Origin of the sequence: Megasphaera indica (genome assembly GCF_046614755.1) — a bacterium.
GTDB classification, from domain to species: Bacteria; Bacillota; Negativicutes; order Veillonellales; family Megasphaeraceae; genus Megasphaera; species Megasphaera intestinihominis.
On sequence record NZ_JBKKJR010000009.1, the window covers coordinates 1 to 57,671 of the forward strand.

The following is a 57,671-nucleotide window of genomic DNA, read 5'->3' on the forward strand; positions in this document are numbered from 1 at the left end:
GATAGCTGCGGGGATCCACCTGTTCCCATGCCGAACACAGCAGTTAAGCCCGCAAACGCCGAAAGTACTTGGGGGGAGGCCCCCTGGGAGGATAGGAAGCCGCTGATTAAGAAAAAAGCACTAGCATTTGCTAGTGCTTTTTTTGTTGTTCGTTTTTTGTTGTTCGTTTTTTGTTGTTCGTTTTTTGTTGTTCGTGGCTCGTTTTTGCGGCCTTATGGCCGCATCGTAGGGGCCGTCCCAAAGGGCGGCCCGCCGCGAATAAATGGTGATATACATAACAGGTCCATGAGGCATGGTTTTACGAGCCACGAACCACGAGCCACGGCTTTTTTCTCGGATTCAGATGCGGCGTTCCGCCGCGACAGACTCAAACTGACAACGACGCTTCGGGAAACCCTCAGCGCGTAGCGGGACACCTTGACAGGACGTCCCCTACGAAAGCGGTCCGGTGGACCGCCTCGATTCGGCAGGAGAGGTGGGAAAATAGTGGCTAGTGGTTCGTGGCTCGTGGGATTGCCGTTGCTAACGGCTAACTGCTGACTGCTGACCGCTAGCTGCTAGTAGGGGCGCCCACGTGGGGCGCCCGTTCGGAATAATGGTATATCCATCATACATGACAGGTGATGCAGGAAAATACGCACATATATCAGCATAGGTTATGCTCACATAGTCATAGCGGGCTTGCCACGTGCAAGCCCCTACGATATCGCATACAGGTGATAGTCATTAACGGCTGACGGCTAACTGCTGAACGCTGACGGCTACTTCTTCCACGGGCAGAGTTTCCGTTCGGCTATATCGAGGGCCATGTAGGCGATGATGCCGATGGCGGCCAGGGTCAGGATGGCGGCGTACATTTCTTCATAGTTGCGGACTTCCATGCGGTTCATGATGAAGTATCCCAGGCCTGAAAAGGCGGCGAACGTTTCGGTAATGAACAGTAGGGCCAGGGCGATGCCCAGGGATGTCCGCAGGGCTGTCAGGATGCCTGGCAGACAGGCCGGCCAGATGAGGTGGCGGAAGTTCTGCCATTTCGTCCCGCAGAGGGAGCGCATGGTCATGACTTGTTCTTCCGGGATGGCCTTGGCGGCGTCGCGGACCATGATGGCGATTTGGAAAAAGACGGTAATGGCGATGATGAAGATCTTCGGGAAATCGCCTAGTCCCAGGACGACGATGATGACCGGCAGGAAGACGACTTTCGGGATGGAATAGAAGATATAGAGGAAAGGCGATAAGAGGGCGTCCCAGCGGCGGCTGCGGCCGGCGGCTATCCCCGTCGGGACGGCCGTCACCAGGGCCAAGGCCAGGCCGCAGGCCATGCGGTACAGGCTGGATGCGATGTGCGGCCAGAGGACGCCTGTCGTCATCAGGGCATACCAGGTCTGGCAGACGCGGTACGGTGCCGGCAGCAAGGGCTTGTTCAGTACCATGCTGGCCGCCTGCCATAAGGCGCCGATGATGAAAAAGGCCAGCAGGAGATGGGCCATATCGATGGGATTACTTGTTTTTCCGGACATCTTCGATGACACCTCCTGTCCTGGCGAAGACGATGGTCTTGTCACCCAGGGCCGCTGCTTCTTCCGGACTGTGGGTGACGAGAATCGTCGCGGTCTGGCTCTTTACGATGTATTGTTGGAAGAGGTCATGGCATTGACGGCGCATGTCCGGGTCCAGGGCTGAGAAGGGTTCATCCAGGAGCAGCAACTTCGGCTGCATGGCCATGGCCCGGCCCAGGGCGGTCCGCTGTTTCTGGCCGCCTGAGAGTTCCCCCGGATAGTGATGGCGGACGGCTGTCAGGCCCAGCGTGTCCAAGAGGGAGGCCAGCTGGTCCTTATCCAGGGGAGAACCGTGGAGCCTGCCTGGAAGGAGAATATTTTCTTCGACCGTCTTCCATGGGAAGAGGCCATAGTCCTGGAAGACGATGGCCAGGTCCGGCCTGGGAGCGGTCATTTTTTGGCCTGCAAAGTAAATCTGCCCTTCTGTCGGTGCCTGCAGGCCGGCGATGAGGCGCAGCAGTGTCGATTTCCCGCAGCCCGACGGCCCGGAGACGGTCAGGTGCTCTCCCTGGCCGAGGCTGAATGAGATGTGCTGGAGCACGGCCTGGATGCCCCTGCGGCTGTGATAGGCGAGGCCCACGTCGTCTAAGCGCAGCAGCGGTCCGGCCATAGGCTGATTACTGGACATGGGCGACCATTTCGTCATAGCTGTAGGCCTTGGGCAACAGGCCTTTTTCTACCATCCAGTTCATGATACGGCTGACTTCTTCTTCTGTCGGCAGGGCGTGGGCCGTATAAGACGGCGTACGGTACGAACCGGCGACGGCGGCCGGGATGTTGGCCTTCTTCATAGCCATGTCGCGATAGGCATCGGGCTGGCTGTCCAGTTTTTCGATCGCTTCATTGTAAGCGTCGAGGAAATGGGCTGCGTCGTCATGATGCTTTTCAATCATGTCCTGAGTCAGGACGACGACGGACTGGGAATAGTTCTTTTGGAGTTTCGTATCGTCGATGACGACGTGGGCTCCCTGCTGGACGGCATAGGCTGCCAGCGGGTCCGGCAGGATGGCGGCCTGGATATCTTTACCGGCCAGGACGGCTTCCGTGCGCAGGGCCAGGTTCGGCATCTGAACGGTGTGGACTTCGGCGGCCGGAATCCCCAGTTCCTGTTCATACTGGTTCATCAAATAGTCCATCATGGTATTTTCTGAAATGGCGACGGAGGCACCGGCCAGCTGCTGCGGCGTCGTAATGCTGCTGTTCGGCGACGATACGACGAGGAACCGGCCTTCCTGGGGGACGGCACCGAGAGCCATGGCGACGACGCGGACGTCTGTACCGGCTTTTTTCAGCAAGGCCGTGACGATCATGTCGGTCATCATGCCGTCCAGTTCACCGGCTTCCATGGCTTTTTGCTGGTCCGCAGCGGAGCTGAATTCAATGACCTGGACGTCGACACCGTGTTTGGCAAAGAGTTTTTCTGTTTCTGCCGTATAGAGGGGCAGGCTGTCGTCGATGCGCAGGACGCCGATTTTGTACGTCTTCTTGTCATTCGAGCCGGACGGGCTGCCCTGGCAGGCTGTCAGCATGAGGGCCGAGCAGGCCAGCACAGCGGCTAATACAAAACGTAATACACGATTCATAGGAAAGACCTCTTTTCATAGAATAAAAATGCATAAAAGTAACACGAAATATGTTATATACTCTTTATTATAGGAGAGTCATGATATAATTTCAACCGTTTTATGCTAAGATAGCAAATGGGATTAACTTTGATTGTCCAAGAGGCGTTATTCCTTTTGTATTTTGAATACATGACAGATATATGCAATATGTTTATTGTCTTTCGATTTTGAATGTGGTATAAATGTATATGTACATAAGAAAGGGGAGTTGATTCATATGGTAAAAAGTGTTGCCGCACCGCAGGCAAAAGGGAAGAGTGCTGAAGATAAGATTTTTGGTGCTAACAACCGTGCCGTAGCTTTGACCGAAAAATTGGGGGCAGATAAAGTTATTAATGGGACAGTCGGTTCCATGCTCGATGAAGATGGGAATCTCGTCATGCTCGACGTCGTCCAGAAAGCCTACAAAGCCTTGACGCCGAAAGAAATCGTCGCCTATGCGCCGATCCAGGGCTATCCCGATTATTTGGAAGCTGCTATCGACCAGTGCTTCGGTGAATCCCGTCCGGAAGGCTACATCCGCGCCTGTGCTACGTCCGGCGGTTCCGGTGTCCTCCATCACGTCATTCACAACTATTCCGAATGGGGCGATGAAGTCCTGACCAGTGACTGGCATTGGGGGGCTTACGGCTCCATGTGCAACGATAATGGCCGCAAACTCCGTGAATTTGAACTGCTCACGCCCGATGGCCATTTCAATATGGAAAGCTTCAAAGCCAACGTCAGCGATATGGTTGCCAAACAGTACAACACGGTTATCATCATGAATTCGCCGGCCAACAACCCGACGGGTTACGGCCTCTCCGATTCGGAATGGGACGAAGTCCTGGCCTTCTTGAAAGATGTCGTCAAAGGCAAGGATAAGAACATCATCTTCGTCTCCGACGTCGCTTATCTCGACTACAGCGGCGAAAAACATGAATGCCGCAAATTCTTCAAGAAATTCGGCAACATGCCGGACAACGTCCTCATCGTCGTCGCCTACACCTGCAGTAAAGGCTTCACCATGTATGGCCAGCGTATGGGCGCCATGATCTGCGTCACGCCGAACAAGGATATTGCCGATGAATTCGTCGCCATCAACCAGTATACCAGCCGCGCTACCTGGTCGAACTCCAACAGTGCTGCCATGAAGGTCATGGCCAATATCTGCAAGGACCCGGCCAAAGTCGCTGAACTCGATGCGGAACGGGCTAAATATTTCCACCTCATCCAGGAACGGGCTGACTTGTTCATGAAAGAAGCCGATGAATGTGGCTTGAAATATTTGCGTTACATTTCGGGCTTCTTCATCACGATCCCTATGGAAGGGTCCCAGAAAGTCTGCGATGAACTGGAAAAAGAAAATATCTTCCTCGTTCCCTTGGGCAAAGGTATCCGCCTGGCTGTCTGCTCCGTTTCCAAGAAGAAGATCCACGGCCTGGCTGCCAAGATTAAAGCGACCTTGGATGCCGTCGGCGCTAAACAGTAAGTCCGTATCGGAAAGGGAGGCTTCCTATGTTCCAGACAATCGGTGTCTGCGGGACGGGCAATATGGGCCGGGCCATCGTCAAAGGCCTGGTAGCTGCCCATGCCATTGCTGCAGACCATATCTATCTTTATAATATCCACAAGGAAAAGGCCGAAGCCCTGGCCAAAGAAACGGGAGCTGTCGTCGTCGACACGCCGGAAGAACTGGCACGCCAGTCCCAGGGCCTGATCATGGCCGTCAAGCCGAACATCATGGAATCGGCACTGGAAGCCGTCCGGGAATCCCTTCCGGCCGATAGCGTCCTCATTTCCATCGCCGCCGGCGTCTCTTTGGAAAAGCTGGCCTTTTACACCGGTCCGGAAACGAAAATCGTCCGGGTCATGCCCAATACGCCGGCCATGGTCGGCGAAGGCATGGCCTCCGTATCGCCCAATGTCAACGTGACTGAAGCCGAAACGGCCGATGTCGTCGCCATCTTTTCCAGCTTCGGCAAAGCCGTCGTGACCGATGAAAAGCTCATCGACGCCGTCTGCGGCCTGAGCGGCAGCGGCCCGGCTTACGTCTATATGTTCATCGAAGCCCTGGCCGACGGCGCCGTCCGCGAAGGGATGCCCCGCCAGATGGCCTATACCTTTGCGGCCCAGACCGTATTGGGAGCAGCCAAGATGGTCCTGGAAACAGGCCGCCATCCCGGTGCCCTGAAAGATGACGTCTGCTCGCCAGGCGGCACGACTATCGAAGCCGTCCGGACCCTGGAAGAAAGCAGCTTCCGCGCTGCCACCATGAACGCCGTCATCGCGTCGGCAGAAAAGAATAAGAGTTTATAGTTTACACTTAAAAAAAGGCGCTGTCTCATGAAGACAGCGCCTTTTTTAGCAGTCAGCGGCTAGCTGCTAGCAGTCAGCGGATGGTTTTAAATTAAACGTCCTCTGCTAACCCCTAACTGCTAGCCACTAACAACTTAAAAGGGCTATGCGATTTATACATGAAACGTTAAATTACATAAAATCATTTATAAAATGATAAACGATTATTTATGGCTTATAAACTCCACATTTTAGTGCAGTAATATGCAAAATAGTAAACATTGGTGTTCGCTATATCGAAAATAGGTATACGCTCATGTCCAAATGTAATTTACAAATATGACATTGAGGTATATAATAACAGCATAGAGCTTGTATCCGGATGCAATCTAAGTGAGAAATGGCGTTATTCGTGGTTCGTTCATGAATAAGCCCCCGCCTGTTAGAGGCGTGAAAAGTATTTTATTATGAAAGGGTGGTATGTAATGGTTATATTGGCCTTGCTCCCAATCCTATTTCTAATCGTAGCATTGGGGTTCTTGAAGATGGCCGGTTGGAAAGCGTGCCCAATCGCGGCTATCATCGCATTTGTTGTCGCTGTATTCTGTTATAATATGTCAGTTCCCATTGCCATTTCGGCAGCCCTCGAAGGCGTAGCCCTGGCATGCTGGCCGATTTTGCTGGTCATCATCATGGCCCTGTTCGCTTACAAATTGACTGTAGCCACAGGCAGCCTGGAAGTCATCAAACAGATGCTGACCACTGTCAGTGAAGATAAACGTGTCGTATTCCTGCTCATCGCTTGGGGCTTCGGGACGTTCATGGAAGGCATGGCAGGTTTTGGTACTGCTGTTGCTATCCCCGCTGCTATGCTGGTTGCCCTCGGGTATCCGCCGATCAAGACCATCATCGCCTGCTTGATTTCCAACGCCGTAGCACCGTCCTTCGGGTCCATCGGTATCCCGACGACGACCATGGCTGCTGTCACCGGTTTGGATGCCGGCGTCCTGGCTACGAAAGTCTCGATTGTATCCTTTATTCCTGACCTCATCGCTCCGTTCCTGATCGTCATCTGCATCGGCGGCGGTATCAAAGCCATCAAAGGTGTCGGTATCGTAACCCTGCTCTCCGGCCTGGCCCTGGCTATTCCGGAACTGTTCATTTCCATGACTATCGGCGCTGAACTGCCGGTCATGGTTTCGTCCATCATCATCATGGCTGTCATCGTCCTCTATTCCCGCGCTTGCAAGACGACAAGCAATCCGGAATACAAGTTCGATATTGACACAGAAAATCAGAAAGCTGTTTCCTTCGGTGAAGGCGTCAAAGCAGCTATGATCTTCATCCTTATCTTCGTATTCCTCGTCGGTACGTCGAAACTGTTCCCGTTCATCAACGGTCCGCTGGCTTCGATTAAAACGACTGTTCCTATCTATGCCGGCCCGGGTGCCAAACCCTACACCTTCACATGGATCGCTGTTCCTGGCGTCATGATCTTCATCGCCACCATCCTCGGCGGCCTCTATCAGGGTGCTTCCATCGGTAAGATCGCTCAGGTCTTCAAAGATAACTTCGTCGGCCTGCGCTTCACGTACCTGACCATCATCGCCGTCGTCGTCGTCGCTAAGATCATGACCTACTCCGGCATGACCAAGGAAATCGCTGATGCCCTCGTATTTGCAACAGGCAATGCATATCCTATCGTTGCTCCGTTCGTCGGTGGTCTTGGCGCATTCATTACCGGGTCCTGCACGAACGCCAACGTCCTCTTCGGGCCGTTGCAGACATCCGTTGCATCCAGCCTGGGCATGAGCCAGCCGTGGCTTGCAGGTGCCAGCTCCCTTGGCGGTTGTATCGGCAAGATGCTTTCGCCGCAGAGTATCGCCCTTGGTATCGGCGCTGTCGGCGCTGTTGCTGAAGGCAAGGAAGGCGAAGTCATGCGCGGTACAGTTGGTTATTGCCTGTTCATGCTGGTCATCGCAGGTATCATTACCATTATCGCTCCGAGCGTCGTTCCCTTCTTAGTCCAATAAGCGAATAGAAAACGTCATATAGCAGAGATGCATAAAAAGGTATGCTACATATCCATGTAGCATACCTTTTTCTATAATAAACAATGTGATATAATCGGACGTGAAATGTTCTATATGCGAAACATTTCCTTACGGGAATAATACTGTATTACCAATATGCATAGATTAAAATAAGAAAAAATAAATACTATTTAAAATTTTACGTTTTGTTTTAGATTATTTAAAAATCGACAGTTCTTATGATAAGTTGTCATAGAACACGACGAATCAATCGAAAAATGATATGCGTAAAATGTGCAAATGTAATTTACATGCATGAAGAAGTAGAGTATAATAATACCCGTAAGAGATAAACGGAAGATAAAAATGATACATGAATTTATACTTTCGTTATATTCGGTCTTAGATCTGGTCGTCATGACTAGATGAAGCAATAAGTGTTAGGCTTATAATTTTAACTATTTGGAGGTATGTATTATGGCAAAAGGTAAAGTTTCCCCGGAGTTGATTGAACAGTTCAAACAGATCGTCGGCGAAAAGTATGTTTATACGGACAAAGATAAACTCGAACCGTATTCCCATGACGAAGTAACGGACCCCCATTACATGAAAGAACCGCAGGTCGTTGTTCTTCCGGCTACTACTGAAGAAGTTTCCAAAGTCGTTAAGCTCTGCTATGAAAACGATACGGTCATGGTTCCTCGTGCAGCTGGTACGGGCCTGGCAGCTGGTGCTGTTGCTACCTTCGGCGGCGTCATCATCTCCATTGAACGTATGAACAAAATCCTCGAAATCGATAAAGACAACATGGTTTGTGTTTCCGAAGCCGGCGTTACCACGTCTGTCCTCCAGGATGCAGTCCAGAAGGAAGGCCTCTTCTACGGCGGCGACCCCTGCAGTGGGGACTCCTGCTTCATCGGCGGTAACGTTGCAACCAACGCTGGCGGCAACCGCGCTGTTAAATATGGCGTAACTCGTGACCAGGTCATGGGCATGGAAGTCGTTACTCCGACTGGCGAAGTCGTAACCCTCGGCGGTAAATTCCGTAAGAACGCTACAGGCTACATGCTGATGCACCTCTTCATCGGTTCTGAAGGTACCCTCGGTATCATCACCAAAGTTTACCTCAAATTGGTTGCTCTTCCGAAATATCAGCAGGACCTCTTGGTTGTATTCGACAACCTCGACGACGCTATCGCTTTGACACCGAAAGTCATGAACGCTGGTATCACTCCGGTCTGCGTAGAATTCATGGATAACGCTTCCATCAAACAGGTCGAAGTATTCCTCGACGAAAAACTGCCGAAATCTGAAAATGGTAACTACATCATCATCCAGATCGCTGGCGACAACGAAGACGTCCTCATGGATCAGTGCGAAAAAATCGTTGAACTCGCTGAAGACAACAACGCTATCGACTCCCTGGTTGCTGACCCGGCTGTTATTTGGAAATCCCGTAAAGCATACCTCGAAGCTGACCGCGCTCGCAGCTTAGTCTTCTCCATGGAAGATATCGTCGTTCCGATGACGGAAATCCCGGGTGCTGTACAGCAGATTTCCCGCCTCGGCGAAAAATACAATGTCGCTATGCACTGCGCTGGCCACTGCGGCGACGGCAACGTCCATATTGATATCTTGAAAGATGACCGTACTCAGGAAGAATGGGAAGAAATGCTTCCGAAGATTCAGGGCGAAATCTACGCTCTCGTCTACAAACTCGGCGGCCGTCTCTCCGGTGAACACGGCATTGGCTACAAACGTGAAGCACTTCTTGAAAAATACACCGACCCGGTTGAACTCAAGATGATGAAAGCTGTCAAGAAAGCACTGGATCCGAAGAACATCATGAATCCGGGCAAAGTTGTCAGCATCAACGACGAAGTTCCTGTCGAAGAATAATTCACAGTTACATACTAAAGGAAAAGGGCAAGGCGCAAGGCTTTGCCCTTTCTTCTTTTTTACATCCCCAAACATATTGTTTATACAACTACAGGCTATTCACAAACATATATATAGCCATGAACTAAGAAAGGATGTGCAGCTATGCATACATTTAGCTTGCCCTTTGGCAAAGAAAAAATCAAATTGGAACTGCCGGAAGAACAGGTCGCCGGCGTCCTCGTCTCCCACGCCCATGAATACAAGGCGCCGAAATCGGAAGCGGAACTCGTCGCCGATGCCCTGGCCAACCCGATTGGCAGCCCGAAATTAAGCGAATTGGCAAAGGGGAAGAAGAACTGCGTCATTATTTCCAGTGACCATACCCGCCCGGTACCGAGCCACATCATCATGCCCCAGCTCCTGGCAGAACTGCGCAAGGGGAACCCGGATATCGACATTACCATCCTCATCGCTACGGGCATGCACCGGGCTACGACGAAGGAAGAACTGATCGACAAGTATGGCAAAGAAATTGCGGAACATGAAAAATTCGTCATCCATGTCAGCCGCAACGACGAAGACATGGTCAGCGTTGGTACTTTGCCCTCTGGTGGTGACTGCCGTATCAACAAAGTAGCCGCTAATGCGGACTTGCTCATTTCCGAAGGCTTTATTGAACCGCATTTCTTCGCCGGCATGTCGGGCGGCCGTAAATCCGTCCTGCCTGGTATCGCCAGCAAGGTCACGGTCCTGGCCAACCACTGCTCGGAATTCATCAACAGCCCCAACGCCCGCACGGGTATCCTCCAGGGCAACCCCATCCATGAAGATATGCTCTATGCGGCTAAAGCGGCTAAATTAGCCTTCATCTGCAACGTCGTCATCGATGCGGACAAGAAAGTCATCGCTGCCTTTGCCGGCGACCGCGAAAAAGCTCACTATGCTGGCGCTGACTTTGAAATGAAACTGGCTGGCGTCAAACCCGTCCCGGCTGATATCGTCATCACCACCAACGGCGGCTATCCCCTGGACCAGAACATTTACCAGTCCGTCAAAGGCATGACCGCTGCTGAAGCGACCTGCAAAGAAGGCGGCGTCATCATCGACGTATCGTCCTGCTCTGACGGTCATGGCGGCGAAGATTTCTACAACAACCTGAAGAATGCCGAATCCATCCAGAAAGCCATGGACGAAATCCTGGCCCGCGGCCGCAACGAAACGGTCTTCGACCAGTGGGAAGCCCAGATCCTCATGCGTATGCTCCTGAAATTCACCATCATCATGGTCACTGAAGCCCCGCAGCAGATGATCGAAGACATGCACATGAAATACGCTGCCTCCATCGACGACGCCCTGGCTATGGCCAAAGACGTCCTGGCGAAAAAAGGCATTACCGACCCGAAAATCACCGTCATCCCCGATGGCGTATCGGTCATCGTGAAATAAGAACCATTTGTCGTTCGTAATATGGTGTTTGTAGGGGCTCGCACGTGGCGAGCCCGCCGGGGATATGAGAGATACTTGTAAACTTGATTTGTGTGAGCGGGCGTCCCACGTGGACGCCCCTACAGAAAAAGGCGCTGTCTTCATGGGACAGCGCCTTTTTCTTGCTATCCCATCGTAATTATCATATAATGGGGGAGATGTAAATTTGTCTTAACGTATAAGGGGGACTTACCTTGGAAGGGTTAGAATCGACGCTTGTCTTTGATATCACTATGATTTTGCAGGTCGTGCTCATCGACTTGGCCTTAGGCGGCGATAATTCCATCGTCATCGGCATGGCCGCCAAGAATCTGCCTAAGCATTTGCAGAAGCGGGCTATTTTATATGGTGCGGCCGGGGCCATCTGTATGCGTTTCATCATGGCCTTTATCGTGTCCTGGCTCTTCCAGATTCCCTTCTTGAAGACTGTCGGAGCCATCCTGCTGGTCCTCATCGGCATCAAGCTCATCGGCGCCGACGACCAGGAAGAAGACGTTCACGTCGAAGCCAAGGACTCGCTCTGGGCGGCTGTGCGGACCATCATCATGGCCGACGCCCTCATGAGCCTCGATAACGTCCTGGGCATCGTCGGCGTCACCAATAACCATTGGGGCCTGCTCATGTTCGGCATGCTCATTTCCGTGCCGATCATCGTCTTTGGTAGCACCATCGTCGTCAAAGTCATGAACCGCTTTCCCATCCTCATCTACATCGGCGGCGCCATTCTCGGCTGGGCTTCAGGCGGCATGATGGCGACAGACCATTACCTGGCTCAATACGTCAGCCTGGCGGCCAATAATCCGACGGAACTGAAAATCATCCTGCTGGTCGTTACCATTGCCGGCGGATTCATTTGGAAGCGGATCCATAAAAATAAAGAAGTTGTCGCCTGACACGAGAAAAAAAGCTTGACTTTTTCTTCCAGTATGGTATTATATACAAGTCAGGTAACGGGGCGTAGCGCAGTTTGGTAGCGCGCTTGGTTCGGGACTAAGAGGTCGCAGGTTCAAATCCTGTCGCCCCGACCATATTTTTACACATTGGATGTCGATCCCGAGGGCATCAAACAACTGCATAATCAAACAATGTGTAAGCCATGGAGAGCTGTCCGAGTGGCTGAAGGAGCATGATTGGAAATCATGTATAGGGCGAACGCTCTATCGTGGGTTCAAATCCCACGCTCTCCGCCATACTGTAAAAAGGACTATATCATGAAGGCATCTGCCATCATGAGATAGTCCTTTTTTATTTTTTCAACCCCTGGATGCCATGGTAAATGAGACGCAGCAGCATAGCCTGAATCTGGAACCATGATTCGTCTTTTTTCCATTTATGATGCTGGTTGATGGTAAAAGCCCCGCTGACCAGGAATAAGTAGAGATTTTCCGCTAATGTTGCATCAATCTGAAGTTGATTTTGTAAAAATGAAATCATTTGAGTTTTTTCATGTGTGAAAATATATTCTAAGATGTAAGGCCCTAAGGTCTTATCTGAAAAGAGTGCTTGGTAACAAGGGGAATCTGCGATGCGTTGACAGACGGGCAGCATAGTATAGTTATTCTTGATGAAAGAGGCCCTTTCATTTGATTGACTGGCTTGGTAAAGAAAATCGGCCAAGGATTTATCAGGATTTGTATTTTCGGATAAATGCAGCGCTTCCTCAAGGATAGCGTCTAACAAGGCATAGATATCCATATAATGCAAGTAGAACGTAGCCCGTGTAATTTCCGCCTTTTTGCAGATAGCCGTGACTGTGACTTTCGGAAAGGGATACTTTTGGAGCAGTTCCAAAAAAGATTGCTTGATAACAGAACGCGTATAGCGGGTGCGACGATCTAACTTTTGCGTCATGAAGGATACCTCCTTACTTTCTAGACAATTTGGGAGATGTGTCCATTATCAGACACTTCCTCGAAGGTGACTGTTGAATGTTTTCTTGCGTTTAATATAATAGATATTGAACATAGTGTCAATAAAAATATTTATTGTAAAGAATAAAGGAGAGAAAATAATGGACATTCAGCAGATTCGCAATGCTACACTTAAAATTGTATATCAAGGGAAGACCTTTTTAATTGACCCCTGGCTTTGTGGAAAAGGAAGCCTTGGTAGTTTCGAAGATATTCCGGGGAAGCCATACATGATTCCGGACCCGGTTAAAATGGAAATTGCCATGCCGATTTATGGACTGCCTAGGACGCCGCAGGAAATTCTGGATGGTGTCGATTATTACATCGTAACGCACATCCATCCAGACCATATTGATATAGCTGCCGATGGGACCGTAGGCCAGCCTTTGGATAAGTCCATCCCTGTCTTTGTGCAGAATGAACAGGACGCAGCCATTTTTGAAAAGTCCGGATTTCAAGATGTACAGGTTTTGTCTAAGTCTCCGTTGACTCTCGATGGCCTTACCCTTCAACATATGCCGGCACGCCATGGTACCATCGTTCCTTGCGGTGACGCTATGGGGGTCCTCTTCCAGAGCGCAGACGAACCTACCCTTTATGTCGCTGGTGATACCGTATGGTATCCTGAAGTGGAAAATACGCTGAAAACGTATCGCCCTGATGTCGTCGCATTAAATGCTTGTGCGGCTGAAACTGTAGAAAATGGCCGGCTCATCATGGGCGATGAAGATGTAGCTTGTGTAGCAAAGACTGTTCCGCAGTCTCAGCTTCTTCTTACTCATCTGGATAATGTAGCCCATGCCTCTTTGACGAGATATACTCTGCGCAGCCGGCTCATGGCCCGTGGGGTGGACCATTATATTATGCCCGATGATGGAGAATGGGTTTCTTTCTAATGTGTTTTCCGATATTGCGTAGGTAATTCACCGAAACGTTTTTTGAAAGCTGCAGAAAATCGGCTCTGGCTTTCATAACCGACTTTGGCTGCGATTTCTGCCATTGAATCTTGACTATGGCAGAGAAGTTCCGCAGCTTGCAGCAGCCGGTGCTCTTTGATATGGGCTGCCAGAGAAGTACCATAGACTGCTTTAAATACGTTTTTTAAAGTCGTCTGATTTATGAGATATTGTTGGGCCAGTGTGTCAATTGTGATGCGCTGGTCCAATTTTTGTAATAAATCGTAGTGGATTTTTTGTACTAAGGCCACTTGTTCCGATGGATAAGCAGATAAATGTTGACGCTTATGAAGGGGAAAGCGGCTTAAATGGAGCAACAGTTCTAAAACTTTTAACTTTTCATAAGCGTTCGAGAGAAGGGCTGGCTGGTCCCAAAAAAAGGAAATAATCCGCTGTAATTCCGTATCATTTTGCCAGAAAGCCTCTCCCGATTCGTCAGGAAAGCATGCAGCGAGAAGCTGAAATGGATGCAAACCGGCTTCCTCGAACAGCGATGGCGGCTGTTCTTTTATTACGGGAAGATTGAAAAAAAGAGACAGGCCCTCATAAAAACCGTTTGGCAGGGAAATGATTGCTTGGGTACAGGCTGATGCGGAATGGCAGGCAAAAGCCTGGCGATGCAGATAAATTTGTTTGCCTGAATTTAACTGCCAGCCCATACTTCCTTCACGACCGTTGCTGAAAATATAAAGACCGGGCCAGCTTGAATGTTGAACCGTACAGGTCGCTCCTTGCAGCCGATATCGGGCCAGGAGGATGCCTGGGAATAGAACTTGATGTTTCAGTGTACTGTCTGGAGGAAGGGAATTTTTGATTTCATAAATGAGGGTATTGGTCGGATCGTTCATATGGTACGTCTCCTTTTTCGCCTGTTTAGACATTCCTTTATCCCTTTTAGCAGGAACCAGGAAAGGGACATTGACGATTTTGATTAGGCATATTATACTACAAGCGCAACAATTGAACAAATGAGCAATCGTTCATATTATTTTTAGAGGAGAGATTATCATGAAAAAGAAAACGTATAAGATCGATGTAGATTGTGCTAATTGTGCCAACCTGATGGAAGATGCTGCCAGAAAAACAGAAGGGGTAGCTGAGGCGACGGTAAATTTCATGTTACAAAAGATGATTATTAAATTTGAAGAGAACTACGATCCGGAACAGGTGATGCAACGAGTCGTCAAGGCCTGCAAAAAAGTCGAACCGGATTGTGAAATTCACGTAAAATAAAGCAGGAAGAAGGGACAACTGATGAATGATAAACAGAAACGGATGCTCTGGCGCATCGGGATTACGGCTGTTTGGCTTATGGCACTTCAATTTATCCCGGTACAGGGGTGGCTGCATTTGGCCCTTTATCTGGTTGCTTACGGTATCATCGGCTATGATATCCTGCGGAAGGCTGGAAAGGGAATCGTGAATGGCCGCATTTTTGATGAAAACTTCTTGATGACCATTGCTACGCTGGGCGCCTTTGCTTTAGCCATTTATGAGCAGAGCGGTGATTACCTGGAAGGTATTGCTGTCATGTTGTTATACCAAATCGGCGAATGGTTCCAAAGCTATGCTGTTGGCCGCAGCCGGAAGAATATCAGTGCCCTCATGGATATCCGTCCTGATTATGCGAATATAGAACGGGATGGTAAACTGGAAAAGGTCGACCCGGATGATGTAGCCTTAGGTACGACGATAGTCGTCCAGCCCGGTGAACGGGTGCCCTTGGATGGCGTGGTCCTTCGTGGGACATCGAGCCTCAATACGAGTGCCCTGACAGGAGAAAGCCTGCCCAGAGATGTGCAGCAAGGGGATGAAGTCATTAGTGGCTGTATCAATATGACTGGCGTCCTTTACGTGAAGACCACGAAGGAATCCGAAGAATCGACAGTTTCAAAAATCTTGGAACTAGTTGAAGATTCTAGTTCGCATAAGTCGCAATCAGAAAATTTCATCACTAAATTTGCCAAGGTCTATACACCAGCTGTTTGTCTGGGTGCCTTGGCTTTGGCCATCATCCCTCCTGTCATTCAGCTGATGTACGGCCATGCTGATCCTCAATGGGAAAATTGGATTTATCGTGCTTTAATCTTTTTAGTCATCAGTTGTCCTTGTGCTTTAGTTATCAGTATGCCTCTCAGCTTTTTTGCCGGTATTGGTGGTGCTAGCAGAGAAGGCATCCTCATCAAAGGATCCAATTATATGGAAACACTGGCGCAGACGAGATATATCGCTTTTGATAAGACCGGGACTTTGACGAAAGGTAATTTTGAAGTTAATGGAGTCCACCACAACCAGATGGAAAAAGAAGAATTGCTTGCTTATGCCGCCATGGCCGAATGTGCTTCTTCACATCCCATCAGCAAGAGCTTGCAGCAAGCGTATGGTAAACCCATTGACCGTAACCGTGTCAGGAATATTCATGAAATCAGCGGACACGGTGTCAAGGCTGCCGTAGATGGTCATATCGTGGCCGTTGGCAATGATAAATTGATGAAGCAGATGAAAATTTCTTATGTGCCTTGTCATAGCATGGGAACCATTCTTCACGTGGCGGTTGATGGAAGATATGCGGGTCATATCGTCATATCTGATGTCATCAAGCCTCACGCGCGCCAGGCCATTGCAGCGCTTAAACGAAACGGCATCAAGCAGACCGTCATGCTGACTGGGGATACTCGTCGGACAGCCGAAAATATTGCCAAGGATGTCGGTGTCGACCAGGTATACAGTGAATTATTACCTGCCGATAAAGTGAATAAAGTGGAACAGTTGTTGGCCCGTAAAGGAGAAAAAGAAAAATTAGCGTTCGTTGGCGACGGAATTAATGATGCGCCTGTTTTGACCCGGGCTGACATCGGTATTGCTATGGGAGCCATGGGCTCTGATGCAGCTATTGAAGCAGCCGACGTCGTACTCATGGATGATGATCCCTTGCAGATTGCCAATGCTATCCTTTTATCGCGGAAATGTCTGCGTATTATTTATGAAAATATCGTTTTTGCACTGGGGATAAAATTCCTTTGCCTGGGATTAGGGGCTGTCGGCATTGCTAATATGTGGTTTGCCATTTTTGCTGACGTTGGCGTCATGATCCTGGCTATTTTCAATGCTATCCGGGCCCTTTATGCCCCATCAGTATCCATTAAAAAGGATAGCAGGAAAATGGTTTTGCAACCACAAAGTGAATAAAATAATGTATAATAGATTATATAATATGTTTTCAAGGAGGTCTTATGATGGAAAAGGTAAAAGAACTAGCGGCACAGTACCAGCAGGCCGGGAATAATTGTGCTGAAACGGTGGTCAAGGTCTGCAATGATTGTCTGGATTTGAAGCTGCCGCCGGAAACGCTGCGCATGGTGTCCGTCCTCGGCGGCGGGGTGGCCGGTTCGGGCTGTCTTTGCGGAGCTTTGAACGGGGCCTGTCTGGTCCTGGGCTGTCTCGTCGGCCGCACGACGCCGGAGGAAAAGACGAAGGCCGAAGTCAATCAGCCTGTGCGGGAATTCCAGAAAATCTGGCTCGACCGCTTCCATGCGACGTGCTGCCGCGTCCTCAAGAGTCCGGCCAACGGCGGTCCCGTATCGTGCGGCGACCTCATGGCCGATACGTCAGCCATGCTCATCGATTTCATCCGGGAAAAGAAGCTGGCCTGATGGGATGATTGAATTTTTTCCTTGACTTTTTTCGTAGATATGGTATTATGTATAAGTCAGGTCAACGGGGCGTAGCGCAGTTTGGTAGCGCGCTTGGTTCGGGACTAAGAGGTCGCAGGTTCAAATCCTGTCGCCCCGACCATACTTTACATATCGACATTTATCCCGAAGATGTCAGGAAAGATATGTAAGACGCGGAGAGCTGTCCGAGCGGCTGAAGGAGCATGATTGGAAATCATGTATAGGGCGAACGCTCTATCGTGGGTTCAAATCCCACGCTCTCCGCCACACAGGACTTTTAGAGGGACTGTTGCATGAGGCTTAGGTCACGTGCGCAGCCCCTTTTTCTTTTATGTTTGAGGTTTGATGTTTGAAGTGATGGCTTTTAAATTTAAAACCATCCGCTAGCCACTAACAACTAGCCACTAGCCACTTAAAAGGGCTTGTCGCACGGCGACAAGCCCTTTTTTTGCATCTATCCTATTCATGCGTGCTGTTTTGTGCTACAATTAAAAACTATATAAGCAGCACCTCTGTAGTAGGGGCTTGCACGTGGCAAGCCCGCTCCAGGATATGAGTGATTTTCCCGTTTAGGGAGAGTGCCGCCCAGTATCCAGCAGGTCGCCCGCGTGGCGCCCCCTACGGTGCCAAAAGGGATATTTTTTGTTACAATTTAAAACTATATAAGAAGAGGGAAAGAGGGGTTTACGATGAGTGCAATTAAAACGGAACTGGCAGCTTTTATCGCTGCCCATACGAGTGAGGATTTTATCATGACGCCGATTACCATGCGCGAAGCGTCGCTGCATACGGCATGGGAACAAGAGCTGCCGAAAGTGCCGATGGCATCGGTCGTCGATACGGTATTGGACGGCTGTGAGGTCTACGACGTGCCGGTCCGCATCTATATTCCCGATACGAGCCGGCCCCTGCCGGTCCTGATCTACTATCATGGCGGCGGTTTTGCCATCGACACGGTCGCCGTCTATGACCCGGTCTGCCGCCGCATTGCCCAGGCAACGCAGCATATCGTCATTTCTCCGGAATATCGCCTGGCTCCGGAAAATCCTTATCCTGCGGCCTATGAAGATGCCCTGGCCGTAGCCCGGAAGGCCCTGACTGCGCTCGATGCCTTGCAGATCCCCTACCAGGCGGACCTGACCTTGTGCGGTGACAGCGCCGGCGGCTGCATGGCGGCTTATACGAGCCAGGCCCTGCAGCATGATGCATCCCTTCCGCTGACTCATCAGATCCTGGTCTATCCCTGCCTGGATATGACCCACTCCTTCCCGTCGGTCCAGGAGAACTGCAATACCCGGACGGGCTTTACGCCGGCCAAGATGACCTGGTATTTCAACCAGTGTTTCCGTCCCGGTGACGACCGCCGGGATGCCTCGCCCCTCTTTGGCGAATTGTCGGCAGATATGCCGGCAACGCTGGTCTTGACGACGCAGTTCTGCCCCTTCCGCGACGAAGGCCGCGATTACGTGCGCCGCCTGGCTGAAAAAGGCGTGCGGGCCGAAACGTATAATTACGGCAACATGGTCCATTCGTATCTCAACTTTGAAAAATTATGCTACGACGAAATCTGCGACACCTATCGGCGCATGGCCGATTTTTTGCAAGACTGAGGGAAATGGCTTATACTAGAAGCATGTACTTACGCTAAGTAAAGGATGTGTTTTTTATGAAGAAATGCCAACAATGCGGGGCGCCCTTGCAGGACGACGACCGCTTTTGCCAGGCCTGCGGCGCTGAACAGCTGCCGGAAGGGGAACCGAAGAAACGCATTTGTCCGGAATGTGGCAAATGGGTGAGCGTCGATGGGAAATTCTGCCCCTTCTGCGGTGCCGAACTGCCGGAAATGGATGATGACGAACCGGTCATCGACGAAGCGACGGGAACGGAAACCTTTGTCCATAAGCACCGGGAACCGGTCCGGGACGAAGAGCCGCAGCGGCCGCCGCAGCCGATGGAACGACCGGTCATGACGGGCCGGCCGACGCCGCCGCCTTTTCAGGAAAAGCCTTTTTACGTGCGCTATCAGAAGGCCATCATCGCCGGTATCATCGTCCTCGTCCTGGCTCTGGCCGCTGCCGTGGCCTTTCACTTCTATGGCAGCCGCAGCAGCGGGGACTATGTGAAGGATGCCGTTTCCCTGTCGCAGCAGCTGGCGTCGGAAAATGAATCCGCCACCAGTACGGCCAAGCGCCTGAGCCAGAAGAGCAAAGGCGACGATGTCGATTCCCTGGTCAAGGATTTGGGCAAGAGCCGCAAGAACGTCGAAAAGATGGCCAAGAATTATCAGCCCAAGACCATCCCCGACCAGTATGCCGCCGATGACAAGGCTATCCGCGAAGTCATGCGCGACCAGATGGCCATGTATGACACGGCCATGACGATTGCTGAAAATCCGTCAGACGACGCTATCAGCGAAAAATTAGATGACCTGCGCGACGAAGTCCAGAAGGCCAAGAAGACGGCGCGGACCATCAAGGTCCCAGGTGCCGATTTCACAGCTGCCGTCGATGGCGACGACCTGGTCAGCTACCTGGAAAAATACGTCAGCGTCCAGACCAAGACCGATGAAAAGCCGCAGCCTGAAGCCAAGGCCAATCCGGATAAGCAGATCCTGGCGTCCTATGCCAGCAGCAAGGACTTGTTCAACGACGATATCGGCAAATTGGCCGGCGACATCAACGCCTACTTGAATGACCACACGGACTTCAAGGGCAATCGCGAGTTCACCAGCCGGGCCAATACGCTCTACGTCCAGATTTCTAAGACCCGCAGCCAGCTGGACAACGATACGTCCATCGACAATACGGCCATGAAATATAAGCTCGATGCCCTCTTCCAGGCCGAACAGGACCGCGTCCGCGGCCTCTACGACGGCGTCAGCGCCAGCCAGCGCGGACAGGACTACCGCCCAGGCTTCCAGCGGGGCCAGGCCGCATCGAACCGCTACGATAAACTCAACGACGAGTGGAATAGTTTGTAATGTTCGTGGTTAGTGGCTAGTGGTTCGTAGGGGCCGCCCTCTGGGCGGCCCCTACGGCTGAATGGTGAATCGGGCGGGCGCCCCACGTGGTCGCCCCTACAGAAAAGCTTTAAATTTAAAGCCATCTGCTAACCCCTAAAAAAGGAGCTGTCGCAATGCGACAGCTCCTTTTTCACACTCATTTCTTCACTTTTTTCATGGACAGGCCGATGCGGCCGCGGGCGGCGTCGACGCTGATGATTTCGGCTTCGACGATGTCGCCGGCGTGGACGACGTCCGTCGGATGGCGGAAGGGATGCCGGCTCAGCTGGGAGCGGTGGACCAGTCCCGGCGTCTTGAGGCCGAAGTCGACGAAGGCGCCGAAGTCGACGACGTTCTGGACCGTGCCGCGGACGACGGAGCCGATCTGCAGGTCCGACAGGGACAGGACGTGGCGGCGCGTCAGCGGTTTCGGGAAGTCGCTGCGGACGTCGCGGCCGGGCTTGCGCAGTTCTTCCAGGATGTCTTTGATCGTCGGCTCACCGGCGCCGAGGGAGGCGGCCAGTTTGGGGGCGGCGTTCATCTGGATCTTATCGCGCAGGATGGCTAATTTTTCCGGGTCCTTGAGCTCGTCATGGCTCAGGCCGTAGTGGCCGGCTATCTTTTCGGCCAGGCCGTATGATTCGGGATGGACCGACGTGTTGTCCAGCGGCTCCGTCCCGTCCTTGATGCGCAGGAAACCGGCGCACTGGGTGAACGTCGCCGGGCCCAGGCGGGGGACGTTGAGCAGGTCCTGCCGGTTCTGGAAGGGGCCGTTCTCGTTGCGGTAGGCGACGATATTGCCTGCCGTCGCCGCCGTCAGGCCGGCGATGTGCTGCAAGAGTGCCGGCGATGCCGTGTTGAGGTCGACGCCGACGTAGTTGACGACAGACGTGACGACCTGGTCCAGGGCGGCCGACAGGGCTTTCTGGTTGACATCGTGCTGATACTGGCCGACGCCGATGGCCCGCGGGTCGATCTTGACCGATTCGGCCAGAGGGTCCTGGATGCGGCGGGCGATGGAAACGGCGCCGCGGATGGTGACGTCCAGGTCCGGCAGTTCCTCCCGGGCCAGGTCCGATGCGGAATAGACGGACGCGCCGGCTTCGTTGGCGATGACGTAGCGGCATTTCAGGTGATAGGCTTCGATGAGATGGGATACGAATTGTTCCGTTTCATACGAGGCCGTCCCGTTGCCGATGGAAATGAGGGTGACGCCGTGGCGGCGTATCATGTTGGCCAGGCTGACGGCGCTCTGGTGTTTCTGCTGTTCCGAGTGGGTCAGGTAGTACGTGCCGTAGTCGAGGACCTGTCCCGTCGCGCTGATGACGGCGGCCTTGCAGCCCGTCCGGAAGCCCGGGTCCAGGCCCAGGATGATCTGGCCGGCAAAGGGCGGCTGCAACAAGAGGTGGCGCAGGTTTTCGGCAAAGACGTCGATGGCCTGTTTTTCGGCCTGTGCCGTCAGTTCGTTGCGGATTTCCCGTTCCATCTGCGGCGAAATGAGGCGCTTGTAACTGTCGGCGGCGGCGTCGCGCAGGATCTGGTCATACGGCGACGGCCTGGTGATGACCAGCTGGCAGAGCATGGCGATGTGGCGGTCTGCCGGCTCCTTCAAGGTGACTTTCAGTTTCTTTTCGTTTTCGCCGCGGTTGATGGCCAGGATGCGGTAGCTCGGGATGCGGGCGACGCGTTCGCTGAAGTCGGCATAGGTCAGCATGGGACCGGCTTGGTCTTCTTCGACTTGCAGGCTGCAGGTCAGGCGGGCCTGCTGCCACAGTTCGCGGCGCAGGTGGCGGCGGAAATCGGCCCGTTCCGAAAAGCGTTCGGCCAGGATGTTGGCTGCGCCCTGGATAGCGTCTTCGACGGTCGGTACGTCATCGCTGAGAAAGGCCAGGGCGGCGTCTTCCGGATCCGGGCCCTTGGGGTCCTGGCTGGCAAAACAGTCGGCCAGCGGTTCCAGACCGGCTTCGCGGGCCATGGAGGCCTTCGTCCGTTTCTTGGGTTTATAGGGCAGGTAGAGGTCTTCGACGTCCTGGAGCTGCCGGGCCGCTTCCAGGCTCCGTGCCAGGTCGTCGTTCCAGCAGCCCTGGTCCATGATGGACTGGCGGACCGTTTCTTTGCGGCTGGCCAGGGCCTGTTCGTATTCATATTGCTCCTGGATGCAGCGCAGCTGTACTTCGTCGAGGGTCCCTGTCGCTTCTTTCCGGTAGCGGGCGATGAAAGGGATGGTATTGCCCTGGGCAAAGAGGGAAAGGGCAGATTGGACTTGAGCCGGGCGGATACCCAGGGTCCTGGCGATTTCAGCGATCATCGTTTCCTCTGTCATGATTACATTCCTTCCTAACAAAATAGTTAATATTACTTATTGTATAAGAAGAATTTCGCGTAAAACATTGAAATTTTTCTTAATAACCGTTACAATATAATACAGGATACTCTTCAGTATTCTATATGATTCAAGACTAGAATAAAGCTAGAATATCTTATTATACCACAGTTTTCCAAGAAAGGGGGATAAAAATGGAAATTGCTGAAGTTTTGCGAAAAAACGGTTATAAAGTCACACCGCAGCGCCTGGCTGTGTACGAAGCCATTAACCACAATCCGACGCATCCCAATGCCGAGGCGATTTATAAGATCTTGCAGCCCAATTATCCGTCCATGAGTCTGGCTACGGTCTATAAGACCATGGAAATCTTTGCCAAGATCGGCGTAGTCCAGGTATTGCAATGTGCCGAAGATGCCCATCGTTATGATTATAATACGACGCCTCATGCCCATATCCGTTGTGAAAAGTGCAACCGCGTCATCGATATCGACATGGACCAGGAGGGGCTGCGTAAGGCCGCTGCCGAACAGAGCGGCTTCGTCGTCAATGGCGTCAGTATTTCGTTCGTTGGTATTTGCCCGGATTGCCGGGAAAAATCGTAAGTCTTTGATTTTGATTTGATTTTGAATAGAGTCTAGGGACAGGGGGCTGCTGCATGAGGCCGGACGGGCTTTGTGCGGCAGTCTTTTTTATTATCCGTCGCCAGGAGGAAGAAAAAATATGTTACATATTGGATGTCATTTATCGGTTTCACAAGGATTTTTGCACATGGGTGACGAAGCCTTATCTATAGGGGCAGATACGTTCCAGTTCTTCTCCCGCAATCCCCGCGGCAGCGGCGTCCGCAAACTGGACGTCGACGATATACAGGCCCTGAACCAGCTCATGGCAGCCCATCACTTCGCGCCCATCCTGGCCCATGCGCCGTATACCCTGAACGGCTGCTCGAAGACGGCCAAGACGCGGGATTTCGCCCGCCAGGCCATGGCCGACGACCTGCGCCGCCTGGAATACGTCGACAACTGCCGCTACAATTTCCATCCCGGCAGCCACGTCGGCCAGGGCGCTGAAACGGGCATCGCCCTCATTGCCGACATGCTCAACACCTGTATGTTCCCCGGCCAGAAGACGACGGTCCTCCTGGAAACCATGGCCGGCAAGGGGACGGAAGTGGGCCGGACCTTTGAAGAACTGGCGGCCATCATCGACAAAGTGGCCATGAACGATAAAATCGGCGTCTGCCTCGATACGTGCCACGTCTTTGACGGTGGCTACGATATCGTCCACCATCTGGACGACGTATTGACGACTTTTGATAAGGTCATCGGCCTGGACCGGTTGAAAGCCGTCCACGTGAACGACAGCAAGAACGAGCTGGCCAGCCACAAGGACAGGCATGAAAAAATCGGCCAGGGCCACATCGGCCTCGAAGCCTTCCGGGCCATCGTCAATCATCCGGCCCTGCGGGACCTGCCCTTTTATCTGGAAACACCCAACGATATGGCAGGCTATGCCCGGGAAATCGCCCTGCTGCGGTCGCTGCAGCAGTAGCTTGGTAAGGAGGTATTCTATGCGCATCTTACATACAGCCGACTGGCATTTAGGTAAATTATTCTATGGGAACTATCTGACCGAAGACCAGGCCTACGTCCTGGAGCAGCAGCTCCTGCCCATGATACGGGACGAGGGCATCGATGCCGTCGTCCTGGCTGGCGACGTCTATGACCGCAGCCTGCCGCCGGCCGAAGCGGTGGAACTCTTCGACGACGTGGCCACGCGGATCACGGCGGATCTGCACGTCCCCTTCCTGGTCATCAGCGGCAACCACGACAGCCCGGCCCGCCTGTCCTTTGCCAGCCGCCTCCTGGCGCCGCAGGGCCTCTATATGGCCGGTGAACTGGAGCGCCTTACGGGTCCGGTCGTCCTAGAAGATGACGCCGGACCGGTCGCCTTCCTGAACGTCCCCTATGCCGAACCGGCCGTCGTCCGCCAGTGCCTCGGTCAGGATGAGGTCCGCAGCCACCAGCAGGCCATGGAGGCCCTCCTCGGCTGGCAGGGCAGCCAGGTCCCGGACGGTGTGCGCACGGTCTGCGTCGCCCATGCCTTCGTCGCCGGCGGCGTAGCCGGTGATTCGGAACGGCCCTTGTCCATTGGCGGGACGGACCAGGTGACGAGCGGCCTCTTTGCGCCGTTCAGCTATACGGCCCTGGGCCATCTCCACGGGCCGCAGAAAGTCACGAGCGATACCATCCGCTATGCCGGCAGCCTGCTCAAATACTCGTTCGGCGAAGCTCGCCAGCATAAAGGCGCCGTCATCGCCGACATCGGGCCCGACGGAAAAGTGGACCTGGCCTTCCGGGATTTCGTGCCGCGCCACGACGTGCGCATCGTCAGCGGAACCTTCGAGGCCATCATGGCGGCCGATGACGACAGGCCGGACGACTTCATCCTGGCCCGCCTCGACGACAGCCAGCCCATCCTCGACGGCATGGCCCGCCTGCGGCGCAAATACCCCAATGCCATGGCGATGGAAATGCCCAACCGCAATACCCGGGCCGCAGGACAGCGCGATTTCGACGTACAGCAGGTGACGGAACAGGAACTGTTCACCAGCTTTGCCCAGGCCATGCGGCCGGACCAGCCCCTGACCGAAGCCGAGCAGGACTGCGTCCGCACCTTGTGGGATGAATTAGAAAAGGGAGGCAGCCTGTTATGATTCCTATTTACTTAGAAATGAAGGCCTTTGGCCCCTATGCCGGCCAGGAAATCGTCGACTTCCGCGAACTGGGCGACCACAAACTCTTCCTCATCTATGGACCGACGGGTTCCGGCAAGACGACCATCCTCGATGCCATGTGCTACGCCCTCTACGGCAGTACCAGCGGCGACAGCCGCACTGGCGCCCACATGCGCAGCGAGTACGCGTCGCCTCAGGAAGCGACGGCCGTGTCCTTCCGCTTTGCCATCGGCCGGAAATACTACCGCATCGACCGCAGCCCGGAACAGGAAATCGCCAAGAAGCGCGGCACGGGCCTGAAGAAAGCCGCGGCCCACGCGGCCTTATATGAAACGGACGAAGACGGGGCCCAGGAACAGCTCATAGCCGCCAAGAACGTGACGGCTGCCGTCGAAAGGCTGCTGGGCTTCAAGGCCGACCAGTTCCGCCAGGTCGTCCTCCTGCCGCAGGGCGACTTCCGCAAGCTCCTCCTGGCCGGTTCCAGTGAGCGCCAGCAGATCATGCAGACCCTCTTCCACACCCAGCACTACGCGCGGCTCCAGGAGCTGGCCAAAGCCCGCCACGACACCCTGGCCGGCCAGTATGAGCAGGTATGCCAGCGGCGGGAACAGTGCCTGGCCGACCTGGGCATCGCCAGCGAAGAAGAGCTGCCGGATAAAGAGAAAGCCTGGCAGGATAAAAGCGCCGCCGTCGATGCACAGTGGCACGAGGCTGAAAGCCGGCGCCAGACCTGCCAGTCTGCCTTCCAGGCCGCCCAGACCTTGGAAAATCACTGGCTCCTGCGGGACCAGAAGCGCCGGGAAGCGGCGCAGCTCCAGGACCAGGCCGGCCGGTTCCAGGAAAAACGGGATACCATCGCCATCCTGCGCCAGGCTGAAATCCTGGCCGAACCGTGCCGTCACCTCGACGACCTGGAAAAAGAGGGCAAAGAGGCTCATAAGGCCGCTGAAAAGGCGCGCAGACTGGCCGAGAAGGCCGAGAAGGACCTGGCTGAAGCCCAGCGGCAGCTGGCGGCCCTTTCGGCCCGTGAGAGCGGCTATAAGGCAGCCTGCGAAGAACGGGTCCAGCTGACGGGCCTGCAGGAAAAAGCCGGCTCCTACCGGGACTGCTGCCTAGAAGAAGAACGCTGCCGCAAGGCGGCAGGCGAAGCCGAACGGCGCTGGGACCAGGTGCGGCAGAAAAAGGAAGCAGAAAAACAGGCCCTCGACAAGGCCCGGGAAGCCGTCGCCGGCCTGGCCGAACAGGCCGTAGCAGCGGAACAGGCCAAAGCCCACTGGCAGGCCCTGAGTGACCGGCTCCAGCGCGAAGGCCAGGCTGCTTCCCTGGAAGAGCAGCTGAAAGAAGCCGGGAAACAATGGCAGCACAGTCAGAACTTCCTGGAAAAAGCCGCCGCCAAGGCACGGGACGAACGCGTGGCCTATGAAAGTGTCCGGGCCCTGTTCCTCCGGGCCCAGGCCGCCGTCCTGGCATCGGAACTGGAAGAAGGGAAACCCTGCCCGGTCTGCGGCTCGGCGGCCCATCCCATGCCGGCCGTGCGCCCGGATTCCCTGCCGGAACGGCGCGACGTCGAACAACACCAGAAACGGGCCGACGCCAGCGAAGCCAAGCGCCAGCAGTGGGAAGTGACGGCCAAAGCCGACGAGACTCGCCATCAGGCCTTGAAAGAGCAGTACGACGCCCTGCGCCGCCAGTATCCTCAGGACGGGACCCTGGCCGACTGGCAGGACAAGGCCGAACAGGCCCGGAAAGCCATGGAAGACCTGCAGCAGCAGTTACAGGCCGGTGAAGCCCTCAAAAAGGCCGTCGCCGCCGGCCAGGCCCGGCTGAGCCGCTGGGAAAAGGACGAAGAAGCGGCCCGGACGGCAGCCGAACAGGCGCGGACCCTTGCGGCCAAGGCGGCCGAAACGAAGGCCCGCCTGGAAGCGGACCTGCCCGAAGCCTATCGTGACCTGAAGGCCCTGCAGCAGCGCCTGGATGCCTTGGGCAAGGCCATTGCAGCCTACGAAAAGGACTTGCAGCAGTACCGCGACGCCGTCGTCGCCGGCGAACGCCAGGCTGCCAAGCAGCAGCAGGAAGCGCAGAACTGGCAGCACCAGGTCGAAGTGCTGCGGGACCGCTTCAGCCAGGGGGTCCAGGCCCTGCGGGACCGCGTCGTGGCAGCCGGTTTCGAGAGCGTCAAGGCCTGCCGGGCCATGCAGGCTGCAGTCGGCCAGATCCCGGAACTGGAAGCGGCCGTCCGTCAGTACGACACCCAGGTCCAGCAGGTACAGGGTCAGCTGGACCAGGAAGAAAAGGCCATCGGCAGCCAGCCCCGGCCCGACGTGGCGGCAGCCCGCACGGCGTTAACTGAAGCTGAAAAAGCCAGCCAGGCCTTGGGCGAAGAAAAGGGCAGCCTGGCCGCACAGTACCGGCGCTGGCAGCAGGGCAAAGCGGCCCTGGCCGCCCTGCAGCAGGAAGGCCGGGACCTGACCGAGGCTTATAAGACCGTCGGCGCCGTCTACGAACTCATCGCCGGCAAACAGACGGGCATCAATTTTGAACGCTACGTCCTCGGTGCCCTCCTCGATGAAGTCCTGGCCGCCGCCAACGGCCGCCTGCAGGGCATGAGCCGCCAGCGCTACAGCCTGCAGCGCTCCCGGTCGTGGGACGACAAGCGGGTCAAACAGATCGGCCTGGACATCGAAGTCTACGACAACTATACGGGCTATGCCCGGCCGGCCAACACCCTGTCCGGCGGCGAGACCTTCCTGGCCTCCCTCTCCCTGGCCCTGGGCCTGGCTGACGTCGTCCAGGCGTATTCCGGCGGCATCCACCTGGATACGATGTTCATCGACGAAGGCTTCGGCACCCTCGACGGGGAAACCCTGGATTATGCCCTGAAGACCCTGGCGTCCCTGCGCAGCGGCGGCCGCCTGGTCGGTATCATTTCCCACGTGCCGGAGCTGAAGGAACGCATCGATGCCCGCCTGGCCGTCCACAAGACCGACCGGGGCAGTACGTCGTCCTTTGAGTTTGCCTGAGCGCCGCGATTAGTATATAATACAATTATAACGAATTGAGAGGGGGAGCAACGTGTCTATTCAAAAAGTACGCGACTATTTTGCCCAGTGGGGGATGGCAGACCGGGTCATGGAACTCGACCAGTCCAGTGCGACCGTCGAAGAAGCAGCCGCAGCCCTTCATACGGAAGGCCGGCGCATTGCCAAGTCCATGTCTTTCCTCATCGGCGACCATCCGATCCTAGTCCTTTTCGCCGGTGATGCCCGCGTGGATAACCATAAGTTCAAAGAACGGTTCCACAAGAAAGCGACCATGATCAAGGCCGGTGACGTGGAACGGTTCATCGGCCATCCCGTCGGCGGCGTCTGTCCTTTCGCCATCAACGAAGGCGTCGACGTCTTCCTGGACGAATCGCTCAAGCGCTTCCAGACCGTCTTTCCGGCCTGCGGCACCGCCAACAGTGCCATCGAACTGACTCTGCCCGAACTGGAAACCTATTCCCATGCCAAGGAATGGGTCGACGTATCCAAGGGCTGGCAGGAAGAGAACCAATAAATAAAAAGGGGGTAGTACTATGCAATTTACCTTTAAGCACACCAATTTCAACGTTTTGAATCTCCAGCGCAGCATGGACTTCTACAAAGAAGCCCTGGGCCTGACCGAAGTCAGCCGCATCGAGAACCCGGATTTCACCATCGTCTATCTCGGCGACGGCGTGTCCGATTTCCAGCTGGAACTGACCTGGCTCAAAGACCGCAAGGAACCGTATAACCTCGGCGAAAACGAATTCCACACGGCTTTTGCCGTCAAGGACATGGATGCGGCCCTGGCCAAGCACAAAGACATGGGCTGCGTCGTCTATGAGAACCCGGCCATGGGCATTTATTTCATCGTCGACCCTGACGGCTACTGGCTGGAAATCATTCCGGAGCGCTAGGCCATGAAGAAAGAATATACCCAGCGGACAGCCCGCCTCATCGGCCAGGATAAGGTGGACGAATTAGATACGAAAAAGGTCCTCATCTTCGGCGTCGGCGGCGTCGGTTCAGCCGTCGTCGAAGCCCTGGGCCGGGCCGGCGTGGGCCATCTCATCCTGGTCGATGCCGACGTCTTCGACCCGTCCAATGTCAACCGTCAGCTGGGGGCGACGGTCCAGACCATTGGCCGGCCGAAGGTCGAAGTCATGAAGGAACGCCTCTTGTCCATCAATCCCGACATCGACGTCGAGACCCATGCGACGTTCTATCTGCCTGAAAGCCATCAGGGCTTCATCGCCCATTCCGGGGCCGATTATGTCGTCGATGCCGTCGATACGATGAGCGCCAAGATCGCCATCATCGACGAAGCCTATCACAGCGGCATCCCCGTCGTGTCCTCCATGGGGGCGGGCAACAAGCTCCATCCGGAATATTTCCAGCTCGATTACATCGAAAAGACCAGCGTCGATCCCCTGGCCAAGATCATGCGCCGGGAACTGAAGAAGCGCCGTATCCGCCGCATCAAGGTGGCCTATTCGACGGAAGTCCCCCATAAGCCTTTCACCGACAGCGACGAAGTACGCCCCAGTCCGGGCAGCATTTCCTTTGTCCCGTCGACGGCGGGCATGATCCTGGCCGGTGCCGTCGTGCGCGACCTCCTGGGGTTGGACTGAGCTCGAAGGGGAAAGAAAATTTTTGCTAGTTATGCACAAGGGCTGCGACTGGAAAAGCGCAGCTCTTGTGTTGTCTTTTCAAGGCCTGCCAGCCATTTTGATAAAAACTAACCTTAACTTGTCCACAACATGATGGAGTATGTACACGTTGACATTCGCTACTATATATAGTATCATAGGGCATGTGAGAAACGGACCCCGTACCATATATCTTGTAGCAGGTATGGGAAAATGTACAATTTGTATACTATATACTGTGGAGGTAGACATATGTTAGAAGTAATCAAGCGCAATGGAGAACGAGTGCCCTTCAATCGAGATAAGATCACCGTAGCGATTGAAAAGGCCATGAACAGCAGCAGCGGTATTTACGAAGAAGGGCAGGCTGCCAAGATTGCCGGTGAAATCGAAGCGTATGCTGCTTCCATCCAGAAGGACCTGACCATTTACGCCATCGAAGACCAGGTCTACTACCGTTTGTTGAAATACAACAATCCGGCCACGGCCAGGGCTTACGAAAACTACAAGACCATCCAGGCCTTCAAGCGCCAGACCAATACGACCGACGACGATGTCTTTGGCCTGCTGAACAACACCAACCTGGAAGTCCTCGACGAAAACTCCAATAAGAACGGCCACGTCGTATCGACGCAGCGCGACCTCATCGCCGGCGAAGTGTCCAAGGACATTGCCCGCCGCAAACTGATCCCGGCCGACATCGTCCAGGCCCACGACAGCGGTGCCATCCATTTCCACGACATGGACTACATCATTCAGCCCATGTTCAACTGCTGTCTCATCAACCTGGAAGACATGCTGGCCAACGGTACGGTCATCAACGGCAAGAAAATCGATACGCCGAAATCCTTCCAGGTCGCCTGCACGGTGACGACGCAGATCATCGCCCAGGTCGCCAGCGGCCAGTACGGCGGCCAGTCCATCAACGGCATCGACCGCATCCTGGCACCGTACGTCCGCAAGTCCTTCAAGAAGTACATGAAAGCCGTCGTCGAAGAACAGCGCGAAGTCTACGGCATCGAACCGGATATGGAAAAGGCTGAAGAAATCGCCTGGAAGCGGACGAAGAAGGAAATCAAGGACGGCATCCAGACCATCCAGTACCAGATCAATACCCTCATGACGACCAACGGCCAGGCGCCGTTCGTCACGCTCTTCATGTATTTCCAGCCGGACTACGAATACGCCAGGGAAGCGGCCCTCATCGACGAAGAATTGCTTCACCAGCGCATCCAGGGCATCAAGAACGAAGCCAACGTCTACGTCACGCCGGCCTTCCCGAAACTCATTTACGTCCTGGACGAACACAACGTCCGCGAAGGCAGCCCGTACTTCTATTTGACCAAGCTGGCCGCTGAATGTACGGCGAAACGCATGTATCCCGACTATATTTCGGCCAAGAAGATGCGCGAATCCTATGAAGGCAACGTCTTCAGCCCCATGGGCTGCCGCTCCTTCCTCAGCCCCTGGAAAGATGAAAAGGGCAACTACCAGTTCGACGGCCGCTTCAACATGGGCGTCGTTTCCATCAACCTGCCGCAGATCGGCATCCTCGCTGACGGCGACGAAGAAAAATTCTTCCAGATCCTCGACAAGCGCCTGGAACTCTGTAAAAAAGCCCTGCTCCTGCGCGTCGACCTCCTCAAGCGCATCACGTCCGACGTATCGCCTATCCACTGGCAGTACGGCGCCATTGCCCGCCTGAAGCCCGGTGAAACCATCGAAAAATTCATCTATGGCGGCTATGCGACCTTGTCCCTGGGCTACATCGGCATCTACGAAGCGACGGTACTGACCAAGCACTGCTCGCACACGGCGCCGGAAGGCCGGAAATTCGCCATGCGCATCATGGACGACCTCAATGCCCACATTAAGAAGTGGCGGAAGGAAACGAACATCGGCTTCGCCCTCTACGGTACGCCGGCAGAAAACCTGACCAACCTCTTCTGCAAGATCGACAAGGCCCGCTTCGGCTCCATCCCCGACGTCACCGACAAAGGCTACTATACCAACAGCTATCACGTCGACGTCCGCGAACCGATCAACGTCTTCGACAAGTTCTCCTTTGAAGCCGACTTTGAAGACAAATCGACAGGCGGCTGCATCAGCTATGCCGAAATCCCCAACATGACCCATAATATCCCGGCTGTCCTGACCATGGTCCAGTACATCTACGACCACATCACGTACGGCGAATTCAATACCAAACTGGACTACTGCCATGAATGCGGCTTTGACGGCGAAATCATCCTCAACGACGACAACGAATGGGAATGCCCGCGCTGCCACAACAAAGACCGCAACAAATTGACCGTCATCCGCCGGACCTGCGGCTATTTGGGCGAAAATTTCTGGAACGAAGGGCGGACGCAGGAAATCAAGAACCGCGTCCTCCATATCTAAGAGGTGACTTGACTTGCATTATGCACAGATGCGGCAATATGACATTGCCAATGGACCGGGAATCCGCTCGACGATTTTCGTCACCGGCTGCTCGCGCCACTGCTTCAACTGTTTCAACCCGGAATACCAGGACCCCAGGGCCGGACAGGAATGGACGGACAAGGAAATGGAACAGCTCCTGTCCTGGCTCAGCGCCCCGACCAACAGCGGCCTGACCCTCCTGGGCGGGGAACCCATGGAAAACACCGACGGCCTGACACAGATCGTCCAAAACGTCAAACAGGCCATGCCCGATAAATCGGTCTGGGTCTACTCGGGCTTCACCTATGACGAAATCATCCAGGACCCGCAGAAAAAAGCCCTCTTAGACGTCTGTGACGTCCTCGTCGACGGCCCCTTCGTCGACGACCTGAAAGACCCGGGCCTCTACTTCCGCGGTTCCTCGAACCAGCGCGTCATCGACCTCAAAGCGACAAGAACCAGCGGCCAGATCACCCTGGTATGGCCCGACGGCCGCTGATGACAAATAATTAACAAAAATTATCCGTTGATATTATTTACAGGAGAAGCCTTACCTGATATAATAACTGTAGGGGCGACCACGTGGGGCGCCCGCTATGAATCATGGTGATTAAGGCAGGTAGTGGCTAGTGACTAGTGACTCGTGGCTCGTGGCTCGTGGCTCGTGACCTGTAGGGGCGCCACGAATAATGGTGAATAGCGCGGTCCGTATCCGTAGGGGCCGTCCCAAAAGCCTTTTTGGCCCGTCAGGTGCCGACCAGCGGAAGGTACAGGACGGCAGCCAAAACGGACAGCAGAGGCTGGCGGCCCGCCTGAATAAATGGTGAATAGGTTTGCCACAGGCCGCAGTTCGCAGGCCGCCGCGGTCCATTGGACCGCACTGCAAACTACAAACTACAAACTCAAAAGGGAGGGCTTCTCATGGTTGTTGAATCGGTGAAAAAAGTTAAGAATATCGTCTCTGAAGTCTTTAAAGGCTATGCCAGCAATTCCAGCGGCGGCTGCTGCGGCGTATCCCTTCCACCGGAAGAACAGCGCCAGCTCAAACGCTTGAAGGAAGGGGCCCAGGCCGAAAAGAAAGATTGACAGGGGCTGCGAAAACAGCTACACTAAGGATATAAGAACAAGACGCACGACGGGGACACCACCTAAGGTGTCAGACGTCGTGCGTTTTTATTTTGTTACGAGGGGTGTATACCATGCAGTTAGTATTGAACGGAAAGAAAATGAATTGTCCCTGTGACCACCTGGAAGACCTGAAAGCCGCCTATGGCAGCGGTCAGGAAATCACCATCGTCAACGGCTTTGCCACGACAGAGAACCTGGCCCTGAAAGAGGGCGATGAAATCTATTTCATCCCCAAAGACCGCCTGCCGCCGAAAGAAGCCCTGGAAGGCATGATGTGTTCCCGCCATACGCCGAAAGTCCACCAGAAAGTCAGCGCCGGCCGCGTCGCCATCTGCGGGCTCGGCGGCCTGGGTTCCAACGCCGCCGTCTACCTGGCCCGGACCGGTGTCGGGCATCTGCACCTCATCGACTTCGATACCGTCGATGCCAGCAACCTCAACCGCCAGTCCTACATGGTCCGCGACCTGGGCCAGCGCAAGACCGACGCCCTGGCCCGGCAGATTGCCGACATCAATCCCTTCATCGACGTCCGCACGGAATTCGTCCGCCTCACCGAAGACAACGTGCCGACCATCCTGAAAGACGACCAGGTCATCTGCGAAGCCTTCGACAACCCCGATGCCAAGACCATGCTCGTCCACACCATCCTGGAACAATGTCCCGATAAATACATTGTCTCCGCTTCGGGCATGGCCGGCTACGGCGACAGCAACGCCATCGAAACAAAAAAAATCACCAGCCACTTCTACATCTGCGGTGACCAGACAAGGAACGCCAAACCCGGCCGCGGCCTCATGGCCCCCAGAGTCGCCATCTGCGCCGGCCACGAAGCCAATTTGATCCTAAAACTCCTGGTCGACGTCTTATAAATGCCTCTCCTCATAGGAGAGGTGGCCCGAAGAGCCGGAGAGGTTTAATAATTTTTTAGAGCCCATGCATTATCATGTGTGGGCTCTTTCTCTTCATAGTTTGTAGTTTTCAGCGAAAACCTTTAAATTTAAATCCATCTGCTAACAACTAACTGCTAGCCACTAACAACTTAAAAGGGCTTGTCGTCATGCGACAAGCCCTTTTTTGTGCTATTTATGACTCAATACAAAGTAACATGAATGGCTTGGCAATCGCATTTTCAGACATCCAATGGCGAAGGTGTAACGGGTTACCTTTATAAGACTAGAAAAGAAAAAGAAGAGAGGAGAAAAAGGTTATAGTAAAATACATAAAAACTTAATGATTTCAAATGGCTTATCTAATATTAATCAATACTGAATAGAAAATAATAAACAAAAAAATGCAACATGATTTTTATGCCGTAAAAAATAAATTGAAAAAGCAGTCTTCTGGCAAAAAAAGATAAAAAAAGTTCGGACGATTGGCGTTTTTTTTGTCTTATATAAGTAGAGGGGTAATTCAGAAAGACAACCCCTAAGACTGAGAAAGAGGTGCTGGCAATGAAAAGACTGCAATGGCTGAAAACAAGGACCGGCTTATTTTCGGATCCCCGTATCTTATTCCTGATGAACCAGGCAAACGGCGATTCTTATATTGTCTTATGGTTTTTCTTGAAGGATATGGCCGGAACGATTAATGACAACGGGTATGTCTACGTATCTGGGCGGGAAGCCATGACGACGCAGCTCATTGCCAAATGCCTGCACCGCCGTCGGCCTTTCATCGAAAAAGGACTGGCGTTGCTGGAAGAAGTGGAACTCATCGAACGCGATGCAAGCGGTCTTATCCGCATTGCCATCTGGGATGAGCTGCAGGATTTCCAGCGCGACGAAAAGCGGCGGGAACAGACGCGCGAACGGGTACAGCGCTACCGCGAGAGGCAGCGCCAATCTCGGCCGGAAGATAGCTCAGTGGATGCGGCGCCTGTCGTGACGGAAACGATGAATCCGCCGGAAGAATCAGAAGCATCCGACGGAAATCCCCCTGCGGCAGAAGAAACGTCGGTCTATGACGGTGAACCCGTGACGACGCCGAAAATGATGCGTGACTATGCATCGGTCCAGAAATACCAGGAGCTTTTCGGCCCCATGCAGGGAGAATTTGCTCAGAAACTCATTGATTTAGAGAAAATGTGGGGCAGCGAAGCGACCTGTATCGCCATCGAACTGGCCCATGAAAATAAAGTCAACAATATCAAATACATCCAGGCCATTTTAAAGAACAGCAATGGTCGTCCTATGAAGGGAAAGAAGAAGGAGGATGAATTCCATGGCTATGCAAACTTTGCTGACTACGTTGCGGGCGTGCTACGGGGAGAACCAGAATACAAACCCGATCTTCATCGAAGCACTGAAAGACAATCTGCCCTCCGGCATATCAGCGACCCAGGCTAAGACTTTAGCACAACGGATTGTCGCGACGCACAAATTCGCCCCGTCCATTGCTGAAATCCTTGAAGAATGGCGGCAGATGCGGCGCGATATGAACCGCCATGTCTATACAGCACCTGTATTTACCGGGAAAATGAGCCCGGAAGCAGCTCTGAAAATACGGGAAGCCAAGCAGCGTATCCATGAAAATCAGTCTGCCGGTATCGGTCCGGTCAGCCTGGAACTCGTGCAGTTCGCCCGGCAGTTTTTCCCGGAAATCAGTGAAACGACGGTTCAGCGGAACAGGCTGGAAATCATGAACTGTAAAAGTGACCGGGAAAAAGAACTGGCAGAAAACAGTAAATTCAGGACCACCATGGCCATGACGGCCAAGGGCGATATAACCTTATTTATCCGAAAAATCATTTGAAAGGAGTGCGCTATGAACCGGATATTAAGATTTTTGAGGAACCTCGACAAGAGGAAATTGATCTTTATCTTGCAGAGAGCCAGTGCCGTTTTGTTACCGATTAGGCCATATCCGGACTGCGGCCGCAATGGGCATTGCCCATGCCCGGCCGTGAAACACAGGACCATGCAGGGCATCGCCATCGGAGGAACAACCGCCAGTGTCCACATGAGGCAATAATTGGGATTCGCAGGCCGCAGTTCGCAGGCGGCCGGCCGCCTCGGACTCAGATGCGGCGTTCCGCCGCGACAGACTCAAACTAACAACGACGCTTCGGGATACCCTCAGCGCGTAGCGGGCCGCCCGCTGTTGCCATTCGTCCAGGTAACCGTCCTGTACCTGACGTGTTAGCATGTTTTGGGCAGCCCCTACGATAGCCCCAATCGGGGCTTTTCTTTACGAGCCGAGGGTCACCCGAGGCGAACGGCGACCGGCGGGCCGATAGGCTCCAATCTACATTAATGGTTCCTTAAATATTTTAAATATTTTGGATTTGGTTCAAAAATGATTAGAAAAGGATTAAGTTTTCCAGAACCGTCCTTTTTCTGTTGTATCATGGAGTTAGGATATATCTGCTCGTTCTGTTTCATATTATAATAAAGAAAAGAATGGTGAATCTGTTGAAAGAAAAATTGACTGCCAACGAAATCCGCTGTCATAGGTATGATTGTATTACGACTATGTGCTGTTCGTCATACATTCCAGCTATGCATAGGATTCACGGCGGGACGCCCGCCACTGCTGTCCGTTCTGGCAGCCGCCCTGCACCTCCCGATAGTCGGTACCTGGCGGACCAGAAAGGCTCTGGGCGTCCCCTACGGTATCGCATACAGGCGATGGGAGAGAAAGAGGTCACAGATTGCAAAAAAAAACACGGCCAATGGCCTTGTGCGTAGGGGCCGACCTTTAACCTCTCAGACCGCCTTTGGCGGCCAGCTCCCCTATAAAGGGAGCCTTGTGCGGCCCGTTGCGAGATTTCATCACAGCCATTTCGAGTATAATGGCAGGTTTTTACGAGCCACGAGCCACGAGCCACGAACAACGAGCCACGATCGTTGCCACGAGCCGAGGGTTACTCAAGGCGGCCGGTGGGGCCGTCGGATTCCCACTCGATAAACTAGAAGAAAAAAAGCTTGACAAGGCCTGTCTAAATCTGTAAAATAAATAAGTAAGCTTTTCACTTGGACTCCATTAGCCCCGGAGAAAGAGCACCAAAAGCTTGGTCAGTTAGTTAAATTCAGGGAGGAATCACACAGCATGAAAACTACATTTATGGCCAATGCAGGCAACATCGAACGCAAATGGTTTGTTGTTGATGCTGAAGGCCAGACATTAGGCCGTCTTGCTGCCGAAGTAGCTAAAGTTCTTCGGGGAAAACATAAACCTACTTTTACCCCGCATGTTGATACAGGCGATTATGTAATCGTAGTAAACGCAGCAAAGGTTAAATTAACAGGTAAAAAATTAATCCAGAAAACCTATTTCCATCATTCCGGTTATCCCGGTGGAGCTAAATTCACTCAGGCCGGCCACATGCTCGAAGCACGTCCGGAACGCGTTGTTGAAATGGCAGTTCGCGGTATGCTCCCGAAAAATAAATTGGGTGAACAGATGTATCGTAAACTGAACGTTTATGCAGGTGCTGAACATCCGCATCAGGCTCAGAAACCTGAAGTTTTGAAGTTAAACATTCGCTAATTAATACCGGGAGGAAGATTTCATGGCAGTAGCACAGTACTACGGCACTGGCCGTAGAAAGACATCCGTTGCTAGAGTTCGTCTGGTTCCGGGTCAGGGTAAAATCACAGTCAACAAAAAAGAATTGAACGAATATTTCGGTCGTAAAACACTGGAATTGGTTATTAAACAGCCGCTCGTACTCACAGGCGTAACTGAACAGTACGACGTCATCGCTGACGTTAAGGGTGGCGGCCCGTCCGGCCAGGCCGGCGCAATCCGTCACGGCATCAGCCGTGCCCTTTTGGAAGTCGACGGCGATTTCCGTCAGGCTCTCAAAAAAGCTGGTTTCCTCACACGCGACCCGCGTGAAAAAGAACGCCGTAAATACGGCCTCAAGAAAGCTCGTAAAGCTTCCCAGTTCTCGAAACGTTAATATTTTTCCAAGATATTTTCGTCAAACCTATGCAATTGAAAGGCGCTGTCGCATGAAGACAGCGCCTTTTTTTGCAGTCAGCGGCCGGCTGCTAACCCCTAACTGCTAGCCACTAACCTCTAAAGGCTTGTCGTCTTGCGACAAGCCTTTTTTGCACACCTCCCGCCACTAGCCCAAGCGGCCTAAAGATGTTAAAATGGATAGGAAATAGGCTGTTTGCTGTGTGAAGGGGGAATCTGCATGTTTACGTATTATATGCCGACGAAGGTATTTTTTGGAAAGGGCTGTATCGCTCAGTCCGGCGAAGTGCTGGCTGATCTGGGACGGAAGGCGCTGCTGGTTACGGGGCGTCATTCGGCCAAGGTGAATGGGTCCCAGGCTGCTGTTGTGGAAAAGCTGGATGAATTGGGGATTTCCTGGTTCCTCTTTGATGAGGTCGAAAATAATCCGTCTGTAGCGAAGATCCGCAAGGCCGCTGCATTGGCCTTGGAAAAGGGCGTCGATTTCGTCATCGGTATCGGCGGCGGTTCGCCCATGGATGCGGCCAAGGCCACCGCCCTGGTCTGCACGCAGGAGCTGGATGATGAACAGTTGTTTACCGGCCCGTACCGCAAGCCCTTGCCCATCGTCGCTGTACCGACGACGGCCGGGACGGGGAGTGAAGTGACCAAGGTCAGCGTCCTGACCAATCCCAAGGCCGGAACCAAGCAGTCCATCAATACGCCGCTCATTTTCCCGGTCTATGCCTTTGCTGACCCGGCCTTTACGGACAGCGTGCCCGAAGCCGTCACTATTGATACGGCCATCGATGCCTTGTCCCATGCCATCGAAGGCTATATGTCCACGGCGTCGACGCCCATGAGTGATGTCTGGGCCGAAGAAGCCATGCGTTTCCTCGGCGTCCATTTGACGGACCTCAAAGGCGACGTTTCGCCTGTCGTCCGGGAAGACCTGCTCTATGGCTCGACCCTGGCAGGCATCACCATTGCCCAGACGGGGACGACCATGGTCCACAGCATGGGCTATATGCTGACCTATTATAAGGGGCTCAGCCATGGCCGGGCCAATGGCCTGCTCTTGCCGGCGTACATGAAGCTCATGGAAGAAACGATGGCCGATAAGGCAGAAAAGGTCTGGGCCATCCTGGGCCTGGCCGGACTCGATGACTTTACGGCCCTCATGCAGGACCTCATGGGCGATACGGTCGACTTGAGTGATGAAGAAATCGAAAAATTCGTCACCATGACCCTGCCGACAGGCGGCGTCCAGCGGACACCCTACACAGTCACGGCAGAGTTGTTGACGGATATATACCGCCATTTGACGGTTTAATGAAAAAAGCGGGCCGCCCAGAACGGGCCGCCTTTCAGGACGGCCCCTACGAACCACTAGCCACTAACCACGAACTACTAACCACTATTATTATCGCAGGAGGATTTTCATGGCAGAATTATTAGCCCCGGCAGGCTCTTTAGAAAACGTACTCACCGCCATTGACGCCGGTGCCGATGCCGTTTATTTTGGCGGGAAAGGCTTCAATGCCCGCAAATTTGCTCATAATCTCGACGATGCTGAAATCGGACAGGCTGTCCGGACGGCTCATTTATTTGGCGTAAAAGTCTATGTCACGGTCAATATCCTTATGGCAGACACGGAATTAGAGGCTTTGTCGGCCTATTTGCAGCGCCTCGACTCATTCGGCGTCGATGGCATCATCGTCCAGGACCTGGCCGTAGCCGCTCTGGCCCGGAAAGTCGCGCCGGATCTGCCGCTCCACGGCAGTACGCAGATGACTGTGGCCGACTTGGACGGCGTCCGTTTCCTCGAGGCCAATGGCTTCACCCAGGCCGTCTTGTCCCGCGAGTTGTCGGCCCAGGAAATCCGTTTCATCGCTTCTCAGTCGTCCATTCCCATTGAAGTCTTCATCCACGGCGCGTCGTGCATGGCCTATTCCGGCCAGTGCCTGATGAGCAGTTTCCTCGGCGGCCGCAGCGGCAATCGCGGTGCCTGTGCCCAGCCCTGCCGTCAGCCTTATACGCTGCTCTGCGATGGCCAACCTGTCATGAAACACGAGGCCTATGTCCTCAGCCTGAAGGATTTGAAATCCCTCGATTATATCGACGACTTGCTCGATGCCGGCGTCACGTCCTTTAAAATCGAAGGCCGCATGAAGGGCGATACGTACGTCCGGACCGTCGTTTCGGCATACCGCAGGGTCATCGATGCCCATTACCAGAGCCCGCAGCAGCGCAAGGCCGCCCATCGCGAAGCGGCAGCCCTCCTGGAAGGCGCCTTTAACCGCAGTTATCAGGCCGATTTCCTGGGAGATTCCGTCAGCCGCCGCACGTTGACCGAACGCAATCCGTCGGGACGGCAGACGGCTGACGACATGGCCGGCGGATTGACGCGGAAACTTTCCATCTATGGCCACGTCGATACGGAAGACCAGGGGAACCTGCGCCTGATCTTGTGGGATGAAAATGGCCATACTGCCTCGGCTGTAGCCGATTTCCAGCCCGAACCGGCCCGCCAGCGGCCGGCAACGGCCGATTACGTCCAGGGCCAGCTCGGCCGCCTGGGCGATACGCCTTTTGCCCTGGCCAGTGTGACCGTGTGGGATGAAACGCGCATGATCCCGGCCAGTGTCCTCAACGGCCTGCGCCGTCAGGCCGTCCAGGCTTTGACCGACAGTATCCTGGCCGATTACCAGCGGCCGGCAGCCGGAAAGGCCCGGCAGCGGCAGGCTCCGGACAGGCAGCAGGGGGACAAGGAGGCCATGCAGCTCGTCGTCCGCTGTGACAGTGTCGACGGCGTCGTCGCCGCGGCGGACCAGGGTGCCGACGTCATCATCTTTGGCGGCGAATCGTACCATCATCATCCCTTCGGCACCAAGGCCTGGCAGGCCGCCGTCCAGGCCGCTCATGAACAGGGCGCGGCTCTGTGGGCCGGTACGCCGCGTATTGTCCGCGAAGAGAACCGGCTGGTCGTCCAGAACGAACTGGAACGGGCCATCACGGCCGGCGTCGACGGCATCTATGCCGGTGCCATGGCCATTTTCGCCATGATAGCCGATTTGAATATTACCGTGCCCGTCCGGGCCGATTGGTCCCTCAATATCTTTAACAGCCAGGCGGCCCGGGCCTATGCATCCTTGGGCTGTACGGCCGTTACGGCGTCTGTCGAGGCGACGCTGCGCCAGTTGAAAGAAATGGTCCGCCAGAGCGGCTGTCCCATCGAAGCTGTCGTCCAGGGCCGGGCCGAAATGATGGTCACTGAGTCCTGCGTCATTTCGTCCTTTGCCGGCAAGGGCCAGAAGAAAGGCTGCCCGGGCGTCTGCAACCGCGGTGCCTATGCCCTGCGGGACCGCCGGGACGAAACGTTCCCTGTCGTCACCGACCAGTATTGCCGCAACCACATCCTCAACAGCCGGGATCTGGATATGGCGCCGTATTATAAAGACCTGTGCCGCGCCGGCATCGCCGCCATCCGCATCGAAGGCCGCGGCCGCACGCCGCAGTGGATCGGCCAGCAGGTCAGCCGGTACCGCCGCCTCTGTGACGGTACGGAAACGATGCTCTTAGGCAGAGAAGACCAGACCGTGACGCGCGGTCATTTCTTCCACGGAATCTTATAACAACAGGAGTAATGCCATTTATGAATAAAAGAAGTATGAGGATTTTGGGATTCTACCAGGTCCAGAACATGCTGGTCCGCCTGGCCCCGTCCCGGTTGTCTAAAGAAATCGCCCGCCGCCTGAGACCGGTGAACGATGGCGATGTCATTGAAAAGAACCTGACCGATACGGAAGAAGCCGTCCGCTGCATGCAGACGGAAACGAGTACGCCCTTCGGCGGCATCGTCGATATCCGTCCGTCCCTGGAAAAGGCCAAGCGCGAAGTGACCCTCGATTCCCATGAATGTATCGATATCTGGAATAACCTCCAGCATTATGGGGAAATCCGGTCGTTCTTCGCCGAACGGGGGGCTGAGTATCCCCAGCTGGCCGAACAGGCTGAGGTCATCGGCGATTTTTCCCAGCTTTCTCATTCTTTCGCCACTGTCTTTGACAACAACCGCCAGATCCGCGACAATGCGTCGCCGGAATTGATGCGCCTGCGCAGCCGTATCGTCGAACTGGAACGGCAGACCAAGCGTTATGTCAATAATGTCCTGCAGAACAAGGAATACCAGAAGTATTTCCAGGATGCCCTGGTCACAGTGCGCAACAACCGCTATGTCATCCCCATCAAGCAGGAATACCGCCATGCCTTTCCCGGCATTGTCCACGATACGTCGGCTAGTGGCTCGACGCTCTATGTCGAACCGTTGGCCATCGTCAATGCCAACAACGACCTGCAGGCCGCCCGCATTGGCGAAACGAAGGAAATCGAACGCATTTTCCGCCGCCTGACGGCCAAAGTGCAGCAGCAGTACAATGACTTGTATGACAGCACGAAGTGTGTCGGTCAGCTGGAATTCGCCTTTGCCAAGGCCCAGTTGGCCTTGAAGATGAAGGCCTGCCGTCCGGCCATTTCCAAGACGCGGGAAATCAGGCTCATCCAGGCCCGCCATCCCCTCATCGACGCCAAGCACGTCGTGCCCAATACCATCGTCATCGGCGGCGATTACCTCATCCTGCTCATTACGGGCTCCAACACGGGCGGTAAGACCGTTTCCATGAAGACCCTGGGCCTTTTGGTCCTCATGCATCAGGCCGGCCTGTTCATCCCCGTCGGTGAATCGTCGGAACTGCCCGTCTTCCGCGACGTCTTTTCCGACATCGGTGACGAACAGGATATTTCCCAGAACCTGAGTACCTTTTCCAGCCATATGAAGCAGCTCATCTACATCCTCAAGCACTGCGGGCCGGAAGACCTCATCCTGGCAGACGAACTCGGTTCCGGTACGGACCCGGCCGAAGGCAGTGCCATCGCCATTGCCATCCTCGACGCCTTTTACCAGAAAGGCTCGTATGTCATGGTCACGACCCATTACAACGACCTCAAGAACTATGCCTATAATACGCCGGGCATCGAAAACGGCCACGTCGAGTTCGATATGGAAACGCTGAAGCCGACGTACAAGCTGCGCATCGGCTCGGCCGGCAGTTCCCACGCCTTCAGCATCAGCGAACGCCTGGGCATGCCCAAGGATATCCTGGAAAAAGCAAAAGACCTGCGCAGCAAGGCCCAGGACATGGATATGGAAAAAGTCCTGACCCAGCTCAATGCACAGGCCAAAAAGATGGACGAAGAACAGGCGGAACTGGAATACCGCCTGCGCGAAGCGCGGAAACTGGAAGATGATTTGCGCAAAGAAAAGGACAAGGTCACGTCGAAGCGGCAGGACATCATCGACGCCAGCCGCCGCGATGCCGTCGACCTCAAGCGCAACCTCCGCGTCGAAGCCGAAAAGATTATCCGCGAGCTGAAGGCCCAGTCTAAGGAGGGGACGGACCGGGAAAAGGCCAAGGCCATCGACAAGGCCCGCCGGGCTATTCAGCAGATTTCCCTACCTGAAGCGGAAAAGCCCCAGCGCGACCCTGTCGACCTGTCGAAATTGAAAGTCGGCCAGCAGGTCTTTGTCAACAACCTGGACAGCGTCGGCACGGTCGAAGACATCGGCAGCAAACAGCTGACCGTCTCCGTCCGGGGCATGACGGTCCGGGTCAAATTCAAGGACGTCAGTGCGCCGTACCTGGACGAATTGAAGAAAGAACAGCAGGCCGAAAAGAAAGCCGCTGCCGCCTCGTCGTACCGGCCTATCCGCACGTCCAGCGTGGCCACGGAATTGAACATCATCGGCAAGACCTTCAGCGAAGCCCTGCCGGAAGTAGAACGCTTCCTCGACCAGGCCCTGGCTGCCGGCTTCAGTCCGGTCAAGATCATCCACGGCAAGGGCAGCGGCGCCCTGCGCCGTCAGATCCACGCCTTCCTCGACGACCAGCCATTCGTCAAGAAATACCAGCTCGACGACGTAGACGGCGGCGGTGCCGGCGTCACCCTGGTCTATTTCTAAGCCGTGATGGCGCAGGAAGGCTTCGGCCATCATGAGAGGCTCCTTTATCTTTATAGTTTGTAGTACGGAGTTTGTAGAAGCTGGTCTTAAATTTTTTACCATTTGCTAAAAACTAAAAACTACAAACTTAAAACTCAAAAAGAGGCTGTCTTAATGCGACAGCTCCTTTTTTCATGTAATATTTCCTATGCCGACTACGCCATCGCCATGGTCGACGAAATCGAAAAAGGCCATCACATCAATCAGCGCATCGGCGTCGTCGGGGCCTAAGTTTTCCTGGATCTCCTAAAAAAGAAGCGGCCCACCTTGCCGTAACCACTGTATCGCAGTGGCTGCGGCAACATGAGCCGATAGAAGTCATCTTCAACGTTTTTATCGAGGAAGACCGGATAATATATGAACGAGAACTAGTGGAAAAAGGGGAAGAGTAGATTGTACGGTAGGGGTCGCCGCGTGGGCGACCCGCTTGGCCTTTGGAGACGCTCTCCCCGAGTTGGAAAATCGCTTATATTCTGGGGCGGGCTTGCCACGTGCAAGCCCCTACGAATCGAACAGCGGACAGCGGGCCGCCTTACCAGGCGGCCGATGCCAACCTCTACCGAAGAACCTCTCAGACCGCCGTTGGCGGCCAGCTCCCCTATGAAGGGGAGCCTTTGGGCGCTCCTGCGCCTGATTTCCAGAGTCTATTGCGGCGTCCGAGCAAACAGGTCCCTACGGCGCGGCCATAAGGCCGCAAAAACGAACCACGAATCACTAGCCACGAGCCACGAACATTAAAACAGCATCTGGAAGTGGATGCGGGTCATTTCGTGGGGGTCCGGGCTGCCGGTCTTGGCCTGGCTGGCGAAGGACTGCATGACGCTGAATTTCAGGTTCTTGGCGACGATGTAGTCAGCGCCGATGCCCCAGCTGCGCTGGTTGTCCATGTCGCTGGAGAAGCGCCATGTAAAGGGGTTGCCGCCCATGAAGGAGCCGTCGTCGAGGTCGAGGTATTCCAGCCAGGCATCCCAGCTGCCGGGCGTGTGGAAGTCGGCTTTGCCGTACTGGAGGGTGCCCATCCAGGCGTCGCCGTAGTCTTGGCCGTCGACGTTTTTGACACCTGCGTTGAAGCCGATGTGTTCGTAGTTGGCCAGGGCGCTCCATTTGCCGTAGTTGCCGCGGACGAAGTAGCCGGCTACGTATTTAGCGAAGAATTCCGGTGCCAGGTCGTTGGTCTTATGCAGGCGGTTGTAGTAGAACCCGGCTTCGGAACGGGCGGCCTTGCCGCCGCCGAAGAAGGCGTCGATTTCACCGTAACCCGTTTCCAGGCCGGACGTGCTGAAGGCGTTGGAATAGGCCTGGGATGCGTGGATAGTGTCGACGCCGGGTTTCTTGCCGTCTTTGAATTTGCCGTAGCCTGTGGTGATGGCCAGCTTGTCGTTGTGATAGCGCAGTTCGGCGCCGTCGAGGGCATCGAAGTACTGTAGGCCGTAGGCGTCGCGGCCGATGCGGTAGACGTCATTGCGGCCGACGCTGAGTTCCCAGTTCTTGCTGCCGAAGTTGTAGTCCACTTTGGCCAAATCGACATAGGGATTGTTGCTTTCATCAGACGCTGCGCCGTTGCTGGCGAAGGGGCGGAAGCCCGTGCTGACGCCGGCCGTGACCTTGGTGCGGTCGTTGACCTGGCCCTGGGCGCGGATGCGGAAGCGCGTATCCCAGGAATTGTCGTCTTTCTTGTTGCCGTTCTGGTAGCGGTAGCGGACAAAGGCGTCGCCGAAGACGCGCGTGTTGCCGACGCGGTTTTCCAGGTTGGTCACGCGGACGCCGAGGCTGTTCAGTTCGTCGGCGTATTCATCGGCCAGCTTGTTGATCAGGGCCCGCTGTTCGACGGAAGCCTTGTCCATATGGGCCATGGCTTTGGCGACCATTTCAGCCGCTTCGTAGCGGGTGATGTTGCGGTTTCCCTGGAAATACTGACCATCGACGCCCTGGATGATGCCGGCGTCGGCCAGTTCGACGACGGACTGGTAAGCCCAGCTGTCCGACGGGACGTCGACAAAGGGATTGGCGGCGAAAGCCGACAGGGAAGTGACAGCCAAGGCGGCTGCCAGGGTACAGACTACTTGTTTCTTCACGAATAAAAGACCTTCTTTCTTCTCATTCTTTTCGCGTATACAGAAAAGTGCATAAAATTATACATTGCCTCTAGTATACTACGATGTGTTATGACTGTGTGTCAAATGAGAAGAAAGTTTACCTTTTCTTTATAATTTTACGTGACTGAAGACTTCGCCAATCGGGTCGTGGAGGACCAGGTCGGCGGCGCTGTCCATGTCGGTGCTCGACTTGTTGATGAGGACCAGTTTATGGCCGCGGTAGTAACGGACCAGGCCGGCAGCGGGGTAGACGACGAGGCTCGTGCCGCCGATGATGAGCATGTCGGCGTGGCTGATGTAGTACAGGGACTGTTCGATGACATCGTTGTCCAGGCCTTCTTCATAGAGGACGACGTCGGGCTTGATGGTGCCGCCGCAGGCGTCGCATTTGGGGATGCCTGTGGAATTCTTCATGTATTCGGCGTCGAAGAATTTGTTGCAGTGCATGCAGAAGTTGCGGTGGACGCTGCCGTGCAGTTCCAGGACATTCTTACTGCCCGCTTTCTGGTGCAGGCCGTCGATGTTCTGGGTGACGATGGCTTTCAATTTGCCGGCCTTTTCCAGTTCGGCCAGCTTGATGTGGGCCATGTTGGGCTGGGCGTCGAGGGCCAGCATCTTGTCGCGGTAGAAGCGGTAGAATTCTTCCGTGTGGTCCATGAAGAAGGAGTGGCTGAGGATCGTTTCGGGCGGGTATTTATAGTGCTGGTTGTACAGGCCGTCGGTGCTGCGGAAATCGGGAATGCCGCTTTCCGTCGATACGCCGGCGCCGCCGAAGAAGACGATGTTATCCGAATTTTTTACCATGTCGACGAATTTTTCAATATTTGTCATCGTAATTACCCCTTTCATACATTATATGTGTCTTTCAATAACTGCAGGCCCGACGGGGTGCGGAACACCTTGTCGCGGAAGGTGGCAATGGCTTCCGGTTTCAGCTGGTCTTCATAGGCGTTGACCAGGAAATCGGCTTCCAGGAGTATCTGGTAGTCCAGGCCGTCGACACCGTCGTAGGTGTGATGGTGAGCGATGAGGAAGCAGACCCGGTCGATGAGCTTTTCATCGGCACCGAGTTCTTCCAGGATGGCCCTGGCCGGGGCGGGGCCTTCGATTTCCTGGTATTTGCCCGACGAGGAACCGTATTTTTCTTCGGCTGCGTGGATGCCGATGTCGTGTAGGACGGCAGCCGTGCGCAGGATGTCCTGCTGGTCGACCGGCAGTCCTTCCAGGCGGCCGATGGTGTCGGCATAGGCGTAGACCTTGAGGAAATGGTGGATGCGCCGGGCATCGCCGTGGTCGAAGGCGATGGCCTTCTGTATTACTTGTTCAATAGCTGTCATGTAAATCCCTGCCTTTCTGTTTCATTATACTACAGGGCCGGGAAGATAGGAACGGCCTGATACAAACCATCCATAGCCTATTGACAGATTATCACATCATACCGTATCCTTTTTATAGGACTTTTTTTTAATTTTTATTTATATTTTTATTTTTATGGTAAGGATGTGATTCTATGATTATGGCTGTCCTGAACTACCTCGATGATGTCCTTTATTATCCTATCTTAATGGTCATCCTCATTGCAGCCGGCCTTATTTTTTCCTGGAAGACGCGCTGTGTCCAGCTGCGCCTGTTCCCGGAAAGTATCCGCGTCGTCATGGAAAAACCGACGGAAGCCGGGAAAGTATCGTCTTTCCAGGCCCTCATGGTTTCGACGGCGTCCCGTGTCGGTACGGGCAATATCATCGGCGTCTCGACGGCAATCTGCCTGGGCGGTCCCGGTGCCGTTTTCTGGATGTGGATTCTGGCCCTCATCGGTGGGGCTACGGCCTTCATCGAAAGTACGCTGGCCCAGATTTACAAGCGCCGCAATCCCCTGGGCCACAGCTACGGCGGCCCGGCCTATTACATTGAAACGGCCATGCACAAGCGCTGGCTCGGCGTCCTCTTCGCCTTTTCCCTGATTTTGACCTATGCCGGCGGCTTCAACCTGCTCTGCTCGTTCAACATGCAGTCGACGTTCCTGGTCTACAGCTTCTATGACCCGACGACGACGCCGTGGATCATCGGTGCCGTCTTTGCGGCCCTCGTCGCTTACTGTCTCGTCGGCGGCGGCCAGCGCATCATCAAGGTCACGTCCATCCTGGTCCCGGTCATGGGCGGCATCTATATCCTGGCAGCGCTCATCGTCATCGTCTTCCACATTACCAGCCTGCCTCAGGTCTTCGCCATGATCTTTGCCGATGCCTTTGACTTCCAGTCCATCCTCGGCGGCGTGTCCGGCTCCTGCATGATCTACGGCATCAAGCGCGGCCTCTATTCCAATGAAGCCGGTATCGGTTCGGCCCCGAATGCGGCAGCTGCGGCTGACGTCAGCCATCCGGTCAAACAGGGCCTGGTCCAGATGCTGTCGGTCTTCATCGATACCCTCCTGGTCTGCAGTGCCACGGCTTTCATGGGCCTCTTCTCGGGCGTGCCCATTACCAAGGAAGTAGCCGGTGCGGCTTATGTCCAGAACGCAGCGACGGCCGTCTTCGGCGGCTTCGGACCCCTCCTGATTACGGTCTGCATGCTGCTCTTCGGTTTTTCCACGCTCATCGGCAACTTGTTCTATGTCGACAACTGCATCCGCTTCATCCACAAGGGCGCGCCGTCCCACGGTTTCGTCAATATTTTCCGCATCGTCTGTGTCCTCGTCGTTTTCGTCGGCGCCGGCATGTCCATGGCCGCTGTCTGGGATATCGCCGATATCCTCATGGCCGTCATGTGCTTCATCAACATCCCGGCCTGCTTCATCCTGGGCAACACGGCCGTCAAAGCCATGCGGGACTATCAGCAGCAGAAGAAGGAAGGCAGGAACCCTGTCTTCAAGGCGGCTTCCATCGGTATTGATGAAAGTACGGTCCAGTATTGGAAGTAAGCCTCTTGACAAATGGGGGAGAAGCCTTTACAATACGTCTATGTACAAGTAATTGTCATAAAAAATGAAAAGCGATGAACAAGACGGCCAGTGTCGTCACTGCCTTTTCAGCGAACCGGGGATAGTGTGAGCCCGGAAAAGGCCGTATGCTGGCGGATCACTTGGGAGCTGCAGCTGCGAACCAGCTGCCGGGTCGCGTCGTTATTGCGCGTCAAAGTGGCTGCTCCGGCAGTCAATAGGGTGGTACCACGGTGATTACGTCTTCGTCCCTTTTGGGGACGGAGACGTTATTTTTTTTCACAGATTCAGAGGAGGAAACACAATGGATTACGGTAAGACTTTACATCTGCCTCAGACCGATTTCCCCATGCGCGGCAACTTGCCGAAACGGGAACCGGACTTTTTGAAATTCTGGCAGGACAACAAGATTTATGAAAAACGCTTGAAGAAACGGGACGGTGCGCCCAAGTTCATTCTTCACGACGGTCCTCCGTATGCCAATGGCAAGATCCACATCGGCCATGCATTGAATAAAGTATTAAAAGACATTATCCTCAAATATAAGACCCAGCAGGGCTGCTACACGAAATACGTTCCCGGCTGGGATACGCACGGCCTGCCTATCGAACACGCCGTCATCAAAGATACGGGCCTCAACCGCCACGAAATGGCCCCCCTCGACTTGCGTGCCAAATGCCGTGACTACGCCCTGGCCCGCGTGGAAGAACAGAAGAAAGACTTCATCCGCCTCGGCGTCCTCGGTGACTGGGACCATCCGTACCTGACGCTGCGCAAGCCCGTCGAAGTCGCTCAGATCGGCGTCTTCGGGGAAATGGCCAAGAAAGGCTACATCTACAAAGGCCTGAAGACCGTTTACTGGTGCCCGCACTGCGAAACGGCCCTGGCTGAAGCTGAAATCGAATACAAGGATGATAAATCCTTCTCCATTTACGTCAAATTCAAGTCCGTCGACCTCAACTGCCATATGCCGAAAGGTGCCGATCCGGACAAGGTCTTCGCCCTCATCTGGACGACGACGCCGTGGACCATTCCCTGCAACGTCGCCATCAGTGCCAACGAAAACTTTGAATACGTCTGGGTCCGCATTGGCGACGAATACCTGCTCATGGCCAAAGACCTGGTCGAACCGACCATGAAAGCCGGCAAAGTCGACGACTACGAAGTCCTGCCCGACGTCATGACGGGCAAACAGCTCGAAGGCCTGGTCTTCAAGCATCCCTTCTATGACCGTAAAGTCCCCATCATCCTCGGCGACCACGTCACTCTCGAAGCTGGTACCGGCCTCGTCCATACCGCTCCGGACCATGGCCAGGACGACTTTGATGTCTGCAAGAAATATGCTTCCTGGAGCCTCAAGCCGCTGGGCACAGTCGACGGCACGGGCCGTTACACCGACAAGGTTCCCGGCTTTGAAGGCCAGTTCGTCTTCGATACGAACGTACCGGTCATCAAGAAACTGGCTGAACTGGGCGCCCTCTTTGCCAAGAGCACGTTCCGCCATCAGTATCCGCACTGCTGGCGCTGCAAGGAACCGATCATCTACCGCGCTACGGAACAGTGGTTCGCTTCGGTCGACGGCTTCCGCCAGAAAGCCCTCGATGCCATCGACACGGTCAAATGGATTCCGTCCTGGGGCCATGACCGCATTTACAATATGATCCACGACCGCGGTGACTGGTGCATTTCCCGTCAGCGTGTCTGGGGCGTGCCGATTCCTATCTTCTACTGCGAAGACTGCGGCGAACACATCATCAATGATGAAACCATCGCTCATTTACAGAATATGTTCGCCAAAGAAGGCTCCGATACGTGGTGGATGCACGACGTCAAGGAACTCATGCCGGAAGGCTATAAATGCCCGCACTGCGGCGGCACGCACTTCCGCAAGGAAACGGATATCATGGACGTCTGGTTCGACAGCGGCTGCACCCATCAGGGCGTACTGAAAAATGACCCGGACCTCGATTATCCCTGCGAAATGTACCTGGAAGGCTCGGACCAGCATCGCGGCTGGTTCAACAGCTCCCTGCTCACGTCGGTTGCCGTCAACGGCTATGCTCCGTACAAATCGGTCCTGACCCACGGCTTCACGGTCGATGGCGAAGGCCGCAAGATGAGTAAATCCGTCGGCAACACCGTCGCTCCCCAGGAAGTCATCGAAAAATACGGCGCTGACGTCCTGCGCCTGTGGGTATCGTCGGCTGACTACCAGGGGGATATCCGCTTGTCGCCGAAGATCCTGAAACAGCTCTCCGACGTCTACCGCAAGATCCGCAACACCTTCCGTTACCTCCTGGGCAACCTGGCCGACTTCGATCCGGCTAAGGATACGATTGCTTACCAGGACATGACGGACCTCGATAAATGGGCTCTCCTGCGTCTGGAACAGGTCTTTGAAGAAGTCACCGATGCTTATGAAAACTACCAGTTCCACGTCATGTACCACGCTATCCACAACTTCTGCACCGTCGATTTGAGCGCCATGTACCTGGATGTCATCAAAGACCGCCTGTACACGGAAAAGGCTGATTCCCATATCCGCCGCAGCGCCCAGTCGGCTATGTACATCATCCTCGATACGCTGGTCAAGATCGTCGCACCGGTCCTGTCCTTCACGGCCGAAGAAGTATGGCAGAACATGCCCGCTGTCGAAGGCAAGGAAGAAAGTGTCCTGCTCACCGATTGGCCCAAGGCTCACAAAGAATATCTCGACGCTGACCTCGATGCCCGCTGGGCTCAGTTCCTGTCGTACCGCCGCGATTTGACGCGTGTCCTCGAAGGCGCCCGTAAGGAACACAAGATCGGCCATGCCCTGGACGCAGCCGTCACCATCTATGCCGATGGCGAAGACTACGATTTCCTCAGCCAGTGGCAGGATCAGCTGGCCACGCTGCTCATCGTCAGCGAAGCCAAACTGGTCAAAGGCGAAGCCCCGGCTGAAGCCGTTGCCGGTGAAGACCACGGCGACATGAAAGTCGTCGTTGCTCCGTCGACAGCTGAAAAATGCGAACGCTGCTGGATCCACAGCGACACTGTCGGCTCGGATCCGAACCATCCGACCCTCTGCGCCCGCTGCGCTGCCGTATTAAGTGAATAAAAGTTTGATATATGAAAAAAGGGACTGTCGCACGTGCGACAGCCCCTTTTTTTAGCAGTCAGCGGCTAGCAGTCAGCAGCTAGCGGATGGTTTTAAATTTAGCGCTATCCACTAAAAACTACAAATGCTGAGAAATCAACCTCTCAGACCGCCTTTGGCGGCCAGCTCTCCTATGAGGAGAGCCTTTCGTCAAACATCATACATCAAAGGCAAAGAAAACCTGCGTGATAACAAAAAGCTTTACATGAGATTTCTTTTTTTTATTGAAAATTTACGGCTTTTGCTTTATAATAAACAAGTGTATTCATACATTATACATTTGTAACATGGAATTAGGGTAGGAGGTTTTATTTATGCATAGTTTATGGAATGCATTGAACCGCATCAGCCTGATCAAGCAGATCATCATCGGCTTGGTCATCGGTATCGCCGTGGCTATGGCTTTTCCTGCAGCAGGGAAAGAACTGGCCTTGCTCGGCGTCATCTTCGTCGGGGCCTTGAAGGGCATCGCCCCGGTATTGGTCTTCGTCCTGGTCGCCGCTGCACTGGGCCGCAAACAGGAAGACCATGAATCGAACATCAAAGATGTCATCATCCTGTATCTCATCGGTACTTTTTTAGCGGCTTTCTTTGCCGTCATGATCAGTTTCGTCTTCCCCCTGACGCTGCAGCTCGACGTATCGGCTGCCGGCAATAAGGCACCGGAAGGCATTGCCGAAGTCTTGACGACGCTCCTCAAGAACATCGTCGACAACCCGGTTCACGCCCTGATGACGGGCAACTACATCGGTATCCTCGGCTGGGCCTGCCTGTTCGGCGTTGCCGTCCGCCGCGTCTCCGAATCGTCGAAAGCCGTCCTCGATGACTGTGCCGACGCTGTCACGACCTGCGTCCAGTGGATCATCCGCCTGGCTCCGCTCGGCATCATGGGCCTCGTCGCCGACTCCGTTTCGTCCAACGGCATCGGTGCCCTCATCGGTTATGCTAAATTGCTCTGTCTCCTCTTAGGGACGATGCTGCTCTTCGCTTTCGTCATCAACCCGATCATCGTCTACGCCAAGATCCGCCGCAATCCGTACCCGCTGGTATGGAAATGCGTCAAGACGTCTGGCGTCACGGCCTTCTTTACGCGCAGCTCGGCCGCGAATATCCCGGTCAACCTGTCCCTGGCCAAGGAACTCGGCGTCAATCCCGATACGTATACCGTCACCATTCCGCTCGGTGCGACCATCAATATGTCCGGCGCAGCCATTACCATTTCCATCATGACCCTGGCTGCCGTCCACACCCTGGGCATTTCCGTCGACTTCCCGACGGCCCTCTTGCTCAGCGTCCTTTCGGCCATCGGTGCCTGTGGTGCTTCCGGCGTTGCCGGCGGCTCGCTGCTGCTGATCCCCATGGCCTGCAGCCTCTTCGGTATCTCCAATGATATTGCCATGCAGGTCGTCGGCGTCGGCTTCATCATCGGCGTCCTCCAGGACTCGACCGAAACGGCCCTCAACTCGTCGACAGACATCCTCTTCACGGCAGCTGCCGACTTTGCTCAGCGCGGCTATCCGGAACACCTGGGTGGCGGCCACGAAGTCAGCCATCAAGGGTAGGAACGCCCCTTGGGCGTTCCGCAGGCCGCAGTTCGCAGTTTGCGGTCCGCGTGTAGGGCGCCACGGATTATGACGAATAACGCAGGCCGCCGTTCGCATGTAGGGGCGCCACGTGGGGCGCCCGCCACGAATTATAATGAATAACGCAGTCCGCCGGCCGCAAAAGGGCCCTCGCATGATGGTATTCGTCATCATGCGAGGGCCCTTTTTCTTGGTCAAAAGCAACCTCTCAGACCGCCTTCGGCGGCCAGCTCCCCTATAAGGGGAGCCGTTAGCCACTAGCCACTAGCCACTAAAAAGGGCCTGTCGCATGAAGGTTTCTGCCATCGTGCGAGGGTCTTTTTTGGTCGAAAGCAACCTCTCAGACCGCCTTCGGCGGCCAGCTCCCTTATAAGGGGAGCCGCTAGCCCCTAGCCACGAGCCACGAGCCATTAAAAAAGGGCCTGTCGCACGAAGGCTTCTACCATCATGCGAGGGTCTTTTTTGGTTAAAAGCAACCTCTCAGACCGCCTTCGGCGGCCAGCTCCCCTATGAGGGGAGCCGCTAGCCACGAGCCACTAAAAAAGCGTTGTCCGTCAGGACAACGCTTTTTTCTACCTTATTTTCCGCTAGCAGCGATGCAGTCATTGAGGTCAGCAATGAGGGCGTCGACGTCGATGCCGTGGGCACCAGCGCCCTGGCCGATGGTTTCAAAGTGAGCAGCCATGCAGCCAATGCAGCCGAGGCCGTACTGCTGGAAGATTTCAATGATCTGCGGATATTTCTGAACGGCTTCAATGATACCCGTGTCTTTTGTAATCTGTGCCATTATTTTTATTCCTCCTTGTCAATTCGTATCCGTACCGTTTTGAAGGAACTTCCGGATTGCATCTATTATATCATACTTTTTTTCATTTGTGCGAGGAAATACTTTTTTCCTCCAAGAGTTGGCCGTCGGGCAGGAAGCTGCGGAAGGTCAGGCTGTCGTCCGTCGCTTCCAGGGTCATGTAATTGTCCGTTTCCGGCTGGGGTGCGACGTATTCGTCGAGGCTGTGCTGTTTCCACAGGCCCGGATACTGGACGTTGCCGGCGACGCCGGTGATGAGGTACAGCGGGCCCGATTCATCGCGCTGGAAGTTCCTGATATGGCCCCGGTCGCGGTAGGTGTGGAGATGGGCCGAGAGGACGGCATCGACGCCGTACTGGTCGAAGAGGGGCATCCACAGCCGGCCTTCGGGCGAGAAGCCTTCTTCCCGGGGCTGGGGCCGGTTGGCGAAGCCGTACTGGAGCGGGTCCTTGTGCATGAGGACGATTTTCCATTTCTTCGTCGTCTTGGCCATGTCTTCCTTGAACCAGGCCACTTCGTCTTCGTCGAGGCTGGGCTCGAAATCAGCCAGTTCCTGGGACTGCGTGTTGAGGACGACGAAGTGGACGTCACCGTAGTCGAAGGAGTAGAACTGGTTCTGGTATTTTTCCCTGTCGATACGAGGCAGGGCGAAGAGGTGCAGGTAGGCTTCGGGCATGCGGACTTTCCAGTCCTTGTCATACGTTTCGTGGTTGCCCAGGAGGGGGACGACGGGGATGCGGGCGATCATGTCGCCGACGACGTCGAACCAGGCGTTCCACTGGTAATGGTCCTGGCCGTTATCGACGAGGTCGCCCATGTTGATGAAGAACTGGGCGTCCTGGTTGCGCTGCCAGGCAGGCTGGGCTGTGGCGGCCCAGACGCTGTAGTCGCTGGACTGGGAGTCCGGGAAGATGAGGGCCTTGAAGTCATGGCCCTGGGCCGTATGGAAGGACTGCCAGCTGCTGCGCTTGTCGCCGGCACCGACGCGGTATTCATAGGCCGTACCCGGTTTTAGATCGGTGACGGCCGCCGTGTGGATGTACGTCGTCACGCCATCGTCGCTGAAGGCGTCACTGGAAGCGGGAAGCTGCATGAGGGAATCGTCGTCGCCGGCTTGGCGGTATTCGACGACAGGATTCTCTTCGGCGTAGTCCGACTGCCACATGAAGGTCCGCGACGTCGTGCTGTCGGCTGTGATGACCTGGCGGATGTTCGAGGCATCGACGGCATCCGTCGACAGGTAGTGGGCCGCTGCGGCTTTGGTGGCCTTGACGCCCTGTCTGGCGACGGTCTTCGTACCCGGCAGCCAGGTATAGGCACTGACGGCGGCGATGACGGCAGCGGCCAGGGAAAAGGCGATGATTTTTTTATATTTGGCTTTCATAGAATTCCTCCTGTTTTTTTGGGATATAAGTCATTATAAGATATGGAGTCAACTCCAAGTCAAGCAAAAAAGAAAAACTTGACAAGGCCTTCGCTTCGATATAAGATAGATGCATCAAAAGTGATAGAGAACGTCCATGAACGGGAGCAAGTACCGTCATGATACCCTTGACAGCGAGCCGGTGGCAGTGGAAGTCCGGCGAAGAGGCCATGAGCGGGAATGGGCCCGGGAGATGCAGGCTGAACGCGAGTAGGTCCTGCCGGAACTTTCACCGTTACCAGGAAAGAATGCATCTACGTGTGCATATGAGCCGGGCAGTTTTGCCAACCAGGGTGGTACCGCGGAAATGACTTTCCTTTCGTCCCTAATGTGAGGGATGGAAGGATTTTTTTATTGAACTAGGGAGGAATCCATCATGTCTATTATTTTTTCTGGCATTCAGCCGAGCGGCAATTTGACTTTAGGCAACTATTTAGGCGCACTGCGCAATTTCTCGAAGATCCAGGACGGCAACGAATGTTATTACTGCGTCGTCAACCAGCATGCCATCACGGTCCCTCAGGATCCGCAGCTTTTGCATGAACGTACGCGGAAACTGGCTGCCATCTACCTGGCTTCCGGTCTGGATCCGGAAAAATCGACGCTCTTCGTCCAGTCGGAAGTCCCGGAACACGCACTCCTGGGCTGGATGATGATTACCTTGTCCTATGTCGGCGAATTGGAACGCATGACCCAGTATAAGGACAAGGCTTCCAAACGGGGCGATTCCATCCCGGCCGGCCTGTTGACCTATCCGCCCCTCATGGCTGCGGACATTCTCTTGTACCAGACCAACTTCGTCCCCGTCGGCGACGACCAGAAGCAGCACATGGAAATCACCCGCAACCTGGCCCAGCGCTTCAACCGCCTCTACGGCGAAGTCTTCACCATTCCCGATATCTACCTCGGCCAGGACGGCACGCGCGTCATGAGTCTCCAGGAACCGACCAAGAAGATGAGTAAATCCGACGACAACACGACGGCGACGATTTACCTCCTGGACGAACCGAAAGCCATTGAAAAGAAAATCAAGCGGGCCCAGACG

45 protein-coding genes, 4 tRNA genes and 1 rRNA gene (1 of these 50 running past the window's edge) are annotated in these 57,671 nt (G+C 54.5%); 39 read left to right on the forward strand and 11 right to left on the reverse strand.

What is annotated here, in order from left to right:
* Window positions 1-108, forward strand: a 5S ribosomal RNA gene (gene rrf, locus ACFCTO_RS06020); the annotation flags it as partial.
* 653 nt (window positions 109-761) lie between these two features.
* Here rrf and ACFCTO_RS06025 read toward each other — a convergent pair.
* The 3 genes from ACFCTO_RS06025 to ACFCTO_RS06035 are packed head-to-tail and all read right to left on the reverse strand — an operon-like array spanning window position 762 to window position 3,142.
* Entirely contained in the window at window positions 762-1,520 is a 759-nt protein-coding gene (locus ACFCTO_RS06025; protein WP_292300408.1) for an ABC transporter permease, read from the reverse strand.
* On the reverse strand, window positions 1,501-2,187 hold the full coding sequence (locus tag ACFCTO_RS06030) for an ABC transporter ATP-binding protein (RefSeq protein ID WP_370843214.1): 687 nt from the start codon (window positions 2,185-2,187) through the stop codon (window positions 1,501-1,503). Before ACFCTO_RS06030 ends, ACFCTO_RS06025 begins: the two co-directional genes overlap by 20 nt.
* Window positions 2,177-3,142, reverse strand: a complete 966-nt coding sequence (locus ACFCTO_RS06035; protein ID WP_292262387.1) for an ABC transporter substrate-binding protein — start codon at window positions 3,140-3,142, stop codon at window positions 2,177-2,179. The genes ACFCTO_RS06030 and ACFCTO_RS06035 overlap by 11 nt, the downstream gene beginning before the upstream one ends.
* Before the next feature lie 259 nt (window positions 3,143-3,401).
* On the opposite strand from ACFCTO_RS06035, the gene ACFCTO_RS06040 reads away from it, so the two are divergent.
* The 8 genes from ACFCTO_RS06040 to ACFCTO_RS06075 all read left to right on the forward strand — a co-directional run bounded on the left by ACFCTO_RS06040 (window position 3,402) and on the right by ACFCTO_RS06075 (window position 12,050).
* Window positions 3,402-4,655 (forward strand): pyridoxal phosphate-dependent aminotransferase, encoded by a 1,254-nt coding sequence (locus tag ACFCTO_RS06040; RefSeq protein ID WP_337466177.1) that lies wholly within the window; start codon window positions 3,402-3,404, stop codon window positions 4,653-4,655.
* Between the two features lie 26 nt (window positions 4,656-4,681).
* Window positions 4,682-5,482 (forward strand): pyrroline-5-carboxylate reductase, encoded by an 801-nt coding sequence (gene proC, locus ACFCTO_RS06045; protein ID WP_418293280.1) that lies wholly within the window; start codon window positions 4,682-4,684, stop codon window positions 5,480-5,482.
* 464 nt (window positions 5,483-5,946) lie between these two features.
* Complete coding sequence (locus ACFCTO_RS06050) at window positions 5,947-7,494, forward strand: L-lactate permease (protein WP_292300414.1); 1,548 nt, start codon at window positions 5,947-5,949, stop codon at window positions 7,492-7,494.
* Between the two features lie 477 nt (window positions 7,495-7,971).
* Entirely contained in the window at window positions 7,972-9,393 is a 1,422-nt protein-coding gene (locus ACFCTO_RS06055) for an FAD-binding oxidoreductase (RefSeq protein ID WP_299722253.1), read from the forward strand.
* A 144-nt stretch (window positions 9,394-9,537) separates the two neighbouring features.
* The gene (gene larA / locus ACFCTO_RS06060; RefSeq protein WP_292300417.1) at window positions 9,538-10,821 is read left to right on the forward strand and encodes a nickel-dependent lactate racemase; all 1,284 of its coding nucleotides are present in this window, start codon (window positions 9,538-9,540) and stop codon (window positions 10,819-10,821) included.
* Between the two features lie 233 nt (window positions 10,822-11,054).
* Entirely contained in the window at window positions 11,055-11,753 is a 699-nt protein-coding gene (locus ACFCTO_RS06065) for a TerC family protein (protein ID WP_481325230.1), read from the forward strand.
* Between the two features lie 58 nt (window positions 11,754-11,811).
* Window positions 11,812-11,888, forward strand: a tRNA-Pro gene (locus tag ACFCTO_RS06070).
* Window positions 11,889-11,958: 70 nt separating this feature from the next.
* Window positions 11,959-12,050 (forward strand) — tRNA-Ser (locus ACFCTO_RS06075).
* Window positions 12,051-12,105: 55 nt separating this feature from the next.
* On the opposite strand, the gene ACFCTO_RS06080 is transcribed toward ACFCTO_RS06075, so the two are convergent.
* Window positions 12,106-12,711 (reverse strand): TetR/AcrR family transcriptional regulator, encoded by a 606-nt coding sequence (locus tag ACFCTO_RS06080; protein WP_294025983.1) that lies wholly within the window; start codon window positions 12,709-12,711, stop codon window positions 12,106-12,108.
* Between the two features lie 160 nt (window positions 12,712-12,871).
* On the opposite strand from ACFCTO_RS06080, the gene ACFCTO_RS06085 reads away from it, so the two are divergent.
* Entirely contained in the window at window positions 12,872-13,666 is a 795-nt protein-coding gene (locus ACFCTO_RS06085) for an MBL fold metallo-hydrolase (protein ID WP_014017150.1), read from the forward strand.
* On the opposite strand, the gene ACFCTO_RS06090 is transcribed toward ACFCTO_RS06085, so the two are convergent.
* Window positions 13,663-14,574: a helix-turn-helix transcriptional regulator gene (locus ACFCTO_RS06090; protein ID WP_302485820.1), complete on the reverse strand. Its 912-nt coding sequence runs from the start codon at window positions 14,572-14,574 to the stop codon at window positions 13,663-13,665. The genes ACFCTO_RS06085 and ACFCTO_RS06090 overlap by 4 nt on opposite strands.
* 160 nt (window positions 14,575-14,734) lie before the next feature.
* On the opposite strand from ACFCTO_RS06090, the gene ACFCTO_RS06095 reads away from it, so the two are divergent.
* The 7 genes from ACFCTO_RS06095 (at window position 14,735) to ACFCTO_RS06125 (ending at window position 20,380) form a co-directional block, all read left to right on the forward strand.
* Complete coding sequence (locus ACFCTO_RS06095) at window positions 14,735-14,959, forward strand: cation transporter (RefSeq protein WP_278970514.1); 225 nt, start codon at window positions 14,735-14,737, stop codon at window positions 14,957-14,959.
* Window positions 14,960-14,980: 21 nt separating this feature from the next.
* A complete protein-coding gene (locus ACFCTO_RS06100; protein ID WP_499876564.1) occupies window positions 14,981-16,915 on the forward strand; it encodes a heavy metal translocating P-type ATPase in 1,935 nt (644 codons plus the stop codon).
* A gap of 44 nt (window positions 16,916-16,959) precedes the next feature.
* Entirely contained in the window at window positions 16,960-17,379 is a 420-nt protein-coding gene (locus ACFCTO_RS06105; RefSeq protein ID WP_292300060.1) for a C-GCAxxG-C-C family protein, read from the forward strand.
* A 65-nt stretch (window positions 17,380-17,444) separates the two neighbouring features.
* Window positions 17,445-17,521: transfer RNA gene (locus tag ACFCTO_RS06110), tRNA-Pro, on the forward strand.
* 54 nt (window positions 17,522-17,575) lie between these two features.
* A tRNA-Ser gene (locus ACFCTO_RS06115) sits at window positions 17,576-17,667 on the forward strand.
* A gap of 422 nt (window positions 17,668-18,089) precedes the next feature.
* Window positions 18,090-19,010: an alpha/beta hydrolase gene (locus ACFCTO_RS06120; RefSeq protein WP_499876565.1), complete on the forward strand. Its 921-nt coding sequence runs from the start codon at window positions 18,090-18,092 to the stop codon at window positions 19,008-19,010.
* Window positions 19,011-19,066: 56 nt separating this feature from the next.
* The gene (locus ACFCTO_RS06125; RefSeq protein WP_499876566.1) at window positions 19,067-20,380 is read left to right on the forward strand and encodes a zinc ribbon domain-containing protein; all 1,314 of its coding nucleotides are present in this window, start codon (window positions 19,067-19,069) and stop codon (window positions 20,378-20,380) included.
* A gap of 178 nt (window positions 20,381-20,558) precedes the next feature.
* Here the strand turns inward: ACFCTO_RS06125 and ACFCTO_RS06130 are convergent, their stop codons facing one another.
* Entirely contained in the window at window positions 20,559-22,724 is a 2,166-nt protein-coding gene (locus tag ACFCTO_RS06130) for a Tex family protein (protein WP_303149808.1), read from the reverse strand.
* Window positions 22,725-22,918: 194 nt separating this feature from the next.
* Between ACFCTO_RS06130 and ACFCTO_RS06135 the strand changes: the two genes are divergently transcribed.
* The 18 genes from ACFCTO_RS06135 (at window position 22,919) to ACFCTO_RS06220 (ending at window position 44,606) form a co-directional block, all read left to right on the forward strand.
* The gene (locus tag ACFCTO_RS06135; RefSeq protein WP_292261342.1) at window positions 22,919-23,329 is read left to right on the forward strand and encodes a Fur family transcriptional regulator; all 411 of its coding nucleotides are present in this window, start codon (window positions 22,919-22,921) and stop codon (window positions 23,327-23,329) included.
* Between the two features lie 118 nt (window positions 23,330-23,447).
* Window positions 23,448-24,278 (forward strand): deoxyribonuclease IV, encoded by an 831-nt coding sequence (locus ACFCTO_RS06140; RefSeq protein WP_292261339.1) that lies wholly within the window; start codon window positions 23,448-23,450, stop codon window positions 24,276-24,278.
* A gap of 19 nt (window positions 24,279-24,297) precedes the next feature.
* A complete protein-coding gene (locus ACFCTO_RS06145; protein ID WP_499876567.1) occupies window positions 24,298-25,443 on the forward strand; it encodes an exonuclease SbcCD subunit D in 1,146 nt (381 codons plus the stop codon).
* A complete protein-coding gene (locus tag ACFCTO_RS06150; protein ID WP_499876568.1) occupies window positions 25,440-28,484 on the forward strand; it encodes an AAA family ATPase in 3,045 nt (1,014 codons plus the stop codon). The genes ACFCTO_RS06145 and ACFCTO_RS06150 overlap by 4 nt, the downstream gene beginning before the upstream one ends.
* A gap of 52 nt (window positions 28,485-28,536) precedes the next feature.
* Complete coding sequence (locus tag ACFCTO_RS06155; RefSeq protein ID WP_292296055.1) at window positions 28,537-29,019, forward strand: YbaK/EbsC family protein; 483 nt, start codon at window positions 28,537-28,539, stop codon at window positions 29,017-29,019.
* A gap of 19 nt (window positions 29,020-29,038) precedes the next feature.
* A complete protein-coding gene (locus ACFCTO_RS06160) occupies window positions 29,039-29,401 on the forward strand; it encodes a VOC family protein (RefSeq protein WP_292261332.1) in 363 nt (120 codons plus the stop codon).
* Between the two features lie 3 nt (window positions 29,402-29,404).
* On the forward strand, window positions 29,405-30,115 hold the full coding sequence (locus ACFCTO_RS06165) for a tRNA threonylcarbamoyladenosine dehydratase (protein ID WP_292261329.1): 711 nt from the start codon (window positions 29,405-29,407) through the stop codon (window positions 30,113-30,115).
* A gap of 270 nt (window positions 30,116-30,385) precedes the next feature.
* Window positions 30,386-32,536 carry an anaerobic ribonucleoside-triphosphate reductase gene (nrdD, locus tag ACFCTO_RS06170; RefSeq protein ID WP_499876569.1) on the forward strand — a complete coding sequence of 717 codons (2,151 nt, stop codon included), beginning with the start codon at window positions 30,386-30,388 and terminating at the stop codon, window positions 32,534-32,536.
* 13 nt (window positions 32,537-32,549) lie between these two features.
* On the forward strand, window positions 32,550-33,056 hold the full coding sequence (nrdG, locus tag ACFCTO_RS06175; protein ID WP_020311325.1) for an anaerobic ribonucleoside-triphosphate reductase activating protein: 507 nt from the start codon (window positions 32,550-32,552) through the stop codon (window positions 33,054-33,056).
* A gap of 422 nt (window positions 33,057-33,478) precedes the next feature.
* Complete coding sequence (locus tag ACFCTO_RS06180) at window positions 33,479-33,643, forward strand: hypothetical protein (RefSeq protein ID WP_020311326.1); 165 nt, start codon at window positions 33,479-33,481, stop codon at window positions 33,641-33,643.
* A gap of 113 nt (window positions 33,644-33,756) precedes the next feature.
* Window positions 33,757-34,554: a sulfur carrier protein ThiS adenylyltransferase ThiF gene (gene thiF, locus ACFCTO_RS06185; protein ID WP_499876570.1), complete on the forward strand. Its 798-nt coding sequence runs from the start codon at window positions 33,757-33,759 to the stop codon at window positions 34,552-34,554.
* Between the two features lie 582 nt (window positions 34,555-35,136).
* Window positions 35,137-36,030 carry a phage replisome organizer N-terminal domain-containing protein gene (locus tag ACFCTO_RS06190; protein ID WP_499876571.1) on the forward strand — a complete coding sequence of 298 codons (894 nt, stop codon included), beginning with the start codon at window positions 35,137-35,139 and terminating at the stop codon, window positions 36,028-36,030.
* Window positions 36,031-36,106: 76 nt separating this feature from the next.
* Entirely contained in the window at window positions 36,107-36,436 is a 330-nt protein-coding gene (locus ACFCTO_RS06195) for a hypothetical protein (RefSeq protein WP_499876572.1), read from the forward strand.
* Between the two features lie 1,296 nt (window positions 36,437-37,732).
* Window positions 37,733-38,173: a 50S ribosomal protein L13 gene (rplM, locus tag ACFCTO_RS06200; RefSeq protein WP_020311348.1), complete on the forward strand. Its 441-nt coding sequence runs from the start codon at window positions 37,733-37,735 to the stop codon at window positions 38,171-38,173.
* 22 nt (window positions 38,174-38,195) lie between these two features.
* A complete protein-coding gene (gene rpsI, locus ACFCTO_RS06205) occupies window positions 38,196-38,588 on the forward strand; it encodes a 30S ribosomal protein S9 (RefSeq protein ID WP_020311347.1) in 393 nt (130 codons plus the stop codon).
* A 240-nt stretch (window positions 38,589-38,828) separates the two neighbouring features.
* Window positions 38,829-39,920 (forward strand): iron-containing alcohol dehydrogenase family protein, encoded by a 1,092-nt coding sequence (locus ACFCTO_RS06210; protein ID WP_499876573.1) that lies wholly within the window; start codon window positions 38,829-38,831, stop codon window positions 39,918-39,920.
* 109 nt (window positions 39,921-40,029) lie between these two features.
* Window positions 40,030-42,222, forward strand: a complete 2,193-nt coding sequence (locus tag ACFCTO_RS06215) for a U32 family peptidase (RefSeq protein WP_499876574.1) — start codon at window positions 40,030-40,032, stop codon at window positions 42,220-42,222.
* A gap of 20 nt (window positions 42,223-42,242) precedes the next feature.
* A complete protein-coding gene (locus tag ACFCTO_RS06220; protein ID WP_499876575.1) occupies window positions 42,243-44,606 on the forward strand; it encodes an endonuclease MutS2 in 2,364 nt (787 codons plus the stop codon).
* Between the two features lie 773 nt (window positions 44,607-45,379).
* Here ACFCTO_RS06220 and ACFCTO_RS06225 read toward each other — a convergent pair.
* From ACFCTO_RS06225 to ACFCTO_RS06235, 3 genes are all read right to left on the reverse strand, one after another.
* On the reverse strand, window positions 45,380-46,720 hold the full coding sequence (locus ACFCTO_RS06225) for an S-layer homology domain-containing protein (protein ID WP_499876576.1): 1,341 nt from the start codon (window positions 46,718-46,720) through the stop codon (window positions 45,380-45,382).
* A gap of 129 nt (window positions 46,721-46,849) precedes the next feature.
* Complete coding sequence (locus ACFCTO_RS06230) at window positions 46,850-47,572, reverse strand: NAD-dependent protein deacylase (RefSeq protein ID WP_302485921.1); 723 nt, start codon at window positions 47,570-47,572, stop codon at window positions 46,850-46,852.
* A 14-nt stretch (window positions 47,573-47,586) separates the two neighbouring features.
* Entirely contained in the window at window positions 47,587-48,078 is a 492-nt protein-coding gene (locus ACFCTO_RS06235; protein WP_292261759.1) for an HD domain-containing protein, read from the reverse strand.
* Between the two features lie 173 nt (window positions 48,079-48,251).
* Here ACFCTO_RS06235 and ACFCTO_RS06240 point away from each other — a divergent pair, with 173 nt between their 5' ends.
* From ACFCTO_RS06240 to sstT, 3 genes are all read left to right on the forward strand, one after another.
* Entirely contained in the window at window positions 48,252-49,658 is a 1,407-nt protein-coding gene (locus tag ACFCTO_RS06240; RefSeq protein WP_499876577.1) for an alanine/glycine:cation symporter family protein, read from the forward strand.
* Window positions 49,659-49,980: 322 nt separating this feature from the next.
* Window positions 49,981-52,776 carry an isoleucine--tRNA ligase gene (gene ileS, locus ACFCTO_RS06245; protein WP_499876578.1) on the forward strand — a complete coding sequence of 932 codons (2,796 nt, stop codon included), beginning with the start codon at window positions 49,981-49,983 and terminating at the stop codon, window positions 52,774-52,776.
* 353 nt (window positions 52,777-53,129) lie between these two features.
* Window positions 53,130-54,377: a serine/threonine transporter SstT gene (gene sstT / locus ACFCTO_RS06250; RefSeq protein WP_499876579.1), complete on the forward strand. Its 1,248-nt coding sequence runs from the start codon at window positions 53,130-53,132 to the stop codon at window positions 54,375-54,377.
* Between the two features lie 598 nt (window positions 54,378-54,975).
* On the opposite strand, the gene ACFCTO_RS06255 is transcribed toward sstT, so the two are convergent.
* Together ACFCTO_RS06255 and ACFCTO_RS06260 are read right to left on the reverse strand one after the other, a co-directional pair.
* Window positions 54,976-55,185: a DUF1858 domain-containing protein gene (locus tag ACFCTO_RS06255; RefSeq protein WP_292105457.1), complete on the reverse strand. Its 210-nt coding sequence runs from the start codon at window positions 55,183-55,185 to the stop codon at window positions 54,976-54,978.
* A gap of 82 nt (window positions 55,186-55,267) precedes the next feature.
* Window positions 55,268-56,587, reverse strand: a complete 1,320-nt coding sequence (locus ACFCTO_RS06260) for a purple acid phosphatase family protein (protein ID WP_481325242.1) — start codon at window positions 56,585-56,587, stop codon at window positions 55,268-55,270.
* Window positions 56,588-57,002: 415 nt separating this feature from the next.
* Here ACFCTO_RS06260 and trpS point away from each other — a divergent pair, with 415 nt between their 5' ends.
* Window positions 57,003-57,671, forward strand: the 5' portion of a protein-coding gene (gene trpS, locus ACFCTO_RS06265; protein ID WP_292300260.1) for a tryptophan--tRNA ligase. Its footprint extends 318 nt past the window's final position; the window shows 669 of its 987 coding nt (coding positions 1-669); it begins with the start codon at window positions 57,003-57,005; its stop codon lies beyond the right edge, outside the window.

Bases quoted from the DNA above. Each gene is read 5' to 3' on its own strand.
- ACFCTO_RS06025 (WP_292300408.1), bottom strand. From the start codon at position 1,520: ATGTCCGGAAAAACAAGTAATCCCATCGATATGGCCCATCTCCTGCTG.
- ACFCTO_RS06030 (WP_370843214.1), bottom strand. From the start codon at position 2,187: ATGTCCAGTAATCAGCCTATGGCCGGACCGCTGCTGCGCTTAGACGAC.
- ACFCTO_RS06035 (WP_292262387.1), bottom strand. From the start codon at position 3,142: ATGAATCGTGTATTACGTTTTGTATTAGCCGCTGTGCTGGCCTGCTCG.
- ACFCTO_RS06040 (WP_337466177.1), top strand. From the start codon at position 3,402: ATGGTAAAAAGTGTTGCCGCACCGCAGGCAAAAGGGAAGAGTGCTGAA.
- proC (WP_418293280.1), top strand. From the start codon at position 4,682: ATGTTCCAGACAATCGGTGTCTGCGGGACGGGCAATATGGGCCGGGCC.
- ACFCTO_RS06050 (WP_292300414.1), top strand. From the start codon at position 5,947: ATGGTTATATTGGCCTTGCTCCCAATCCTATTTCTAATCGTAGCATTG.
- ACFCTO_RS06055 (WP_299722253.1), top strand. From the start codon at position 7,972: ATGGCAAAAGGTAAAGTTTCCCCGGAGTTGATTGAACAGTTCAAACAG.
- larA (WP_292300417.1), top strand. From the start codon at position 9,538: ATGCATACATTTAGCTTGCCCTTTGGCAAAGAAAAAATCAAATTGGAA.
- ACFCTO_RS06080 (WP_294025983.1), bottom strand. From the start codon at position 12,711: ATGACGCAAAAGTTAGATCGTCGCACCCGCTATACGCGTTCTGTTATC.
- ACFCTO_RS06085 (WP_014017150.1), top strand. From the start codon at position 12,872: ATGGACATTCAGCAGATTCGCAATGCTACACTTAAAATTGTATATCAA.
- ACFCTO_RS06090 (WP_302485820.1), bottom strand. From the start codon at position 14,574: ATGAACGATCCGACCAATACCCTCATTTATGAAATCAAAAATTCCCTT.
- ACFCTO_RS06095 (WP_278970514.1), top strand. From the start codon at position 14,735: ATGAAAAAGAAAACGTATAAGATCGATGTAGATTGTGCTAATTGTGCC.
- ACFCTO_RS06100 (WP_499876564.1), top strand. From the start codon at position 14,981: ATGAATGATAAACAGAAACGGATGCTCTGGCGCATCGGGATTACGGCT.
- ACFCTO_RS06105 (WP_292300060.1), top strand. From the start codon at position 16,960: ATGATGGAAAAGGTAAAAGAACTAGCGGCACAGTACCAGCAGGCCGGG.
- ACFCTO_RS06120 (WP_499876565.1), top strand. From the start codon at position 18,090: ATGAGTGCAATTAAAACGGAACTGGCAGCTTTTATCGCTGCCCATACG.
- ACFCTO_RS06125 (WP_499876566.1), top strand. From the start codon at position 19,067: ATGAAGAAATGCCAACAATGCGGGGCGCCCTTGCAGGACGACGACCGC.
- ACFCTO_RS06130 (WP_303149808.1), bottom strand. From the start codon at position 22,724: ATGACAGAGGAAACGATGATCGCTGAAATCGCCAGGACCCTGGGTATC.
- ACFCTO_RS06135 (WP_292261342.1), top strand. From the start codon at position 22,919: ATGGAAATTGCTGAAGTTTTGCGAAAAAACGGTTATAAAGTCACACCG.
- ACFCTO_RS06140 (WP_292261339.1), top strand. From the start codon at position 23,448: ATGTTACATATTGGATGTCATTTATCGGTTTCACAAGGATTTTTGCAC.
- ACFCTO_RS06145 (WP_499876567.1), top strand. From the start codon at position 24,298: ATGCGCATCTTACATACAGCCGACTGGCATTTAGGTAAATTATTCTAT.
- ACFCTO_RS06150 (WP_499876568.1), top strand. From the start codon at position 25,440: ATGATTCCTATTTACTTAGAAATGAAGGCCTTTGGCCCCTATGCCGGC.
- ACFCTO_RS06160 (WP_292261332.1), top strand. From the start codon at position 29,039: ATGCAATTTACCTTTAAGCACACCAATTTCAACGTTTTGAATCTCCAG.
- ACFCTO_RS06165 (WP_292261329.1), top strand. From the start codon at position 29,405: ATGAAGAAAGAATATACCCAGCGGACAGCCCGCCTCATCGGCCAGGAT.
- nrdD (WP_499876569.1), top strand. From the start codon at position 30,386: ATGTTAGAAGTAATCAAGCGCAATGGAGAACGAGTGCCCTTCAATCGA.
- ACFCTO_RS06180 (WP_020311326.1), top strand. From the start codon at position 33,479: ATGGTTGTTGAATCGGTGAAAAAAGTTAAGAATATCGTCTCTGAAGTC.
- thiF (WP_499876570.1), top strand. From the start codon at position 33,757: ATGCAGTTAGTATTGAACGGAAAGAAAATGAATTGTCCCTGTGACCAC.
- ACFCTO_RS06190 (WP_499876571.1), top strand. From the start codon at position 35,137: ATGAAAAGACTGCAATGGCTGAAAACAAGGACCGGCTTATTTTCGGAT.
- ACFCTO_RS06195 (WP_499876572.1), top strand. From the start codon at position 36,107: ATGCGGCGCGATATGAACCGCCATGTCTATACAGCACCTGTATTTACC.
- rplM (WP_020311348.1), top strand. From the start codon at position 37,733: ATGAAAACTACATTTATGGCCAATGCAGGCAACATCGAACGCAAATGG.
- rpsI (WP_020311347.1), top strand. From the start codon at position 38,196: ATGGCAGTAGCACAGTACTACGGCACTGGCCGTAGAAAGACATCCGTT.
- ACFCTO_RS06210 (WP_499876573.1), top strand. From the start codon at position 38,829: ATGTTTACGTATTATATGCCGACGAAGGTATTTTTTGGAAAGGGCTGT.
- ACFCTO_RS06215 (WP_499876574.1), top strand. From the start codon at position 40,030: ATGGCAGAATTATTAGCCCCGGCAGGCTCTTTAGAAAACGTACTCACC.
- ACFCTO_RS06220 (WP_499876575.1), top strand. From the start codon at position 42,243: ATGAATAAAAGAAGTATGAGGATTTTGGGATTCTACCAGGTCCAGAAC.
- ACFCTO_RS06230 (WP_302485921.1), bottom strand. From the start codon at position 47,572: ATGACAAATATTGAAAAATTCGTCGACATGGTAAAAAATTCGGATAAC.
- ACFCTO_RS06235 (WP_292261759.1), bottom strand. From the start codon at position 48,078: ATGACAGCTATTGAACAAGTAATACAGAAGGCCATCGCCTTCGACCAC.
- ACFCTO_RS06240 (WP_499876577.1), top strand. From the start codon at position 48,252: ATGATTATGGCTGTCCTGAACTACCTCGATGATGTCCTTTATTATCCT.
- ileS (WP_499876578.1), top strand. From the start codon at position 49,981: ATGGATTACGGTAAGACTTTACATCTGCCTCAGACCGATTTCCCCATG.
- sstT (WP_499876579.1), top strand. From the start codon at position 53,130: ATGCATAGTTTATGGAATGCATTGAACCGCATCAGCCTGATCAAGCAG.
- ACFCTO_RS06255 (WP_292105457.1), bottom strand. From the start codon at position 55,185: ATGGCACAGATTACAAAAGACACGGGTATCATTGAAGCCGTTCAGAAA.
- ACFCTO_RS06260 (WP_481325242.1), bottom strand. From the start codon at position 56,587: ATGAAAGCCAAATATAAAAAAATCATCGCCTTTTCCCTGGCCGCTGCC.